General features: G+C 63.8%; 56 protein-coding genes (2 of these 56 running past the window's edge). 32 read left to right on the plus strand and 24 right to left on the minus strand.

What is annotated here, in order from left to right; all coding sequences use genetic code 11:
* The 3 genes from coaD to ISM_RS10760 all read right to left on the minus strand — a co-directional run.
* Positions 1 to 443, minus strand: the 5' portion of a protein-coding gene (gene coaD / locus ISM_RS10750) for a pantetheine-phosphate adenylyltransferase (RefSeq protein WP_009814189.1). The gene continues 49 nt to the left of window position 1, outside the view; only the first 443 of its 492 coding nucleotides appear in the window; it begins with the start codon at positions 441 to 443; its stop codon lies beyond the left edge, outside the window.
* Between the two features lie 145 nt (positions 444 to 588).
* A complete protein-coding gene (locus ISM_RS10755; protein ID WP_009814190.1) occupies positions 589 to 1023 on the minus strand; it encodes a CBS domain-containing protein in 435 nt (144 codons plus the stop codon).
* Positions 1024 to 1083: 60 nt separating this feature from the next.
* The gene (locus ISM_RS10760) at positions 1084 to 1989 is read right to left on the minus strand and encodes a LysR family transcriptional regulator (RefSeq protein ID WP_009814191.1); all 906 of its coding nucleotides are present in this window, start codon (positions 1987 to 1989) and stop codon (positions 1084 to 1086) included.
* A 117-nt stretch (positions 1990 to 2106) separates the two neighbouring features.
* Here ISM_RS10760 and ISM_RS10765 point away from each other — a divergent pair, with 117 nt between their 5' ends.
* Positions 2107 to 3606, plus strand: coding sequence for a CoA-acylating methylmalonate-semialdehyde dehydrogenase (locus tag ISM_RS10765; protein WP_009814192.1), 1500 nt, complete (start codon positions 2107 to 2109; stop codon positions 3604 to 3606).
* 205 nt (positions 3607 to 3811) lie between these two features.
* Entirely contained in the window at positions 3812 to 5113 is a 1302-nt protein-coding gene (locus tag ISM_RS10770) for a peptidoglycan-binding domain-containing protein (protein ID WP_040618021.1), read from the plus strand.
* An 18-nt stretch (positions 5114 to 5131) separates the two neighbouring features.
* Here ISM_RS10770 and ISM_RS10775 read toward each other — a convergent pair whose 3' ends face one another.
* From ISM_RS10775 to pobA, 8 genes are all read right to left on the minus strand, one after another.
* On the minus strand, positions 5132 to 5275 hold the full coding sequence (locus ISM_RS10775; RefSeq protein ID WP_009814194.1) for a hypothetical protein: 144 nt from the start codon (positions 5273 to 5275) through the stop codon (positions 5132 to 5134).
* Between the two features lie 74 nt (positions 5276 to 5349).
* Entirely contained in the window at positions 5350 to 6351 is a 1002-nt protein-coding gene (gap, locus tag ISM_RS10780) for a type I glyceraldehyde-3-phosphate dehydrogenase (RefSeq protein WP_009814195.1), read from the minus strand.
* Positions 6352 to 6468: 117 nt separating this feature from the next.
* Positions 6469 to 7299 (minus strand): 3-oxoadipate:acetyl-CoA acetyltransferase, encoded by an 831-nt coding sequence (locus ISM_RS10785; protein WP_009814196.1) that lies wholly within the window; start codon positions 7297 to 7299, stop codon positions 6469 to 6471.
* Between the two features lie 15 nt (positions 7300 to 7314).
* Complete coding sequence (gene pcaG / locus ISM_RS10790; RefSeq protein WP_009814197.1) at positions 7315 to 7935, minus strand: protocatechuate 3,4-dioxygenase subunit alpha; 621 nt, start codon at positions 7933 to 7935, stop codon at positions 7315 to 7317.
* A gap of 1 nt (position 7936) precedes the next feature.
* The gene (pcaH, locus tag ISM_RS10795; protein WP_009814198.1) at positions 7937 to 8665 is read right to left on the minus strand and encodes a protocatechuate 3,4-dioxygenase subunit beta; all 729 of its coding nucleotides are present in this window, start codon (positions 8663 to 8665) and stop codon (positions 7937 to 7939) included.
* Positions 8662 to 9072, minus strand: a complete 411-nt coding sequence (pcaC, locus tag ISM_RS10800) for a 4-carboxymuconolactone decarboxylase (protein WP_009814199.1) — start codon at positions 9070 to 9072, stop codon at positions 8662 to 8664. Before pcaC ends, pcaH begins: the two co-directional genes overlap by 4 nt.
* The gene (gene pcaD / locus ISM_RS10805) at positions 9065 to 9853 is read right to left on the minus strand and encodes a 3-oxoadipate enol-lactonase (RefSeq protein WP_040618022.1); all 789 of its coding nucleotides are present in this window, start codon (positions 9851 to 9853) and stop codon (positions 9065 to 9067) included. The genes pcaC and pcaD overlap by 8 nt, the downstream gene beginning before the upstream one ends.
* Positions 9853 to 11022 (minus strand): 4-hydroxybenzoate 3-monooxygenase, encoded by a 1170-nt coding sequence (pobA, locus tag ISM_RS10810; RefSeq protein ID WP_009814201.1) that lies wholly within the window; start codon positions 11020 to 11022, stop codon positions 9853 to 9855. Before pobA ends, pcaD begins: the two co-directional genes overlap by 1 nt.
* Before the next feature lie 114 nt (positions 11023 to 11136).
* Between pobA and pcaQ the strand changes: the two genes are divergently transcribed.
* From pcaQ to ISM_RS10835, 5 genes are all read left to right on the plus strand, one after another.
* The gene (gene pcaQ / locus ISM_RS10815; protein WP_009814202.1) at positions 11137 to 12057 is read left to right on the plus strand and encodes a pca operon transcription factor PcaQ; all 921 of its coding nucleotides are present in this window, start codon (positions 11137 to 11139) and stop codon (positions 12055 to 12057) included.
* A gap of 159 nt (positions 12058 to 12216) precedes the next feature.
* Positions 12217 to 13260, plus strand: a complete 1044-nt coding sequence (locus ISM_RS10820; RefSeq protein WP_009814203.1) for a TRAP transporter substrate-binding protein — start codon at positions 12217 to 12219, stop codon at positions 13258 to 13260.
* The gene (locus ISM_RS10825) at positions 13260 to 13784 is read left to right on the plus strand and encodes a TRAP transporter small permease (protein ID WP_009814204.1); all 525 of its coding nucleotides are present in this window, start codon (positions 13260 to 13262) and stop codon (positions 13782 to 13784) included. Before ISM_RS10820 ends, ISM_RS10825 begins: the two co-directional genes overlap by 1 nt.
* Positions 13777 to 15132, plus strand: coding sequence for a TRAP transporter large permease (locus tag ISM_RS10830; RefSeq protein ID WP_009814205.1), 1356 nt, complete (start codon positions 13777 to 13779; stop codon positions 15130 to 15132). Before ISM_RS10825 ends, ISM_RS10830 begins: the two co-directional genes overlap by 8 nt.
* 168 nt (positions 15133 to 15300) lie before the next feature.
* Positions 15301 to 17805, plus strand: a complete 2505-nt coding sequence (locus ISM_RS10835; RefSeq protein WP_040618023.1) for an adenosylcobalamin-dependent ribonucleoside-diphosphate reductase — start codon at positions 15301 to 15303, stop codon at positions 17803 to 17805.
* Between the two features lie 80 nt (positions 17806 to 17885).
* On the opposite strand, the gene ISM_RS10840 is transcribed toward ISM_RS10835, so the two are convergent.
* Both ISM_RS10840 and ISM_RS10845 read right to left on the minus strand, forming a co-directional pair.
* Entirely contained in the window at positions 17886 to 19565 is a 1680-nt protein-coding gene (locus ISM_RS10840; RefSeq protein ID WP_009814207.1) for a Na/Pi cotransporter family protein, read from the minus strand.
* Positions 19566 to 19569: 4 nt separating this feature from the next.
* Positions 19570 to 20367 carry a DeoR/GlpR family DNA-binding transcription regulator gene (locus ISM_RS10845; RefSeq protein WP_009814208.1) on the minus strand — a complete coding sequence of 266 codons (798 nt, stop codon included), beginning with the start codon at positions 20365 to 20367 and terminating at the stop codon, positions 19570 to 19572.
* A 349-nt stretch (positions 20368 to 20716) separates the two neighbouring features.
* On the opposite strand from ISM_RS10845, the gene ISM_RS10850 reads away from it, so the two are divergent.
* From ISM_RS10850 to ISM_RS10880, 7 genes are all read left to right on the plus strand, one after another.
* Complete coding sequence (locus ISM_RS10850) at positions 20717 to 22273, plus strand: sulfatase-like hydrolase/transferase (RefSeq protein ID WP_156783369.1); 1557 nt, start codon at positions 20717 to 20719, stop codon at positions 22271 to 22273.
* 319 nt (positions 22274 to 22592) lie between these two features.
* A complete protein-coding gene (locus tag ISM_RS10855) occupies positions 22593 to 24632 on the plus strand; it encodes an ABC transporter substrate-binding protein (RefSeq protein ID WP_040618024.1) in 2040 nt (679 codons plus the stop codon).
* A gap of 108 nt (positions 24633 to 24740) precedes the next feature.
* On the plus strand, positions 24741 to 25745 hold the full coding sequence (locus tag ISM_RS10860) for an ABC transporter permease (RefSeq protein ID WP_009814211.1): 1005 nt from the start codon (positions 24741 to 24743) through the stop codon (positions 25743 to 25745).
* A 7-nt stretch (positions 25746 to 25752) separates the two neighbouring features.
* Positions 25753 to 26955, plus strand: a complete 1203-nt coding sequence (locus ISM_RS10865) for an ABC transporter permease (RefSeq protein WP_009814212.1) — start codon at positions 25753 to 25755, stop codon at positions 26953 to 26955.
* A complete protein-coding gene (locus tag ISM_RS10870; RefSeq protein ID WP_009814213.1) occupies positions 26952 to 27950 on the plus strand; it encodes an ABC transporter ATP-binding protein in 999 nt (332 codons plus the stop codon). Before ISM_RS10865 ends, ISM_RS10870 begins: the two co-directional genes overlap by 4 nt.
* Positions 27943 to 28944: an ABC transporter ATP-binding protein gene (locus ISM_RS10875; RefSeq protein WP_009814214.1), complete on the plus strand. Its 1002-nt coding sequence runs from the start codon at positions 27943 to 27945 to the stop codon at positions 28942 to 28944. The genes ISM_RS10870 and ISM_RS10875 overlap by 8 nt, the downstream gene beginning before the upstream one ends.
* A 69-nt stretch (positions 28945 to 29013) precedes the next feature.
* Complete coding sequence (locus ISM_RS10880) at positions 29014 to 30687, plus strand: FAD/NAD(P)-binding protein (protein WP_040618025.1); 1674 nt, start codon at positions 29014 to 29016, stop codon at positions 30685 to 30687.
* Positions 30688 to 30690: 3 nt separating this feature from the next.
* On the opposite strand, the gene ISM_RS10885 is transcribed toward ISM_RS10880, so the two are convergent.
* The 3 genes from ISM_RS10885 to ISM_RS10895 all read right to left on the minus strand — a co-directional run bounded on the left by ISM_RS10885 (position 30691) and on the right by ISM_RS10895 (position 32584).
* Positions 30691 to 31776, minus strand: a complete 1086-nt coding sequence (locus tag ISM_RS10885; RefSeq protein ID WP_040618026.1) for a 5-(carboxyamino)imidazole ribonucleotide synthase — start codon at positions 31774 to 31776, stop codon at positions 30691 to 30693.
* Positions 31769 to 32257 (minus strand): 5-(carboxyamino)imidazole ribonucleotide mutase, encoded by a 489-nt coding sequence (purE, locus tag ISM_RS10890; protein ID WP_009814217.1) that lies wholly within the window; start codon positions 32255 to 32257, stop codon positions 31769 to 31771. The genes ISM_RS10885 and purE overlap by 8 nt, the downstream gene beginning before the upstream one ends.
* 102 nt (positions 32258 to 32359) lie before the next feature.
* Positions 32360 to 32584, minus strand: a complete 225-nt coding sequence (locus tag ISM_RS10895; RefSeq protein ID WP_009814218.1) for a YdcH family protein — start codon at positions 32582 to 32584, stop codon at positions 32360 to 32362.
* A 159-nt stretch (positions 32585 to 32743) separates the two neighbouring features.
* On the opposite strand from ISM_RS10895, the gene ISM_RS10900 reads away from it, so the two are divergent.
* The 3 genes from ISM_RS10900 to ISM_RS10910 all read left to right on the plus strand — a co-directional run bounded on the left by ISM_RS10900 (position 32744) and on the right by ISM_RS10910 (position 34368).
* Entirely contained in the window at positions 32744 to 33166 is a 423-nt protein-coding gene (locus tag ISM_RS10900; RefSeq protein WP_040618027.1) for an Hsp20 family protein, read from the plus strand.
* Entirely contained in the window at positions 33163 to 33390 is a 228-nt protein-coding gene (locus ISM_RS10905; protein WP_009814220.1) for a DUF1150 family protein, read from the plus strand. The genes ISM_RS10900 and ISM_RS10905 overlap by 4 nt, the downstream gene beginning before the upstream one ends.
* A gap of 114 nt (positions 33391 to 33504) precedes the next feature.
* Positions 33505 to 34368, plus strand: a complete 864-nt coding sequence (locus ISM_RS10910) for a glycosyltransferase family 10 domain-containing protein (RefSeq protein ID WP_009814221.1) — start codon at positions 33505 to 33507, stop codon at positions 34366 to 34368.
* A 70-nt stretch (positions 34369 to 34438) separates the two neighbouring features.
* On the opposite strand, the gene ISM_RS10915 is transcribed toward ISM_RS10910, so the two are convergent.
* A complete protein-coding gene (locus tag ISM_RS10915; RefSeq protein ID WP_009814222.1) occupies positions 34439 to 36154 on the minus strand; it encodes a bifunctional sulfate adenylyltransferase/adenylylsulfate kinase in 1716 nt (571 codons plus the stop codon).
* 284 nt (positions 36155 to 36438) lie between these two features.
* Entirely contained in the window at positions 36439 to 37380 is a 942-nt protein-coding gene (gene trxB / locus ISM_RS10920; RefSeq protein ID WP_009814223.1) for a thioredoxin-disulfide reductase, read from the minus strand.
* A 195-nt stretch (positions 37381 to 37575) separates the two neighbouring features.
* On the opposite strand from trxB, the gene ISM_RS10925 reads away from it, so the two are divergent.
* Positions 37576 to 38076, plus strand: coding sequence for an Lrp/AsnC family transcriptional regulator (locus tag ISM_RS10925; RefSeq protein ID WP_009814224.1), 501 nt, complete (start codon positions 37576 to 37578; stop codon positions 38074 to 38076).
* A 15-nt stretch (positions 38077 to 38091) separates the two neighbouring features.
* Here ISM_RS10925 and ISM_RS10930 read toward each other — a convergent pair whose 3' ends face one another.
* The 5 genes from ISM_RS10930 to lgt all read right to left on the minus strand — a co-directional run bounded on the left by ISM_RS10930 (position 38092) and on the right by lgt (position 42245).
* On the minus strand, positions 38092 to 38847 hold the full coding sequence (locus tag ISM_RS10930) for a Hint domain-containing protein (protein ID WP_009814225.1): 756 nt from the start codon (positions 38845 to 38847) through the stop codon (positions 38092 to 38094).
* A 317-nt stretch (positions 38848 to 39164) separates the two neighbouring features.
* On the minus strand, positions 39165 to 39296 hold the full coding sequence (locus ISM_RS18595; protein ID WP_276514674.1) for a hypothetical protein: 132 nt from the start codon (positions 39294 to 39296) through the stop codon (positions 39165 to 39167).
* 257 nt (positions 39297 to 39553) lie between these two features.
* The gene (gene pgeF, locus ISM_RS10935; RefSeq protein WP_009814226.1) at positions 39554 to 40309 is read right to left on the minus strand and encodes a peptidoglycan editing factor PgeF; all 756 of its coding nucleotides are present in this window, start codon (positions 40307 to 40309) and stop codon (positions 39554 to 39556) included.
* A complete protein-coding gene (locus tag ISM_RS10940) occupies positions 40306 to 41367 on the minus strand; it encodes a class I SAM-dependent methyltransferase (RefSeq protein ID WP_009814227.1) in 1062 nt (353 codons plus the stop codon). The genes pgeF and ISM_RS10940 overlap by 4 nt, the downstream gene beginning before the upstream one ends.
* On the minus strand, positions 41364 to 42245 hold the full coding sequence (lgt, locus tag ISM_RS10945; RefSeq protein ID WP_009814228.1) for a prolipoprotein diacylglyceryl transferase: 882 nt from the start codon (positions 42243 to 42245) through the stop codon (positions 41364 to 41366). Before lgt ends, ISM_RS10940 begins: the two co-directional genes overlap by 4 nt.
* Positions 42246 to 42373: 128 nt before the next feature.
* Here lgt and ISM_RS10950 point away from each other — a divergent pair, with 128 nt between their 5' ends.
* From ISM_RS10950 to ISM_RS10990, 9 genes are all read left to right on the plus strand, one after another.
* Entirely contained in the window at positions 42374 to 42622 is a 249-nt protein-coding gene (locus tag ISM_RS10950) for an accessory factor UbiK family protein (protein ID WP_009814229.1), read from the plus strand.
* Between the two features lie 472 nt (positions 42623 to 43094).
* Positions 43095 to 44174: an extracellular solute-binding protein gene (locus tag ISM_RS10955; protein ID WP_050754136.1), complete on the plus strand. Its 1080-nt coding sequence runs from the start codon at positions 43095 to 43097 to the stop codon at positions 44172 to 44174.
* A 15-nt stretch (positions 44175 to 44189) separates the two neighbouring features.
* Entirely contained in the window at positions 44190 to 45791 is a 1602-nt protein-coding gene (locus ISM_RS10960) for a BCCT family transporter (RefSeq protein WP_040618028.1), read from the plus strand.
* Between the two features lie 288 nt (positions 45792 to 46079).
* Positions 46080 to 46580, plus strand: a complete 501-nt coding sequence (locus ISM_RS10965) for a type III secretion system chaperone family protein (protein ID WP_040618029.1) — start codon at positions 46080 to 46082, stop codon at positions 46578 to 46580.
* 33 nt (positions 46581 to 46613) lie between these two features.
* A complete protein-coding gene (proC, locus tag ISM_RS10970) occupies positions 46614 to 47429 on the plus strand; it encodes a pyrroline-5-carboxylate reductase (protein WP_040618030.1) in 816 nt (271 codons plus the stop codon).
* Complete coding sequence (locus ISM_RS10975; protein ID WP_009814234.1) at positions 47422 to 47763, plus strand: tRNA-binding protein; 342 nt, start codon at positions 47422 to 47424, stop codon at positions 47761 to 47763. Before proC ends, ISM_RS10975 begins: the two co-directional genes overlap by 8 nt.
* Entirely contained in the window at positions 47760 to 48713 is a 954-nt protein-coding gene (locus ISM_RS10980) for a 2-hydroxyacid dehydrogenase (protein ID WP_009814235.1), read from the plus strand. Before ISM_RS10975 ends, ISM_RS10980 begins: the two co-directional genes overlap by 4 nt.
* Before the next feature lie 121 nt (positions 48714 to 48834).
* Positions 48835 to 49956: a beta-ketoacyl-ACP synthase III gene (locus ISM_RS10985; RefSeq protein WP_009814236.1), complete on the plus strand. Its 1122-nt coding sequence runs from the start codon at positions 48835 to 48837 to the stop codon at positions 49954 to 49956.
* A gap of 306 nt (positions 49957 to 50262) precedes the next feature.
* A complete protein-coding gene (locus ISM_RS10990) occupies positions 50263 to 50721 on the plus strand; it encodes a hypothetical protein (RefSeq protein WP_009814237.1) in 459 nt (152 codons plus the stop codon).
* 17 nt (positions 50722 to 50738) lie between these two features.
* Here the strand turns inward: ISM_RS10990 and ISM_RS10995 are convergent, their stop codons facing one another.
* Complete coding sequence (locus ISM_RS10995) at positions 50739 to 51680, minus strand: GlxA family transcriptional regulator (protein ID WP_009814238.1); 942 nt, start codon at positions 51678 to 51680, stop codon at positions 50739 to 50741.
* A gap of 74 nt (positions 51681 to 51754) precedes the next feature.
* Here ISM_RS10995 and bcoG point away from each other — a divergent pair, with 74 nt between their 5' ends.
* The 5 genes from bcoG to ISM_RS11020 all read left to right on the plus strand — a co-directional run.
* Positions 51755 to 52666 (plus strand): 3-dehydrocarnitine:acetyl-CoA trimethylamine transferase BcoG, encoded by a 912-nt coding sequence (bcoG, locus tag ISM_RS11000; protein ID WP_009814239.1) that lies wholly within the window; start codon positions 51755 to 51757, stop codon positions 52664 to 52666.
* A 190-nt stretch (positions 52667 to 52856) separates the two neighbouring features.
* Complete coding sequence (locus ISM_RS11005) at positions 52857 to 53618, plus strand: SDR family oxidoreductase (protein ID WP_040618031.1); 762 nt, start codon at positions 52857 to 52859, stop codon at positions 53616 to 53618.
* A gap of 67 nt (positions 53619 to 53685) precedes the next feature.
* A complete protein-coding gene (locus tag ISM_RS11010; RefSeq protein ID WP_009814241.1) occupies positions 53686 to 55098 on the plus strand; it encodes a carnitine 3-dehydrogenase in 1413 nt (470 codons plus the stop codon).
* 4 nt (positions 55099 to 55102) lie between these two features.
* Positions 55103 to 56266: an acyl-CoA dehydrogenase family protein gene (locus ISM_RS11015; RefSeq protein ID WP_009814242.1), complete on the plus strand. Its 1164-nt coding sequence runs from the start codon at positions 55103 to 55105 to the stop codon at positions 56264 to 56266.
* Positions 56267 to 56487: 221 nt separating this feature from the next.
* A protein-coding gene (locus tag ISM_RS11020) for an acetate--CoA ligase family protein (protein WP_009814243.1) crosses the window boundary here: on the plus strand, positions 56488 to 56681 show its start. It continues 1870 nt past the right edge of the window; only the first 194 of its 2064 coding nucleotides appear in the window; it begins with the start codon at positions 56488 to 56490; its stop codon lies beyond the right edge, outside the window.

Below are 56681 nucleotides of genomic sequence, written 5' to 3' on the forward strand. Positions count from 1 at the left end.
TTGCGCACATCGCCGCCGAGCCGGGCGATTTCCTTGACCAGTTTCGAGGCGATGGCCTGATGGCCCGCGTCGGCCATGAGAAACACCGTTTCGACACTGTCATCGAGGGCGCGGTTCATGCCGACCATCTGGAACTCATACTCGAAATCGGCCACCGCGCGCAGGCCGCGCACGATGACCTGGGCGCCGACATCCTTGGCGCAGTCGATGAGCAGGTTCTCGAACGGGTGCACGATGATTTCGGCGCCGGTCTGTTCGCTCAGCTTGGCGCATTCGCGTTCGATCATGTCGACCCGTTCCTCGAGGGTGAAGAGCGGCCCCTTGTCGCGGTTGATGGCCACGCCGATCACCAGCCGGTCGACCATGACCGCCGCGCGGCGGATGATGTCGATATGGCCCAGAGTGATCGGGTCGAAGGTTCCGGGATATAAACCGATGCGCATGGGCGGGCTCCGTCGTTCAAACGCGGCTACGCAACACGGTTGCGCGTGGATTTGCAAGGGGTTGCGTGGTTCTACGCAAGATCGAGAAGGGGGCCGGGTGTCGGGCCGCAGGTCGGGCGGGGCGTGATAGGGGCATGACGCGGGGCTAGTGCCCCATGATCATCCCTTGCAGCGCGTCCTTTTCCATGGCGAGTTCCGACAGGCGCGACGAGACCACATCGCCGATGGTGACGATGCCGACCAGCTCGCCATCTTCGACCACGGGCATGTGGCGGAAGCGGCCTTCGGTCATCCGGGTCAGCACCTGATCGGAGGTGTCGCCGCGGGCGCAGCAGACCGGGTTGCGGGTCATCATGTCGTCGATCCGGTCGCTCAGGCAGGTTGCCCCGCGCACCGCCAGCGAGCGCACGATGTCGCGCTCGGACAGGATGCCCTGGATCTGTTTGCCATCTTCGGAGACCACCAGGCCGCCGATGCGGCGTTCGGCGAGGATACGCGCGGCGTCCGAGACCAACGTGCCGGGTTTGATGGTGATGACCTTGTCATCGCCCTTGGCCTTGAGGATCTGTTGCACGAGCATCGCGGAAACTCCTTTTGTGACAGGCGTGTAAACCAGCGTCCCGCAAAAGGGGCCGACCTGTCAAGTCAGCGCTTCGAGCCGGGCCACTTCGCGGCGCATCCCGTCGGAGAGCGCGGCGGCAAAGCGGTTGAGCCGATCGGTGCGCAGATTGTCGCGGTGACGGATGAGATAGAAGCTCCGCGTCAGGCTCACCTCCTCGGTCAGGATCTTGGTCAGACCCTCGGTGAAGGGGATGGCGAAATCATGCATGATGCCGAGGCCCGCGCCCTGCCGGATCCAGTTGATTTGCACCGAGACCGAGTTGCTGGCGAGCTGGACCGTGTCGAGGCCGGTGGCGCTCAGGTAATCGAGCTCGCGGTCGAAGATCATGTCCTGGATATAGCCGATGACGCGGTGGTGTCGCAGGTCGCTCAGCCGGGTGATCGGCGGGTGCCGGTCGAGATAGCTCTGGGCGGCGGCGAGGTGCAGTTTATAGTCGCTGATCTTTTCCACATGGAGCCGCCCGGCGGTCGGCGCGCTGACCCCGATGGCCATGTCCGCCTCGCGTTTCGACAGGTTCACGATGCGCGGCAGGGCGACGATCTGGACCTCGAGATCGGGGTGTTTCTCGACAATGGCGGCGCAGACCTGGGGCAGCAGGAAATTGGCCGAACCATCGGGCGCGCCGAGGCGGATCTGGCCGCTCAGCGGGCCTTCTTGGCCGGCGACATCCTCGAAGGCGCGCATCATCTCATCCTCGGCGCGGGCGGCGTGGGACAGAAGGCGCTGGCCCTCGAGGGTGAGCGCATAGCCTTGCGGCGACTTGGCGAAGAGCGGCGCGCCGAGGTCGAGCTCGAGCCGCGCGATGCGGCGGCCGACGGTGGCGGGATCCATCTTGAGCACCCGGCCCGCGCCCGAGAGCGACTCGGCCCGGGCCACGGCGAGAAAGACGCGCAGATCGTCCCAATTGGGGGCTGTGTCGGACATGGGCGGGCTCCGGTCTGGGGGTGGGTTTTGCAAAAATGCAAAACGGCTTTTGATATATTGCCTCTTTTCCCGTCAAAAATGCAACGCTATCTTGGCGCCGAAATCAGGAGGATTCCCATGCAAGAGCTTCACCACTTCATCGACGGCGCCCTTGTCAAAGGCAAGTCGGGCCGTTTTGACGACGTCTTCAACCCCGCCACCGGCGAGGTCCAGTACAAATGCCCGATGGCCAGCGTCGACGAGACCACCGATGCGATCGAGCGGGCCGCCAAGGCGCAGCCCGCCTGGGGCGCGACCAACCCGCAGAAACGGGCCCGCGTGATGATGAAGATGGTCGCGCTGATGAACCGCGACATGGACAAGCTCGCCGAGGCGCTGAGCCGGGAGCATGGCAAGACCATCCCCGACGCCAAGGGCGACCTGCAGCGCGGTCTCGAAGTGATCGAATATTGCGTCGGCGCGCCGCAGATGCTCAAGGGTGAGTTCACCGACAGCGCAGGCCCCGGCATCGACATGTATTCGATGCGCCAGCCGCTCGGCGTTGTGGCCTCGATCATGCCCTTCAACTTCCCCGCCATGATGCCGCTGTGGCATGTCGGCCCGGCGCTGGCTTGCGGCAATGCCGTGGTGCTCAAGCCCTCCGAGCGTGACCCCTCTGTGCCGCTCATGCTGGCCGAGCTCTTTGTCGAAGCGGGCCTGCCCGCCGGATGTTTCCAGGTCGTCAACGGCGACAAGGAAGCGGTCGACACGCTGCTCGACAGCGAGATCATTCAGGGCGTGTCCTTTGTCGGCTCGACCCCGATCGCGCAATATATCTACAGCCGCGCCACCGCGAATGGCAAACGCGCCCAGTGCTTTGGCGGTGCCAAGAACCACATGATCGTGATGCCCGATGCCGATATGGATCAAGCCGCGGACGCGCTGGTCGGGGCCGGGTTTGGCGCGGCGGGCGAACGCTGCATGGCGATTTCGGTGGCTGTGCCGGTGGGCGAGGAAACCGCTGACCGTCTCATCGAAAAGCTGGTGCCGCGCATCGAAAAGCTCAAGGTTGCGCCCTATACCGCAGGCGACGATGTCGACCTCGGCCCGGTGGTGACCGCCGCTGCCAAGGAGCGCATCCTCGGCCTCATCAACTCGGGCGTCGAGCAAGGGGCCGAGCTGGTCGTCGACAACCGCGATTTCAAACTGCAGGGCTATGAAGACGGGTTCTTTGTCGGGCCGCATCTCTTTGACCGGGTGACCCCGGACATGGATATCTACAAGCAGGAAATCTTTGGCCCGGTCCTGTCGACCGTGCGCGCAGAGACCTATGAGGAGGCGCTCAAGCTGGCCATGGATCATGAATATGGCAATGGCACCGCGATCTTTACCCGCGATGGTGACACGGCGCGCGATTTCGCCAGCCGCGTCAACATCGGCATGGTCGGCATCAACGTGCCGATCCCGGTGCCGCTCGCCTATCACACCTTTGGCGGCTGGAAGAAATCCATGTTCGGTGACCTGAACCAGCACGGTCCGGACAGCTTCAAGTTCTACACCCGCACCAAGACCGTCACCTCGCGCTGGCCCTCGGGCATCAAGGAAGGCGGCGAGTTCAACTTCAAGGCGATGGACTGATCTACGGGTCGATCCAGCGGCCCTGATGAGGGCCTGACATCACGCGGCCCCGCCATTTGGCGGGGCCGTTTGCGTTTGGGCGGGGCGGGCATCTCGGCATTCGTAAAGAAAATATTAACCAAGCTCCGGCAGATCGGGAGGGGTCGAAACAGGAGATTTGAGAATGCGTGTTTGCAGCATGTCCGGGCGATTTGGAGCATGGAATTTGAAAACGAGGCTCACGGCGGGGGCCTTGGTGTTGGCGCTGTGGCCGCTGGGCGGCGGGGCGCAGGAGGCGCTGCCGCTCTCGGAACTGCGGCGCGAGATCGCGGAGATTGACGCAAGCGTGGCTGAGGCCGAGGCGCAGAAGGCCAAATATGGCGCGGGGCTGATCAGCACGCTGATGGAGGCGCGGATCGAGACGCTCAAGCTCACCCGAGCGGTTCTCGAAAACCGGGTGGCGGGCGAGGCGGGCGGCGCGCAGAGGGTGATCGAGCTGCCGGTGACGCAGCCCGATCCAGAGCTCGCCGACAAGATCCTCGCCGAGATCCTTGCGCAGCAAAAGATCGTCGCGGCGGCGGAGAAGGAGGCACAGGGTGCCAGCGGGCTTATCGGCGCGGTGGCGCAGAGCCGGGTAGAGACCGAGAAGCTGTCATTGGCGAACCTGCGGGGCAATTGGCTCGCCGCGACTTACGGCATCCTTCTGCCGATCACACCGCCGGTGGCGGGTGAAAGCAGCGCGCAACCCGCGCCTGCCAAGACGGCAACGGCCCAAAGCGCCGCCGCCACGCCTGAGGGGACTGAGGCAGGGCCGGACTGGGCCGATGCGGCCCATCCCGAGATTGATTACAGCAAGGCGATCTTCTCTCAGCTGCATCGCGAGAAATTCACCATTCACGGCTGGTGGGGGCTCTCGCAGGATCGCGCCGCCATCGACGACAGCCCCAAGATCTTTGGCATCAACGTGTCGGAATATAAGGAGGGGCTGCAGCTCTCGACGCCCAAGCTCTATGTCTCCTGCAAGGAGGGCGAGACCAGCGTCGTCTTTGATGCCGATGATTATATTCTCAGCGATTACAATGTGAACACGGTGCCGGTGACCTATCGCATCGATGGGCAGGACGCGGTGCAGGACCGGTGGTCCAAGCTCACCAGTTCCAAGGGCGGCGGTCTCTTTGGGGCCCAGGGGCAGCGGATGATCCGGCAACTCTATGACGCCGAAAAGCTCTTTGTCCGGCTGACCGAGAAGAACGGCAAGACCCATGACGCGACCTTTCAGCTGGCGGGCGGTCAGGCGGTGTTCGATGCGGCGGCGGCGGCTTGCGGGTTCTCGACGCTCGACCTGACGGCGGCGGATTACCGGGCGATTCAGACCATGCTCAATTCCGCGGGCTATGAGGCGGGCACGCCGGACGGGGTCTGGGGCGCGGGATCGGCACAGGCGATGCGGGCGTGGCAGGCGGAGAATGGCCTTGCGACCACGGGGGCACCGGACCGGGCGAGCCTTGCGGCGATGGGGATGAACTAGGGGGCGGCGATCCGTGGCCTAGCGCCAGAAGGCCAGCCATTCGATCGCGGCGCTCAGCTTGCGCAGGAGGAAAAGCGTGCCATCGCCGTGCTGATAGGTGAAATCGAGCACCAGGCCGATCACGATCAGCAGGGCGAGAAAAAAGGCAATGCGGTTCGTCATGCGGGTGGCCCGAAAAGAAAACGTCCCGCCGGGTATGCCTGACGGGACGTTTCGGTGCAAGGAGGCGGGTGGGCTTAGCCCAGCTTGCCCATCGCGACGGCCACATCGGCCATGCGGCAGGAGAAGCCCCATTCATTGTCGTACCAGCTCAGCACGCGCACGAGGCGGCCGCCGATGACCTTGGTCTGGGCCGGGGCGAAGATCGAGCTTTCTTCGGTGTGGTTGAAATCGATCGAGACCTTGGGTTCGGGATCATAGCCGAGCACGCCCTTCATCGGGCCTTCGGCGGCGGCGCGCATGGCGGCGTTGACCTCATCCTCGGTCACGTCTGTCTTGGCGACGAAGGTCAGGTCGACGGCCGAGACATTGGGGGTCGGCACGCGGATGGCCGAGCCGTCGAGCTTGCCCTTGAGGGCGGGCAGCACCTCGCCCAGCGCCTTGGCGGCACCGGTGGAGGTCGGGATCATCGACATGGCGGCGGCGCGGGCGCGGTAGAGATCCTTGTGGCGACGGTCGAGCGTCGGCTGATCGCCGGTATAGGCGTGGATCGTGGTCATGATGCCGCTCTCGATGCCGAAGGAATCGTCGAGCACCTTGGCCACCGGCGCGAGGCAGTTGGTGGTGCAGGAGCCGTTCGAGATCATCGTGTCCGAGGCTTGCAGCTCGTTGTCATTGACGCCGAAGACGATGGTGCGGTCGACATTCTTGCCGGGCGCCGAGAGGAGCACTTTCTTGGCGCCGCGCTCGAGATGTTTCTTGGCCTTTTCACCGTCGTTGAATTTGCCGGTGCATTCCAGAACCACGTCGCAGCCGGACCAGTCGAGCTCGTCCATGTCATAGGTCGAGAACATCTGCATCGGGCCGCGACCCAGATCCATCGTGCCATCGCCGAGGGTGATCTCGTTGGCGAAACGGCCATGCACGCTGTCATATTTGAGCAGGTGGGCGGCGGTTTCGAGCGGGCCGGTGGCGTTGACCTTGACGACCTTGATGTCGTCACGGGTCGATTGCGCGATATGGGCGAGCGTGCAGCGGCCGATGCGGCCGAACCCGTTGATGCCGACGGTGATGGTCATGGGCGTGCTCCTGAGCTTTGTGAAACTTACCCGCGATATAGAGGGGGGGGCGCAGGGCCGAAAGGGACAAAACGCAAGGCTTTGCCCTTGTTAGCGATAAATTTCGGCCCTGTGGCCTCAGGCCGGGCGCAGGCCGAGCATCTCGCGCGCCTGGGCCGGGGTGGCGACGGGGCGGTCGTATTTGGCGCAAAGATCGGCGGCGCGGGCGATGAGCGCGGCGTTCGAGGGCGCGAGCGTGTCGCGGTCGAGCCGCACATTGTCCTCGAGACCGGCGCGGGTGTGACCGCCCGAGGCGATCGCCCATTCGTTGATGGTGAGCTGGGCCGCGCCGATGCCCGCGGCGCACCATTCGGCGTCGGGCGCGCGGCTTTGCAGGATGTGGCGGTAGAAGTCGAACACCTCGCGGTCGACCGGCATGGCGTTTTTCACCCCCATGACGAACTGCACATAGAGCCTGCCGGTGAGCACCCCCTCGGCATGGAGGCGGATCGCCTGCAGCACATGGCCGAGATCAAAGGCCTCGACCTCGGGGGTGATGTCATGGGCGCGCATTTCCGCCGCCAGCCACTCCACCAGATCGGGCGGGTTCTCATAGACGCGGGTCGGGAAATTGTTCGACCCCACCGAGAGCGAGGCCATGTCGGGGCGCAGCGGCAGCATGCCGCCACGGGTCTGGCCCGCGCCAGAGCGGCCGCCGGTGGAAAACTGAACGATCACGCCGGGGCAGTGTTTCTCCAGACCTTCCTTGAGCCGGGCGAATTTCTCAGGATCGCTCGACGGGGTTTCATCATCGTTGCGCACATGGGCGTGGATGATGCTGGCCCCGGCCTCAACGGCGGCGTGGCTGCTTTCGATCTGTTCCGTGACGGTGATCGGCACGGCGGGGTTGTTGGCCTTGGTCGGCAGTGAGCCGGTGATGGCACAGCACAGGATGCAGGGTTTGGTCATGTCCGGTCCTTGGGCCTAGATGTCGAAAAACACGGTCTCATCCGCGCCTTGCAGGCGGATGTCGAAACGGTAGACGGGCGCGCCGTCGCGGATCTCGCGCCGGGCGATGAGCGTGTCGCGGCGGCTTTCCCATTCGATGAGGCCGAGGACCGGATCGGCGGCGTTGGCGTCCGCTTCGTCGTCGAAATAGAGCCTTGTGTTGAGACCGATGTTGATGCCGCGCGCGACGATCCAGAGATTGAGATGCGGCGCCATGAGACGCCCGCCGCGGCCCATGACGGGCCCGGGTTTGACAGTATCAAAGCCCCATTCGCCGGTGTCGAAATCGGTGATCACCCGGCCCCAGCCGCGAAAGCCTTCTTCGGTCCCGCCGGGGTCTTCGGGATGGGCATAATGCCCGGCGGCATTGGCCTGCCAGACCTCGATCAGCACATCCTTGACCGGCGAGCCGGTGCCGTCGGTCACCAGACCTTCGACGCGGATGCGTTCGCCCGCCGCATGGGGGCCTGCGATGTCCCAGCCAAGCTCTTGCGCGTAGATGTCAAACCCGGCCGCGCCGGGGGCGAGGCCGATATGGACATAGGGCCCGGCGGTCTGCGAGGGGGTTTCCTTGAGGTAGTCGAGACGTTGCGCCATGTCAGCCTCCCTCGGGGCGGTTTTCGAAATAAGTCGCGCGCCGCCCGCGCAACACGATGTCAAAGCGATAGGCGATGGAATCGAGCGGGATCGTCGCGTTCATGTCGAGCGCGGCGGTGAGCTGATCCACGGCGGCGGGGTCTTTCAGCGTCTGCACGATGGGGCAGCGCGCGATGAGCGGGTCGCCCTCGAAATAACATTGGGTGATGAGCCGCTGCGAAAAGGACGTGCCGAAGACCGAAAAATGCACATGCGCCGGACGCCAGGAATTGACCCAATTGCGCCACGGGTAGGCGCCGGGTTTGACGGTGTGAAAGACGTAATAGCCCTGGTCATCGGTGAGCGTGCGCCCGCAGCCGCCGAAATTGGCATCAATGGGCGCGAGATAGCCATCCTTGCGGTGGCGATAGCGCCCGCCGGCATTGGCCTGCCAGATTTCCACCAGCACATGCGGCACGGGGCGCGCGTTTTCGTCCAGCACCCGGCCATGCAGGATGATCCGCTCGCCAATCGCGCTCTCCCCGGCGGTGGCGTAATTGTGCAAAAGGTCATTGTCGCCCGGGTTGATGTCATCGTTGCGAAAACTCGGCCCGGTGATTTCGCTGGCGCTTTGTTCAAGGCTCAGCAGCGGGAAGCTGGGCGCGCGCGAGACGGAGGTTTTATACTCAGGCGTCAGCGCCGGGGCGTGCCACTGGCGGTCGCGCTGATAATATTCGGCGGGCGTTTTCATGCCTCGGCCTCCATTTCCGCATAGGTTTCCTTGGCCAGCCGGATCGCGTGATTGGCGCGCGGCACACCGGCATAGATGGCGACATGTTGAAACGCTTCGATCACGTCGGATTGGCTCGCCCCGGTGCGGGCGGTGGCGCGGATATGCATGGGGATTTCCTCGAAATTGCCGGTGGCGGCCAGCAGCGCGAGGGTCAGCATCGAGCGTTCGCGCGGGCTGATCGCGTCGCTGGCCCAGACGGTGCCCCAGGCGCCTTCGGTGATCAGCGTCTGAAAGGGGGCGTCGAAATCGCTCTTGCAGGCTTCGGCGCGGTCGACATGGGCATCGCCCAGCACGCGGCGGCGGGTGTCCATCCCGGTCGTGTAGCGGTCGGTCGGGGTGCGCTCAGTCGGGGGGCGTTCAGACATGGGCGGTCTCCTTGAGAAAATCGGACAGGATCGCCGCATAGGCGGCGGGGGCCTCGACACAGGGCAGGTGGCCGGTGTCGGGCAGGGTCGCGAAGCGCGCGCCGGGGATGAGCCGGGCGGTGTCGGCGACGAGATCGGGGGGGCTCGCGCCATCCTCGGCCCCGGCGATGGCCAGCGTCGGCAGGGTGAGCGTGGCGGTGGTGGCGCGCAGATCGGCCCCGGCGATGGCGGCGCAGCAGCCGATATAGCCCTCGGGCGGCGTGCGGGTCAGCATGTTGCGCCAGAGCGCCAGCTCGGGCGTGGCGCGGAAGCGCGCGGCGAACCAGCGCTCCATCACCGCGTCAGCAATCGCCTCGATCCCGCCGGCGCGGATGGCGGCAATGCGGGCCTGCCAGGCCTCTGGCGTGCCCATGGCGGCGGCGGTGTTCGACAGGACCAGCGCCGAGAGGAGATCGGGGCGGCGGGCGGCGAGTGCCTGCCCGACCATGCCGCCGATGGAGAGGCCGATGAAGGTGACGTTTGTGAGGTCGAGATACTCGATCAGCGCCTCGGCATCGCGGGCGAGCGCGTCCATGTCATAGGGGCCGGGCGGGCAGGCGGAGAGCCCATGCCCGCGCATGTCATAGCGGATGAGCCGCAGACCGACGGGCAGATGCGGCAGGAGCGCGTCCCAGAGCCGCAGATCGGTGCCGAGCGAATTGGCAAAGACCAGCGGGCGACCGCCGGGGTCGCCATCCTCGCGCCAGTGCAGCGCGGCCTCGGCCCAGTTCAGCATACGCATCAGTATGGAAGCCCCACGTAGTTTTGCGCAAAGACCTTCTGCGCCGCCGCGTTGTCGCGCAGGAAGGCGACTTCGGCCTGTTGCATCTTGATATCAAATTCCGATTGATGCGGATAGCGGTGCAAGAGGTTGGTGGTCGACCAGCTAAAGCGTTCGGCCTTCCAGACCCGGGCGAGGGCGCGTTCGGAATAGCGTTCGATCCCGTCGCTGTCGCCGTCGAGGTAATGCTGTCGCAGTCCGGTGTAGAGGTAATGCACATCGGAGGCGGCGGTGTTGAGCCCCTTGGCCCCGGTCGGCGGCACGATATGGGCGGCGTCGCCACAGAGAAAGAGCCGCCCCCATTGCATCGGCTCGCAGACGAAGCTGCGCAGAGGCGCGATGGATTTCTCGATCGAGGGGCCAGTGATCAGCCGGTCGGCGGCATCTTCGGGGATGCGTCGCTTGAGCTCTTCCCAGAAGTTGGCATCGCTCCAATCCTCGGGACTGTCGGAGAGGGCGCATTGGATGTAGTAGCGGCTGAGCGTGGCGCTGCGCATCGAGCACAGGGCAAAGCCGCGTTCGGAGCCGGAATAGATCAGCTCGTCATGGACGGGCGGGGTTTCCGACAGGATGCCGAGCCATCCGAACGGGTAGATTTTCTCATATTCGCGCCGCACCGAGAGCGGGATGGTCTGACGGCTGACGCCGTGGAACCCGTCGCAACCGGCGATGAAATCGCAGTCGATGCGGTGTTCGGTGCCGGCCACATGATAGGTGACATGGGGCGCGTCGCTCTTGGCGTCATGGATGGTGACGTGATCGACATTGAAGAGGGTGGGCGCGCCTGCGGCCTCGCGCGCGTCATAGAGATCGCGGGTGAGCTCGGTCTGGCCATAGACGATGACATCGCGGCCGGTATGGGCATGGAAATTGACCCCGAATTGCGTGTCGCCATAGGCGATGACCGTGCCCTCATGGGCAAAGCTTTCGCGGTCCATGCGGTCGCCCGCGCCCGCCTGCCGCAGCAGATCGGCAGTGCCGGTTTCCAGAATGCCCGCGCGGATGCGGCCCAGCACATAGTCGCGGGTCTTGCGTTCGAGGATGACGGTGGCGATGCCCTGACGGTGCAGAAGCTGGCCGAGCAAAAGCCCCGAGGGGCCGCCGCCGATGATGCAGACCTGAGTGCGCATGTCTCTCCTCCCAGACGGACCCGCCAAACTGTTGGAAAAGAGAATGACTTCTGTATCGCGGTAAGTAAAATGACTTGTGTGACCGTATTCTTGTCAAAAGTGGAAAGAAAATAGATGATCGACCGCCGGATCAAGTTCCGCCATATCCAGTGTTTCGTGGAGATCGTGCGCCAGAAGAGCATGAAACGCGCGGCCGAGCGGCTCTATCTCACCCAGCCTGCGATTTCGAAGACGCTCAAGGAGCTTGAGGATATTCTCGGGGCGGCGATGCTCACCCGGAGCCGGGCGGGGGTGGCGCTCACCCGGCAGGGCGAGGTGTTCTTGCATTTCGCGGAGATGAGCCTCGCGGCGCTGCAGCAGGGGCTCGACGGGGTCGAGCAGGTCGGGCAGGCGGGGCGGGTGACGCTCACCGTGGGGGCGCTGCCGAGCGTGGCGGCGCGGCTCATGCCGGAGGCGGTGCGCGAGTTTCGGGCGCTGGCGCCGGAGGTGACGATCCGGCTCATCGACGGGCCGCATTCCTATCTCATTGATCTCTTGCGGCGCGGTGGCGTCGATCTCGTCATCGGGCGGCTGGGCCAGCCGGACACGATGCAGGGGATTTCCTTCACCCAGCTCTATAATGAATATGTGGAGTTCGTGACCCGGCCCGGGCATCCGCTGCTTGAGGCGCCCGATCTCAAGCGGATCGGCGAATGGCCGGTGATTTTCCCGGCGGCGGCCTCGGCCATCCGGCCGTTGGTCGAGCGGATGATGATTGCCCATGGCATTGGCGAGCTGCCGAACCGGATCGAGAGTGTCTCGGGCGCGTTCGGGCGCAATTTCACCCGCAATTCGGATGCGATCTGGATCATTTCGGCGGGGGTGGTCGCCAAGGAGGTGGCCGAGGGCAGCCTTGTTCGGCTACCGTTTGACACGGGCATCACGGTGGGGCCGGTGGGGCTCATGACGCGGCCCGACAGCCAGCCGAGCCCGGCAGAGCAGGTGTTCCGCATGGCGGTGGGCACGGTGGTCGCGGCGATGGATGAGGAGATATGATTGCCAATCGGGGCAAGTAAACGCGCATAAATGTCAATTTACTCGCATTTTTGCGACAGTATAACGGATGGCGGAGGAGTGCGACCGGGGCGCGTCAGGCGTCAGGAGGGCTGTGGAGGCAGCCCGCGGGCGCAGCTCCGATAGGCAAGGGAGGACGCCATGAAGATCACAGCGAAACTGAGCGCCACGGCATTGGGTCTGGCGCTGGGCATTGTCGGGGCGAGCGCCGGCTATGCGGCCGAGTTTGAATTCAAGCTGCACCATTTCCTGAGCGCCAAGGCGCCGGTGCATACCCAGATGCTCGAACCTTGGGCCAAGCAGGTGGAGGAAAATTCCGGCGGCCGGGTCAAGATCGAGATTTTCCCGTCGATGACGCTCGGCGGGCGTCCGCCCGAGCTCATCGGGCAGGCGCGCGATGGCGTGGTCGATCTGGTCTGGACGCTCAATGGCTATACGCCGGGGCTCTTCCCGCGCACCGAAGTGTTCGAGCTGCCCTCGGTGGCGGCCAATGATCCGGCGGCGGCGAATATCGCCATGGCCGAGATGTTCGAAAGCGATCTCAAGGACGATTACAAAGGCGTCGAGGTGATGTTCCTGCATGTCCATGCGGGCAATGCCATCCACATGCGCGACAGCGAAGTGCGCAAGCCCGAGGACCTCGCCGGGAAAAAGATGCGCATCCCCTCGCGCACCGGTGGTTGGGTGATCGAGGCGCTGGGAGCGGCCCCCGCCGCGATGCCGGTGCCGGAACTGCCGCCCGCGCTGCAAAAAGGCACGGTCGATGGGGCGTTCATCCCGTGGGAGATCATTCCGCCGCTCAAGATCCAGGAGCAGACCCAGTATCAGATCGAAGGCTTCGAGGAATATCGCTTTGGCAACTCGACCTTCCAGGTCTCGATGAACCAAGGGCGCTGGGACGGGCTTCCGGAGGATATTCAGAAGGCGTTCCGCGATGCTTCGGGTGGCGATTGGCCCAAGCAGGTGGGCGAGATCTGGCGCGCCTCGGATGATTTCGGCATCAACATGGCTGTTGAGGCGGGCAACACCCATATCACGCTCAGCGAAGAGGAAACCGCCGCCTTTGAGACCGCTCTCGAACCGGTGGTCGACCGCTGGATCGAGGATGTGAAATCCAAGGGCGTCGATGGCGCGGCGCTGGTCGAAAAGGCGCGTGGCCTGATCGCAGAGCACGCGACCCGCTGATGCAAACGACGCAAGATAAAGCCCGTGGCGGCGCGTTCTGCGCCGCCGTGCGCAAGCTGGCAACGCTCTGGGCGTTGTTCGGCGGTGTGGTGCTGTTGCTGGTGGTCGGGATCAACATGGTGTCGGTGATCGGCACGCTGTTTGGCATGTCCTTTCCCGGCGATTTCGAGTTGACCGAAATGGGCGTGGCGGTGGCGGCGTTCGCCTTTTTGCCCTTTTGCCAGGTGTCCGGGGCCAATGTGACGGCCGATATTTTCACCGCCGGGGCGTCGCCGCGCTGGGTCGCGCGGTTCACCTTTCTCGGTGCGCTGGTGGCCTTTGTCTTTGGGGTGATCCTGATCTGGCGGATGTTTCACGGGCTAATAGATCAGCGCGCCTATGACTATACCACGGCCATTCTCGCGGTGCCGATCTGGTACGCCTTTGTGCCGGTGCTCGCCTCGCTCGCGCTGCTGTGTCTGGCGGCGCTTTGTACCTTGATCGAAGAGGGCCGGGTGGCCCGCGGGGGAGACGCGCATGTCTGACGCCTTGATGCTCGGGCTCGGGGGGCTGATCTGCCTTATCGGGCTCATCGCCATTCGCATGCCCATTGCCTATGCGATGATCCTTGTCGGCGGCATTGGCACGGCGGTGATCAACGGGCCGGGGCTGGTGCTCAGCCAGCTCAAGACCTTGGCCTATGGGCAGTTTTCCATCTACGACCTGTCGGTGGTGCCGATGTTCATCCTGATGGGGGCGGTGGCCTCCAAGGCGGGGTTGAGCCAAGCGCTGTTTCGCGGGGCAAACGCCTGGCTCGGCTGGTTGCGGGGCGGCACGGCGATGGCGGCGATCGCGGGCTGTGCCGGCTTTGGCGCGGTTTGCGGCTCGTCGCTGGCGACGGCGTCGACCATGGGCAAGGTCGCGCTGCCCGAGCTGCGGCGCTACAAATATTCCGGGGCGCTGGCCACCGGCACGCTGGCGGCGGGCGGGGTTCTCGGCATTCTCATCCCGCCTTCGGTGGTGCTCATCATCTATGCGATCATCGTCGAGGCCAATATCGTCACCATGTTCATGGCGGCGTTCCTTCCCGGGCTGCTGGCGGTCATTCTCTTTTTGCTGACGATCGCGATCTATGTCGCGCTGCGGCCCGAAGCAGGACCGCGCGGCGGCACGCCGGAACGGGCGGAGTTTGTCGAGGCGACGCTCGGCCTCATTCCGGTGCTGGTCATCTTTGGGCTGGTCATCGGCGGGATTTACGCAGGTCTCTTCAACCCGACGCCAGCGGCGGCGGTGGGGGTGTTTCTGGTCTTTGCCTTCGGGTTGGCGCAGGGCCGGTTGAGCCGCGCCCATATCCGCGAGGCGCTGCTCGAGACGGCATCGACCAGTGGCATGATCTATCTCATCTTGCTGGGGGCGGAGCTGCTCAAGATTTTCATGTCGCGCTCGGGCCTGCCGCAGGAGGCGGCGCTCTGGGTGGCAAACTCCGGCCTCGCGCCGATGACGGTGATGGTGGTGCTGTTGCTGGCGCTGATCGCGCTCGGCTGTCTGATGGATTCGCTGTCGATGATCCTTTTGGTGATTCCCTTCTTCTGGCCGGTGCTCGTTGAGGTGAATGGCGGCGTCTATCAGGGCGCGGACGGCTCGGGCTATGGCATGAGCACCGAGGATCTGAAGATCTGGTTCGGGATATTGGCGCTTATCGTGGTCGAGCTCGGGCTCATCACGCCGCCGGTGGGGATGAATGTCTTTGTCATCTCGTCGCTGGCCGAGGACATCCCGATGGGCGAGACCTTCAAGGGCGTGGCACCGTTTTTCTTGGCCGAGCTGCTCCGGGTGGTGATCTTGCTGAGCTTTCCGGCGCTGACGCTCTGGCTGCCTTCGGTGCTGAGCTAATCGGGCGTGATGGGCGGTTTTGGGCCTGATCTGGGCAGATGCGAAGGGCGCAGAAAAAATCCCGGTCTTATCAAGGGATAACGTCACGGTCCTTAGATCGTCGGTTGACCGTTGCAACCACAAAGGATAGTGTGTGCATCCTTCTTCCACGCTAAATCCGGTCCTGCCATGTCACGTTTCGCTGCCCCTATTTCCGCGTCCATCTGGGATATGAAATATCGCTACAAAGAGCCTGACGGGACCGTTCATGACGGCTCTGTCGAGGATACGTGGCGGCGGATCGCCCGCGCCCTGGCGCAGGCGGAAAAGACGCCCGCAGACTGGGAAGGCCGATTCTTCGAGGCGCTGGAGGATTTCAAATACCTGCCCGCAGGCCGCATCACCGCCGGCGCAGGCACCGGGCGCAGCGTGACCCTCTTCAACTGTTTCGTCATGGGCACCGTGCCCGACGACATGGGCGGGATTTTCGACATGCTGCGCGAGGCGGCGCTGACCATGCAGCAGGGCGGCGGCATCGGCTATGATTTCTCGACGATCCGGCCGCGTGGCGCGGATGTCAAAGGCGTGGGCGCGGATGCCAGCGGGCCGCTGAGCTTCATGGATGTGTGGGACGCCATGTGCCGCACCATCATGAGCGCGGGCAGCCGCCGGGGCGCGATGATGGCCACGATGCGCTGTGATCACCCCGATATCGAACAGTTCATCGCCGCCAAATCCGATCCGGCGCGGCTTCGTATGTTCAACCTGTCGGTTCTGGTCACCGATCCCTTCATGGAGGCGGTGCGCGCGGATGGGTCGTGGGACCTGATCTTTGACGGCAAGGTCTACCGCACCATTCAGGCGCGTGATCTGTGGAACACGATCATGCAGGCGACCTATGATTATGCCGAGCCGGGCGTGATCTTCATCGACCGGATCAACGCGCAGAACAACCTCAACTATGTGGAAACCATCGCCGCGACCAACCCCTGTGGCGAGCAGCCGCTGCCGCCCTATGGCGCCTGCCTGCTCGGCTCGATCAACATGGCGCGGCTGGTGGCCGATCCGTTCTCGGAGGCGGCGCATCTCGACGAGGGCGCGCTCAACGATCTGGTCGAGACGGCGGTGCGGATGATGGACAATGTCGTCGACATCTCGCGCTTTCCGCTGCCCGCCCAAGAGGCCGAGGCGCAGAACAAGCGCCGCATCGGGCTTGGTGTGACCGGGCTGGCCGATGCGCTGGCGATGGTCGGGCTGCGCTATGGCTCGCCCGAGGCGGCCGAGCAGACCGGCGTCTGGATGGCCCGCATCGCCAATGCCTCCTATGCGGCCTCGGCCCGGCTCGCCGGGGAAAAGGGCGCCTTCCCGCTTTATGATGCCAAGGCCTATGCCAAGGCGCCGATGATCAAGAAGCTCGACGCCGAGACCCGCGCGCTCATTGCCGAACATGGTCTGCGCAATGCGCTTTTGACCTCGGTCGCGCCCACCGGCACCATCAGCCTCTATGCCGGCAATGTCAGCTCGGGGATCGAGCCGATCTTTGCCAACAGCTATACCCGCAAGGTGCTCCAGAAAGATGGGTCGCGCACCGAGGAAGAGGTGGTCGATTACGCCGTGCAGATGTGGCGCGACGTCAAGGGCGACGCGCCGCTGCCCGAGTATTTCGTCAATGCCCAGACGCTCAGCCCTGCCGATCATGTGCGGATGCAGGCGGCGGCGCAGGATTGGGTCGACAGCTCGATCTCGAAGACGATCAACTGCCCCGAGGACATTGATTTCGAGGCGTTCAAGGATGTCTATATGCAGGCCTGGGACACCGGCTGTAAGGGCTGCACCACCTATCGTCCGAATGACGTGACCGGCAGCGTGCTGAGTGTCGAGGCCCCGGCGAATGCAACCGCGGCCACTGGGAAGGATTTCCGGGGCAAGCTTGAGGCTCTTATTACCCAACGTGGAAAGACCATGCGTCAGGTTTCGCTCGATGCTGGGCTAAGCCATGGCTACCTGCATGGGATTATCAAGGAGGGGAAAGAACCCACTCTAGACCGCCTGCACAAAGTGGCCGAAGTTCTCGGCGTGGAGGTTTCGGAGATCGTCGGGAGCTCACAGAAAGCCCCGACCATCGTCGCCAATTCCGATGCCGAGCCGCAGACGCCGCATGGCGATGTGATCTACATGGCCGATCCGCTCGACCGTCCGCAAGAGCTCGAAGGGGCGACCTACAAGCTCAAATGGCCCGACAGCAGCCATGCCATCTATGTCACGGTGAATGACATCGTGCTCAACGGTCATCGCCGCCCGTTCGAGGTCTTTATCAATTCCAAGAACATGGAGCATTACGCCTGGACCGTGGCGCTGACCCGGATGATCTCGGCGGTGTTCCGGCGCGGCGGCGATGTGAGCTTTGTGGTCGAAGAGCTCAAGGCCGTGTTCGATCCGCGTGGCGGGGCCTGGATGGGCGGGAAATACATCCCCTCGATCCTCGCGGCGATCGGCGGCATTCTCGAACAGCATCTGATCCGCATCGGGTTTCTTGAGGGCGAGGGGCTCGGCCTCAAATCCGACCCGCAGGCGCAGGTGGTCAACCTCAACCAGCCGCGCGGTCAGGCCTGCCCCTCCTGCGGTCAGTTCGACATGCGCATGGTCGAAGGCTGCATGACCTGTGCCAGCTGTGGCCACAGCAAATGCGGCTAAGCGGCGAAGTTCGCTAAGCGGGATCTGGGGGGGCCTTGGCCCCCCTTTTTCTTGCGCGTTTCTGGCGCGGGGCCGATGCCCTAATCCTGATCGGCGTAGTCGCGGTCGAGCCGGGTGACGAGCCGTGTGTCGAGAAGCTGCCCCTCGCGGTAGAGGATCGGATAGGCGATGGCGGCGATCTGGCTGTTGATCTCTTTCAGCGCATGGGCGGTTTCGAGATGGATGTCGCTGCTGTCGAGGCTGATCCCGTTGCCGGTGCTGAGCCGTTTGAGGTGTTTCTTGCGCGTGGCGCGGTGCAGGCGGGTCATCTCGCCCTTTTCCTCGAGCAGAAGCCGGGCGCTTTCGACATCGCCGGAGATCAGCACATTCATCGCAAGCCCGAGGTTCTGCAGGATGCGGTCATGCATCAGCGTCAGCTCGTCGAGACCGGCGGGCGTCAGGCTTAGCCGTTCTTCGGATTTTTGCTCGGCGAGCTGGGTGATCCGCTTGACCAGAACATCGCCCGCCGCCTCGAGCGCGATGGCATATTCCATCAGCTCGCGCAGCTCCTTGTGGGTGCGTTTGCTGGCGTTGGCGCTGGGCAGTTCCGCGGCATAGCGGCGGATGTCGTCGAGCGCCTGGTTGAGGATATTGTCCTTGGCCCGCAAGAGCCGCATCTGCGCCGATTGGTAGTCGGTATAGAGGGTCATCGCCGGTTCGAGCATTTCCTGCAGCACCTGCGACATGCGCAGCACTTCGCGGCGCAGACAGGCGAGCGCCTGGGCCGGGTGGGCGAGCGCCGCCTGATCGAGCACCGAGCGGTGATGCAGTGGCAGCGCCGCCTCGGCGCCGATGTCGTCGGGCAGAGCGCGCAGCAGCGGTTTCTCCAGCCGCGCACAGATCGGCAGCAGGAGCAGCAGCGCGGCGTTAAAGGCGATATGGCTGGTGATCAGCACCTGACCCGGTCCCATGGCGGGCCAGAGCGACATGAGCCCGGTGCGGTTGATCACCACCACCGCCACCAGCGCGAGACTGCCGCGCAGCAGGAGATTGGCGAGCGGCAGGCGGCGGGCGCGGGACGGCAGCCCCCGGCTGAGCCAGAGCGGGATGAGCGCCGAGCCGAGATTGGCCCCCATCACCAGCGACAGCCCGGCCTCCACCGGCAGCGCGCCGATGGCCACCACCGTGACGCACATCAGCACCGTCGCCACCGAGGAATGCATGACAAAGGCCAGCGCCGCCCCGGCGAGGAAGGCGGTGATGAAATCGCGGGCGAGGTAATCGGCGATGGCGGGCAACATGGCGCTGTCGCGGATCGGCTCCATCGTTTCGCGCAGGAAGCGCAGCGAGATCAGGATAAAGGCGATGCCGAGCACGATGCGCCCGGCCTGTTTGAAACCGCGCCGCGAGGTCTTGAGAAAGAGAATGCCGCCGATGGCCAGCAGCACCGGCACCAGCCAGTCGATGCGCAGCGACAGCACCTGGATGAGCAACGCCGAGCCCAGGTCAGCGCCGAGGATCATCGCGAGCCCGGTGCCGAAGGGCAGCGCGCCCGAGGCGGCAAACCCCGCGACCAAGAGCGCCACGGCGGCCGAGCTCTGCAGCACGATGGCCATGACCGTCCCGGCCCCGGCCGCGCCCAGCGGGTGGCGCGCGGTGGTGATCCGGCGGCGGAACGAGGCGCCATAGGCGCGTTCAATCCCGGTGCGCACCATCCGCACCGCAAAAAGCAGCAGCATCGTCGCGCCGGTCAGCTGGATGAGAAATCCGAGGATGGCCATGACCCTATCCCTTGCGCGGCTTGCGGGCGACGACGGTTTCGATGTCCCAATCGGCCATGCATTTGCGATAGAGCGGCGCGAGCGGCACATCGGTGACCAGCATGTCGATGGCGTCGGGCGGGCAGGCGACGATGGGCGCGGTCTGGCCGAATTTACTGTGGTCGGCGACGACGAGGCTGCGCTTGGCCCGGCTCACCACGGCGCGGGCGAGCTCGGCCTCGGCGGCCCCGGCCAGCAGGAATCCCGAGGCCGGGTCGATGCCGTCGATGCTGAGCACCGCCATGTCGATGTTGAACCGCCCGACGAAATCGAGCGCGGTGTTGCCAAAGGTGCCGGCCTCGACCTCGCGCAGCTCGCCCCCGGCGAGCCAGACCGTATTGCCATTGCGCCGCATCAGCGATTGCGCCGGGTGCAGCCCGTTGGTCACCACGGTGAGATCGGAATGGTTGCGCAGCGCCTCGGCGACAAAGGCGGTGGTCGAGCCGACATCGAGAAAGACACAGGCGCCATTGGGGATGAGCCCCGCCGCCGTGCTGGCGATGAGCGTCTTTTCCGTGGCGTGTTTCTCGAGCCGGGAGATCACCGGCGAGGTGGCATCGGTATTGGCGAGATAGACCCCGCCATGCACCCGGTGGACGATGCCGGTCTTGGCCAGCGCCTTGACGGTGCGGCGCACGGTTTCCTCCGACACGCTCAACGCCTCGGCGAGCGCCGCGGTCCGGGCCGAGCCGCCAAGACTGCGCAACGTGTCGAGAAGCTCGACCTCGCGATGGGTTGTGTGTGTGTCTGTGGGTTTGCTCATGTCCCGCTCCTTAGCCTTAAATACATAGTATTTTCGCGCATAAGTCCATGGGCTCTGTGCGTGATTGCGTGAAAATATGTCTATAAGTGGAAAAACATGCGAAGTCATGCGGTGGCCTGTGCCTCACTGCTCTGTGGTCCGCCATGAGAGGGCCGTCGATCAGACGCAGGTTATCGTTAACGCAAGGTTAAATTGCGTATATTTTCCGCAAGATTGCGCGATGAGGTGGCAGGCCCGGGGGGTACCTGAATATATTTCCGCACAAATTCACACAAAACACCGCAAACTTCTTGATCCGAATCTGCTTTGCGGTTTTGCTGGTTTACGAATGTTGCCAGAGGGGGCCGGCGTGGCCAGCAAGCAGAACATTCTGTTCGTCGTCATAGATCAGCTGCGCGCGGATTGCGTGGCCGGTGCCTTGGCCAATTCCGCCCGGATGCGCAACTTGCAGGCGCTGCAATCCGACGCGGTGAGCTTTGCCCATCATCATTCGGTGACCAACCCCTGCGGCCCGTCGCGCGTGTCGATCCTGACCGGGCAATATGCGATGAACCATGGGGTGACCCGCAATGGCACGCCGCTGGCACAGGATGTGCCCAATCTCGCGACCGAGGCGCGGCGCGCGGGCTATGCGCCCCGGCTCTATGGCTATACCGATGCGGCGGTCGACCCGCGTGCCCATGATCCCGCCGATCCCAGGATGCACAGCTATGAACAGGTGCTGCCGGGCTTTGACGAGGCGCTGGAAATGCGCCTCGAGGAAAGCTGGCCCTGGCGTGGGTTTCTCAAGGCGCAGGGCTATGACGTGCCGGACTATCCTGCGATCTTTCGCTCTGACGGGCCGCGCCCCGATGCGCCCGCCTTTTACCGGGCCGAGCATAGCGACACCGCCTTTCTCACCGACCGGGTGATCGAGGATCTGCGCGGCCGGCCGCAGGGCTGGTTTGCCCATGTCACCTATATCCGGCCGCACCCGCCGCTTGTGGCGCCCGCGCCCTATAACACGCTGATCGATCGCGACAGCCTGCCCGCGCCGATACGTCCCCGCCCGGCTGCGGCGGAGCGGGCGGCGCATCCCTATAATGGTCCGGCCATGGATCAGCGGCCTCTGGCCGCCAATGTCGAGGGTTTCCCTGATCTCGAGGAGAGCGACGAGAACCTCGCCATGCTGCGCGCGATCTATCTCGGGCTCGCGGCCGAGGTCGATGACCATATCGGGCGGCTCATCGCCTTTCTCAAGGACAGCGGCCAATATGACGAGACGCTGATCGTGGTGACGGCGGATCATGGGGAAATGCTCGGCGATCATCACCAATGGGGCAAGATGAGCTATCGCAACGCGGCCTTTCATGTGCCGCTGATCATCCGCAGCCCGGCCCATCGCGCCCAGTTCGGCCGCCGCGTCGAGGCGATCACCGAATCCGTCGATCTGGCGCCGACGATCCTTGATCTCATCGGGAAGGACATCCCCGACACGATGGATGGCCAGAGCCTGCGCCCCTTTCTCGAGGGGCAGAGCCCGGCGGGCTGGCGCAACCACAGCTTTTCCGAGCTGAGCTATGGCGATCCGCTGGTGCCGACGCGCTGGCAGCGCGATCTGGGGCTGGCGGCGGAGGAGGCCAACCTGTCGGTCTTGCGCACGCGCGATCATGTGCTGGTGCATTTCAACGGCGGGCTGCCGCCTTTGTTGTTGGCGCGGGACGGGGATCACGAGGCTGAGGTTTCGGCGGACGCGGCGGCGCGCGACAGGATGTTCGAGATGACGCGCCAGCTGCTCGACCATCGGATGCGCCATGGCGGCGGGCCGTTCCGGCGCAGCATGATCACCGCCGAGGGGCTCAAGCGCGGGACGCGCGGCACCGGCGGGGCAGGGGCGACACCGCTGCCCCTTGCGCAAGTGTCATAAGGGAGATGGGGAATGGAGCGTGTCACGAAACCTTTGCATTCCCCTTGCAGAAATCGACGGGCCCGAGTGCGTGGGCCTGTGCGTGTGTCCGGGGGAACGGGCGGGTCGGCCATGTCGCATGGCGTGATCCGGGCCACCGCCGGGACGGGGTGTTTTGGGGACGTAACGGAACAGGCTGGATCTAGCAGATGGCTCGGCGGGCATCCCTGATGCGCCGCGCGGAGTGGTTTAACTTTCGGGGCGGGTCAGAGGACAGGCCCCGGTCAACCGGTCAAGGGGCAACGAGACCCCACGCCGATCAAATGGAACAGGAGAGGTTATGAAACGGATCTTACTCACTGGTGTGGCGATGGTGGCATTGCCCGCCGCGGCCTTGGCCGAATGCCCGGGGATCACCGTGGCGGATATGCAAGGCATCGCAAGCGGCGCCTTCCCACAGCAATATGAACTGAGCGCCTTTCAGGAGGCCGCCGGCTGCGAGATGGCCTTTACGGCGCATCCCGATATCGAGGCCCTGAACGGCCGCATCAAGGGCAATGAGGCGCTGCCCGCGCTCGCAGACCGCCTGCCGGCGGAGCCGCTCGTCGTGGTGCCCTATGACAGCATCGGCCAATATGGCGGCACGCTCGATGTGCTGTCGAACGCGACCGAGGCGGGCACCTCCGACTTTCTGTCGGTGCGCCATGTGAACCTCGTGCGCTATAGCGACGATCTTCAGACCATCGTGCCCAATGTCGCGAAATCCTGGGAATGGAACGAGGATTTCACCAAGCTGACCTTCAAGCTGCGTGCAGGCCACAAATGGTCGGATGGCGCGCCCTTTACCTCGGCGGATGTGAAATTCTGGCATGACAATCTGATGCTGGACACGAATATCTTTGAAAAGCCAAAGGATTACGTGACTGTCGGCGGCGAGACGATGACCGTGGACACGCCCGACGAGACCACCGTCGTCTTTAACCTCCCGGCGCCCAAGCCCGGGCTCTTGGCGCATTTCGCCACCCATTTCGCCCAAGGCTTCCAGCCCAAGCATTTCCTCGGTCAGTTCCACCCGGACATCAACGCCGATGCCGACAGCTATGCGCAGGGTCTTGGCTTTGAAAACGGCTATGACGCGATCAAGGCCTATTGGGGCAATTCCGACTGGACCGACACGCCGACGCCGATGCTGTCCAAGCCGGACCTCGTCGAGGGTCTGCCCAAGGCGACCTATCCGACGCTGGAAAGCCATATCTATGTGACCGACACCACCGAGGGTCGGCATCTCGTGGCGAACCCCTATTTCTTCCAGGTCGATCCGACGGGCCAGCAGCTCCCGTATATCGGCGAACAGGATGAGGTCTATATCAACGACAACGAGGTGCGTATCCTCAAGCTGGTCAACAACGAGGTCGATTACAAATCGCAATCTCTGCAGCTCGCCTCGGCGCCTATCCTTTTGGAAAATCAGGAAAAGGGCGGCTATAACATCTATCTGCGTCCCGAGATCACCATGGGGGCCTTTGGCTTTAACGTGACCCATGAAGACCCGGAAAAACGCAAGGTCTTTGGCGATCTGAAATTCCGCGAAGCGATGTCGCTGGCGATCAACCGGGAAGAGCTCAACGAGACGGGCTTTTTCGGGCAGGGCACGCCCAAGCAATATGTCGGCTTCTCGCCGCTGCCGGAATTTGCCGACCCGAAATGGGAAAGCTATATGGCCGAGTTCGATCCCGACGGGGCCAAGGCGCGGCTTGACGAGATCGGCATGAAAGACACCGATGGCGACGGCTTCCGCGAATTGCCCAATGGCGACAAGCTGGTGCTCAACCTCAACTATTCGACCCAAGGCATCGCTGGTCAGACGGTTGAACTGGTGGCGCAATTCTGGGCCGATGTCGGTATCCAGTCGACGGTGAAAGAGGTCACGCCCGACGAATACCGCTCGGCGCAATCCGCCAACAAGCTCGACGTCGCCATGTGGCGCAAGGGTCAGCCGCTCGCCATCGTGCTCGGCAATAACGAGCTCTGGGTGCCGCCGTTCGAGAACTATTTCGGCAACCGCAGCGGGATGCTCTGGGCCGAATGGGTCGATAGCGACGGTGCCGCCGGGGTGGAACCGCCGGAGCCGGTGAAACAGCTCATCGCGGATATCAACGCCTTCCAATCCGCCGATCAGGAAAGCCCCGAGTTCGCCGAACTGGGCGCGCGACTGGTGCAGACGATGACCGAGAACCTCTATTTCATCGGCACCGTCAACGCCCCGGCCCCGATCTATCAGAGCAAGCGGTTGCAGAACTTCACCGAGTTCAAGACCCACAGCTATGAATACTATCGGACCTACCCCTACCGGGCGACACAATGGTGGCTGACCGAGTGATCGGCCGCCTCTGAGCAATCGGCGCCGGGCGGCCACCCCCGCCCGCGCCACCCCAAGAAAACGACCGAACCGGCATCGACCGGCCTAGGCAGATAACAGGGAAAAGTGATGCTGAATTTCAGCCGTTTCGTGCTGACACGCGCCGTCATGGCCTTGATCACGCTGATCATCGTGTCACTGGTTGTGTTCTCGCTGATGGAGCTGGTGCCCGGCGATTGCGCCGAACGCTATCTCGCGTTCAAGAACACCCAAGGCTCTGGCATTTCGGTCGAGGATATCGAGATCGAGCGCCAGCGGCTCGGACTGGATCAGCCGTTCCTGGCGCGCTGGGGCAGCTGGATCATCAACGCCTTTCAGGGCGAATTTGGCGACAGCTGCATCCTGCGGGTCAATATCGCCCAACTCCTGGGTGACAAGTTCATGCTCTCGCTGACCATCTGCCTCGCCTCGCTGGCGCTGGCCTATGCCATCGCGATCCCGGTGGGCATCATCTCCGCCGCCACGAACAATCCCTGGCTCAACAACGGCTTGCGCCTGTTTAGCTATCTCGGCCTCGCGATGCCGAACTTCCTGCTGGCGCTGATGATCATGCTGGTCTCGACCGTCTGGTTTGGCGAAACGCTCACCGGGCTCTTTAGCAAGGAATACCGCGACGCGCCTTGGGATTGGGACAAGTTCGTCGATCTGATGAAACACGCCTGGCTGCCGATTTTCATCCTTGGCTGGTCGGCCACCGCCTTTGCGCTGCAAACGGTGCGGGCGCTGATGTCCGACGAGATCGGCAAGCTCTATGTCACCGCCGCCGCCGCCCGGGGCGTCCATGGGCGCAAGCTCTTGTGGCGCTACCCGGCGCGGCACGCGCTCGGCCCGATCGTCAACAGCCTCGGCTTTGACCTCAACCGGATCTTCAACGAACTGCCCATCGTGGCGCTGATCCTGACCCTGACCGAGGCGGGCGCGCTTCTGATCGAGGCGCTGGCGCGCTCCAACGACCAACAGCTCGCAGGCGCGATCATCTTTCTGCTGACCGCCTCCATCGTGACGCTGAATTTCTTCACCGACATCCTGCTGGCGGTGATCGATCCGCGCGTCCGCAAAAGCATTCTGAGGTAGACCGGCCATGAGTGACACCCCCTCGAACCCGACCGATCCCAACCTCGCACAGACGACCGGCCCCCATGTGGCCATCGTCGAGACCGAGGATGCCGTCGAGCGCCGCGCCAAAGAGGCCTATTTCACCGCCTCGCAGGGACAGCTCATCTGGGCCCGGTTCCGCAAGCAACGCGCCGCGATGATCGCCGCCTGTGTGCTGGTCTTTTTGATCCTCTCAGGCCTCTTTGCGCCGTTTCTCTCGCCCTATGATCCGACCATCGCCGGGCGCGACAAGGACTATACCAACGGCGCGCCGCAGATCCCGATGTTCTGCGACAAGAACGGCTGTTCAGCGCGGCCCTTTATCCATGGGGTCGAACGCGAACGGTCGATGGCCACCAATTTCCGCTGGGTGACCAAGGTCAACGAGGATGAGCGGCTCTACGTGAAATTCTTCGTCGATGGCGACCGGTACAAGCTCTTTGGCCTGATCAAGATGGACACGCATCTTTTCGGTGTCGAAGGCGGCAAGATCCATATCTTTGGCACCGACGAGGACGGGCAGGACATCTTTAGCCGCACGCTCCATGCCATCTGGACCTCGATGAAAGTGGGCACGATCGGCGTGGTGATCGCCTTTGTGCTGGCGCTGATCATCGGCGGGGTCTCGGGCTATTACGGCGGCTGGATCGACGGGGTGATCCAGATGATCACCGACGCGGTGCGCACGGTGCCCGCCATCCCGCTCTTCATGGCGGTGGCGGCCTTTATGCCACCCGAGATGACCGCCGAGGCGAGGTTCTTCTACATATCAATGATCCTCGGGCTCATCGGCTGGCCGACGCTGGCGCGACGGGTGCGGACCCATCTGCTCACCGAGCGCAATCAGGAATATGTGTTGGCCGCCCAGCTCTGTGGCGCCGGGCCGGGCCATGTCATCCGGCGGCATCTGCTGCCGAGCTTCACCAGCTATATCATCGTCGATCTGGTGATCTCCTTCCCCTACATGGTGCTGAGCGAAACCGCGCTGAGCTTTATCGGCCTCGGCCTCAAGGACCCGGTGAGCTCGCTCGGCGTGATGCTGCAAAAAGCCACCAGCGCCGACGTGCTCTTGAACTACCAATGGTATTTCATCCCGGTGCTCTTCTTCATCGCCCTCGTCATGGCCTTCGTCTTTGTCGGCGACGGGCTGCGCGACGCGGCAGACCCCTATTCGGATGCGCATAAATGACGGCCCTGATCGACGTTGAAAACCTGACCCTGCAATTCAAGACCGACGAAGGGCTCGTGACCGCGGTGGATGATGTGAGCTTTTCGCTCAACCGTGGCGAGGTCATGGGGCTGGTCGGCGAAAGCGGCTCGGGCAAATCCGTCACCGCCAAATCGCTCATGCATCTCAATGCGCGCAACGCGGTCTATGGACCCAAGAGCCGGATCACCCTGCACACCGACGAGGGGCCGATTGACGTGCTGTCGCTGACCCGTCCCGCCGATATGAAAGTGGTGCGCGGCGGCGCGATCTCGATGATCTTTCAAGAACCGATGGCGAGCTTTGCCCCGGCGATCACCATCGGCAAGCAGATGGTTGAACAGCTCCAGCTTCACGCGGGCATGAGCAAATCCCGCGCCAAGGAGGTCTCGGTCGAGATGCTCGACCGGGTCGGCATCTCGGACGCGGCGCGGCGGTTCAATCAATACGCCTTTGAGCTCTCGGGCGGGATGCGGCAGCGGGCGATGATCGCCATGGCGCTGTCGACCCGGCCCAAGCTCTTGATCGCGGATGAGCCGACCACAGCCCTCGACGTGACCATTCAGGCGCAGGTGATCGACCTGATGAAGGATCTCGTGGACGAGTTTCACATGGGCATCATCTTTATCACCCATGACCTCGGCGTCGTGGCCCAGACCGCCGACAAGGTCTCGGTCATGTATCTCGGGCGGCTCATCGAGGAAGGCCCGGTGCGGCCGGTGATCCGCGACGCCAAACACCCCTATACCCAAGGTCTCCTCGCGGCGCTGCCCAAGCTCGACAATCTCGACGCGCCGCTGACCCCGGTGCCGGGGGATATTCCCTCGCCGCTCGACCGGCCCTCGGGCTGTGTCTTTCACACGCGCTGCCCGAAATACCTCGGCGATGAATGCCGCCTGCAGGAGCCGCGCAACCGCATGGCCGCCCCCGATCACCGGGTCGCCTGCCACATCTATTCGGGAGACGGGCATGACTGATCCTCTGATCCGCGCACGCAACCTGTCGGTCGGCTTTCGCATCGGCGGCGGGCTCTTCGGCAAGTCGATCCTCAAGGCGGTGGACAAGGTCGATCTCGATATCGAGAAAGGCGCGTTCTTTGGCATCGTCGGCGAAAGCGGCTCGGGCAAGACGACGCTCGGCCGGGCGCTGCTCAAGGCGGTGCCGATCACCGGCGGCGAAGCCTCCTACACCGATGACGAGGTCGATTACGATCTCACCACGCTCGACGGGGCCGAGCTCAAGGATTACCGCAAACGGGCCCAGCTCATCTTTCAGGACCCCTATGCCGCGCTCAGCCCGCGCATGACGGTACGCGACATTATCGCCGAACCTTTGGAAGTCATGAAACTGACGCAAAACCGACGCGATACCGATGCCCGAGTTCGCGAGATCGCGGCGAAATGTCGGCTCAATCTCGAGCATCTGCGCCGCTTCCCCCACGCCTTTTCCGGCGGCCAGAGACAGCGGATTTCCATCGCCCGCGCGCTGGTCTCCGGGCCGAAATTCATCGTCGCCGATGAAAGCGTCGCGGCGCTCGATGTGTCCATTCAGGCGGATGTTCTCAATCTTTTGAAGGAGTTGCAGCGCGACCTTGGGATCACCTTCATGTTCATCAGCCATGATTTGAGCGTCGTGGCCCACACCTGTGACCATGTGGCGGTGATGTATCTCGGTCGGCTCGTCGAGACCGCGCCCACCCGCAAGATCTTCGCCGCGCCCCGCCACCCCTATACCCGCGCCCTCTTTTCCGCCATCCCCTCCCTCGACCCCGACAGCAACGACCGCGCCCAGAAGCTCGAAGGCGAGATCCCGTCGCCCACCAATCAGCCGACAGGATGCAAATTTCACACGCGTTGTCCGCATGTTATCGACCGCTGCCGCAAGGAAGAGCCGGCGCTGGAACAGCCCGGAGACGGCCATGAAGTGGCCTGCCACCGCTGGCGCGAACTGATGGAATCAATGCCCGCGTAAAGCTTCGGAACGCTTTGCCCCGCTCGCGCGTTGCCCTGTCACAGGAACAAACGCGGAGCGGTGGCAATCATGTTGGATCAGAGCAAGGCGGGGCGTGTCGCCATCATCGGGATGGGGCCGCGCGGCCTTGGGGCGCTCAACGCGCTGGCAGAGCGCGCGGCTGAGGTGGATCGGATCATTGAGGTCGATGTCTTTGAGCCGGGACAAATCCCCGGTCCGGGGCCGAATTTCGATCCGGATCAAAGCGATCTCTGTCTTCTCAACATCCCGCTCCGGTCGATTGATCTTGGTGACCCCGCAGGCGAGGGCATCGGCCCCGGGCGGCTTATCGACTGGATCGAGGATGGGGAGGACGGCGAAACCTACCCGCCGCGCGCCTTTCTCGGGGCCTATCTCGCGCGTTGGTACACGTATCTCGCGAACTCGGTGCCGCATCTGCAGATCACCCATCAGCGGCAATATGTGCGCGACATTCGCGGCACGGCGGGGGCCTGGTATCTTTGGGGGCAGGAGGGGGCCTATGGGCCTTATGATGAGGTTCTCTTGACCCAAGGCCAGCCCGACACCGAGCCGGACCCCCAGATTGCCCGCTGGCAAGAGCATCTGCGCCAAGGCGCGGCGCAAGACAGCGGCGCCGAGATGCTGCCCGCCTATCCCGCGAACCGTCTCATGGCGGCGGCGCAGAGCTGGCGCGGGCGGACGGTGGCGATCCGGGGGCTGGGCCTCTCGACGCTGGATGTGCTGCGGCTCTTGACGCTCGGGCAGGGCGGGCATTTTGCCGAAGGGCGGTATCACCCGTCAGGAAACGAGCCGGCGCGGATCCTGCCCTTTTCGCTCAACGGGCATGCGCCGGTACCGAAACCGGCCAATGCGCAGCTCGACCGCAGATATGAGCCCACCGAGGCCGAAACCCGCGCCTTTGCGCGTGAGTTGGCGACGGCGCTGCGGCTTGGCCCGAAGGCGGCGGTGGCGCAGATCGCGCAGAGCCTTCTGGCGCCGACCTATCGCATCTTGGCGGAGGACGGGGTCGACTGTGGGCCGGGGACGGTCGAGGCCTGGCTCGAGACGGAGCGCGAGCATCCCGGAGCGCAGGAGTGCAACCCGCCGATCGCGGCGCTTCGTCATGGGATCGAGATGGCCATGGGCACCCGCCCGCCGTCGCCGGGCTATGTCATCGGGCAGGTCTGGCGCAAGTGGCAGGATGCCCTGCGGCGCGGCTTTAATCCCGGTCAGTCAGATGTGGAAACCGCGCGGGCGCTGGAAAAGTTCGACGAAGGGCTCAAGCGGTTTTCCTATGGTCCGCCGGTCTGTGCCGCGCATGAAATGCTCATGCTGATCGAGGTCGGGCTGGTGGATCTCCATGCCGCGGACGACCCGGATGTGGTGCTGACGTCGGAGGGCTGGCAGTTGCTGCCGGGCGACGACAGCAGCAGCGCCTCGGTGATGGTCGATGCGGTCCTGCCTGCGCCGACGCTTGATCATTGCCGCGACGCTCTGGTGCTGGCGCTGTGCAAGCGGGGGCATATGACCCGTCTGGCTGAAGGGCTGGGTGCCAAGATTGCGCCTGATGGGCGGCTGATCGGCGAGGATGGCCGCCCGCGCGGCGGGCTGAGCCTGCTTGGGCGGCTGGCCTTGGGCAATGTGGTGGCGGTCGATTCCATCCACGATTGCTTTGGCGCGGCCTCGGCACGCTGGGCCGAGGCGGCGGTGGCTCGTCTGGTGCGCCGCCCGCTCGCGGCCTGAGGCCTAGCCGCGCGAGGCGGGGCCGATCACCCGGTTGGCATGGCCCATCTTGCGGCCCGGCTTGACCTCGGCCTTGCCATAGAGATGCAGCGAAACGGCAGGATCGCGGGCCAGATCGGGCACGCGGTCCATGTCCTCGCCGATGAGGTTCTCCATCACCACATCCGCATAGCGCCCGCCGTCGCCCAAGGGCCAGCCCGCCACGGCGCGAATATGCTGTTCGAACTGGTCGACGCTACAGCCCTGCTGCGTCCAATGGCCCGAGTTATGCACCCGGGGCGCAATCTCGTTCACCACGAGGCCCTTGGCCGTCACGAAAAGCTCGACCCCCATCACGCCGACATAGTCGAGCGCGTTGAGGATGCGACCGGCGAGCAGCACCGCATCGGTGCGCTGCGCGGTGCTGAGCCGCGCGGGCAGGGTGGTGGTGCTGAGAATGCCGTCCTTGTGGACATTCTCGCCGGGGTCGAAACAGGCGACCGAGCCATCGGTGCCCCGCGCCGCGATGACCGAGACCTCATGGCTGAATTCGACGAACCCTTCGAGCACCGAGGGCGCACCGGCCATATCGGCAAGCGCGGTTTCGGCATCCTCTGGGCTGCGCAGCCGGGCCTGGCCCTTGCCGTCATAGCCGAAACGGCGGGTCTTGAGGATCGAGGGCGTGCCGATCTGGTCGAGCGCGCGGGCAAGGCTCGCGGCATCATCCACGGCAGCGAACGGCGCGGTGGTGAGGCCGAGGCCTGAGAGAAATTCCTTCTCGGTCATCCGGTCCTGGCTCACCCGCAGGGCTTCGCGGCCGGGGCGCACGGGGGCCAGATCCTCGAGCAGGTCAAGCGCCGATGTCGGGATGTTCTCGAACTCATAGGTGATGACATCGACCGATTGGCCAAAGTCGCGCAGCGCATCCTCGTCGGAATAGGCGGCCTGAATGTGGCGGTCCGCCACATGCGAGGCGGGGCAATCGGCGCCCGGCTCGAAGATCACCGTGCGAAAGCCGAGCCGCGAGGCCGCGACCGAGAGCATCCGGCCAAGCTGACCACCGCCGAGAATGCCGATGGTCGCACCAGTGGGCAGAGGGGCGTCAGTCATCCTTGGGCTCCTCGGGGATCGAGGCCGAGAGCGCCGCGCGCCAGGCGTCGAGCCGTTCGGCCAGCGCCGCGTCGGACGTGGCGAGAATGCCCGCGGCCATGAGGCCCGCGTTGGCGGCGCCCGCCTCGCCAATGGCCATGGTGGCCACGGGATAGCCTTTGGGCATCTGCACGATGGAATAGAGGCTGTCGACCCCCGACAGGGCGCGGGTCTGCACCGGCACGCCGACGACAGGCACGCGGGTTTTCGAGGCCATCATGCCCGGCAGATGCGCGGCACCGCCAGCGCCCGCGATGATCACCTTGAGCCCACGGCCTGCGGCCTCGCGGCCATAGTCCCAAAGCCGGTCGGGCGTGCGATGCGCCGAGACGATCTTGGTTTCATAGGCCACGCCCAGTTCGTCGAGAACTTCGGCTGCCTTTTTCATGGTCGGCCAGTCCGATTGACTGCCCATGATGATGCCCACGTTGATTTCGGCCATGATCCGCCTCTTTGGAATTGGAGCGCGCACTATAGCGGCGATTGGGAAGAGTTCCAGCGCGGGATTTAAGGATTTTTCACGCTTTTGCGGCGGTGGGCCGGGTCAGGCGATGATGTCGGGGGTCAGCCGGTCTTCGATCCAGGAAATGCGATCCTTGAGGCGCAGTTTTTGCTGCTTGAGCCGCTTGAGCGTCAGCGGATCGCGCGCGCCTTTTTCGGCAAGGGCCGTGATGGCCTCGTCCAGATCGCGGTGCTGGCGGCGAAACTCTTCGAGCTCAACACGCAGCACGTCGTCGGATTTCATCGAAAGATCGCCGAATGCAGACATCAACCGGGTGATTCCTTTGGAAGCGGAACCCAGAGAATAGGCGAAAGCGTCGCGATCTCAAAGCACTTGCAGGGCGCGTGCAGGATGCCCATATTCGGACCGTGGCCGCCGTAAACGGGGCCCTGCACTGGACCGGTCGCTTAATTCAAGGACGTGGCAATGACAAAGCTTACCCTGGGGACACATCCCTATATGCTGGGGTTCGAACAACTGGAGCGGCTGCTGGAACGCAGCGCGAAATCCGGAAATGAAGGCTATCCGCCGTTCAATATCGAACAAACCAGCGGCAATTCTTATCGTATCACCCTGGCCGTTGCGGGCTTTGGCGAGGATGACCTGGCGGTCACCGTCGAGGATCGGCAATTGGTCATCCGTGGCCGCCAACGCGATGACAGCGAAGACCGGGTGTTTTTGCACCGTGGCATCGCTGCGCGACAGTTTCAGCGGTCTTTCGTTCTGGCAGATGGCGTCGAAGTGGGCGCCGCGCTGATCGAAAACGGGCTGTTGCATGTGGATCTGACCCGTGCCGAGCCCGAGACCGTGGTGCAAACGATCAAGATCAACAAAAGGAGCACGTCATGAACACGCCGTTTGATTTCGGGACCGAAGGGGACCGTCCGATTGCCTATGTCCGCTCTGTTGACGTGGCCGAACTGCCCGAGGAAATCCGTGTACAGCTCGACGGGGCCAAGCGCATCTATGCGGTCCATAGCGCGGCGGGTGAACGTCTTGCGCTGGTGCGCGACCGTGGGCTTGCCTTTGTTCTGGCCCGGCAGAACGATCTTGAGCCGGTAACGGTTCACTAATGCGCCAATTGCCGTGCGCTGAGCCCGCATCCGGGCCTTCGCACGGCCAAGCATTGAGGCAACGCCCAATTGCAAGTATGGCAGCTCTCAAGCCAACAGTCAGTCGAGCGTGCCATGTCCCGTGATGTTCCCCGTATTGCCGTCCTGCCCAACGCCCGCAAGCTCGGCTATCGGCCGGGGCGCATTCTGCTGACCGATCTGATCTGGCCGCTGGGCGTGCCTGAGGGGATCGAGGGGCAGACCTTGGCCGATCTGCGGCCCGAGGATCATCTTCTCGTCTATCCCCGCAAGACGCTGCATCTTCGCCCGGGCTTTGGCACGCGCGCCAAAGTGTCGATCATGGTGGTCGAGCCGAGCGTGATCCATGGCAATCACATGCGTTGGCTGCGCTTTACGCATCGGCGGTTCCACCGGGTGCTGACCCCGCATGAGGAGCTGCTGAACAAGGTCTCCAATGGCCTCTTCTATCCCTTTGGCAGCACATGGGTGCCGGGCTGGTCTTCGCTCGACACGACCAAGACCAAGATGTGTTCGCTGATCGCCTCGGCCAAGCGGTCGCAGACCGGGCATCGGCTGCGCCATGAGATTGTCGAGCAGGCGCAGGCGGCGGGGCTGGATCTGGACGTGATGGGCGGCGGCTATGCGCCCTTCGGCGAGAAATCCGAGGGGCTGGCGCCCTATCGCTATTCCGTCGTGATCGAGAATGTGCGCGAAAAGAACTATTTCACCGAAAAACTCGTCGACGCGATCCTGTGCAAGACCGTGCCGATCTATTGGGGCTGTCCCAATATCGCGGAATTCATCAACACCGATGGCATGATCCTCTGCGAGAGCGCCGAAGAGATCATGGCGGCGATGGCTGCCATGTCCGAGGAGGATTATGCTGCGCGACGCCCCGCGCTCGATGCCGCCGAAGCACGGGCTGCGCATTGGGGCGAGGATCTGCGCCGTGCGGCAGAGCTGCTGCGCGACAGCTAATCCCGTGACCGGTTAGAACGCGAAAAGGCGGGCCATGGCCCGCCTTTTGTGTCTTGTGTGTTGCGCTGAATCAGCCCGCGATAAGGCCCATCTGTTCGAGCTTCAGGATGACCTGATGCGCGCAGTTGTCGACATCGACATTCTCGGTCTCGACGCGCAGCTCGGGGTTTTCGGGCACATCGTAAGGGTCGGAAATCCCGGTGAATTCCTTGATCTTGCCTTCGCGCGCCAGCTTGTAGAGCCCCTTGCGGTCGCGGCGTTCGCATTCTTCGAGCGAGGTGGCGACATGGACCTCGACGAAGGCGCCGAACTGTTCGACATCCTCACGCACCGCGCGGCGGGTGGTCGCATAGGGCGCGATGGGCGCACAGATCGCGATACCGCCGTTCTTGGTGATCTCGGAGGCCACATAGCCGATACGGCGGATGTTGAGATCGCGGTGCTCTTTCGAAAAGCCCAGCTCGGAGCTGAGGTTCTTGCGCACGATATCGCCATCGAGCAGCGTCACGGGACGCCCGCCCATCTCCATCAGCTTGACCATGAGCGCGTTGGCGATCGTCGATTTGCCCGAGCCGGAGAACCCGGTGAAGAACACGGTAAAGCCCTGCTGGCTGCGCGGCGGACGGGTGCGGCGCAGCTCGCGGACCACTTCCGGAAAGGAGAACCATTCCGGGATCTCGAGCCCTTCGGCCAGACGGCGGCGCAGCTCGGTGCCGGAGATGTTGAGAACGGTCACGTCGTCCTTGTCGGTGATTTCGTCCATCGGCTCGTACTGGGCGCGTTCCTGCACATAGACCATATGTTTGAAATCGACCATTTCGATGCCGATCTCGGCCTCATGTTCGCGGAAGAGGTCCTGCGCGTCATAGGGGCCGTAGAAATCCTCGCCCTGGCTGTTCTTGCCGGGGCCGGCGTGGTCGCGGCCGACGATGAAATGGGTGCAGCCATGGTTGCGGCGGATGAGCCCATGCCAAACCGCCTCACGCGGGCCGGCCATGCGCATGGCGAGGTTCAGAAGGCTCATCGTGGTGGTCGAGCCCGGATATTTGTCGAGCACCGCCTCATAGCAGCGCACGCGGGTGAAGTGATCGACATCGCCCGGTTTGGTCATGCCGACGACCGGATGGATGAGCAGGTTGGCCTGTGCCTCTTTTGCGGCGCGGAAGGTCAGTTCCTGATGCGCGCGGTGCAGCGGGTTGCGGGTCTGGAAGGCCACGACCTTGCGCCAGCCCAGCTTGCGGAAATAGGCGCGCAGCTCGTTCGGGGTGTCGCGGCGAGCGCGGAAATCGTAATGCACCGGCGGCTGAATGCCGGTCACCGGGCCGCCGAGATAGACCTTGCCCGCCGTGTTGTGCAGATAGTTCACCGCCGGATGCGCATCGTCATCGGCGCCAAAGACGCGCTCGGCCTCGCGCGCCTTGTTGGGCGTCCAATTGTCGGTGATGGTCATGGTGGCGAGGATCACGCCTTCTTGGTCGCGCAGGGCGATGTCCTGACCGTCTTCGAGCTTGGCGGCAAACTCTTCCGACACGTCGAGGGTGATCGGCATCGGCCAGAGCGTGCCATCGGCGAGGCGCATGTTTTCGACCACGCCGTCGTAATCTTCTTGGCTCAGGAAGCCTTTGAGCGGGTTGAACCCGCCGTTCATCAGCAGTTCGAGATCGCAGATCTGGCGCGGCGTGAGGTCCCAGCTGACGAGGTCAGCGGCCTCAACCTTAAGTTTCTGCGCGCTGTCATAGGATACATAGAGCTCGGGTACGGGGGTGAGATTGCTCGAAATCGTCATTGGGTCACTTTCAATTGCCTGCCAGTCGGGGGTCAGCCCGGTTTCGGCGCGAAATAGACCGGGATTGTGGCTGTATTCAAGCAGCGCTGTGGAAAAAAGAGGAAATTGAGACCTTTATTCCACAGGGGGCGTGAGAGCTGGACGCTCATCTCGCGGGGATCGGCGCGCTGTGAACGCTGTCTGCCCGTCGGTTGTGTCGGAGACACCCGACAGAGCGGCGTGGGGGCATCTTGGGTGTCGCGTAGGGGGCTCCGGGTGGACAGGGTGCCCACCCGGAGGAGGGCTTATTCGGCTTCGGCGAGGAACCGTTCGGCGTCGAGCGCGGCCATGCAGCCCATGCCGGCGCTGGTGACCGCCTGGCGGTAGATCGGGTCGGTGATGTCGCCGGCTGCGAACACGCCGGGGATGGAGGTGAGCGAGCTGCCCGGCTGCACCTTGACATAGCCGCCGGCGTGCAACTCGAGCTGATCCTTGACCAGTTCGTTGGCGGGGGCGTGACCGATGGCGATAAAGACGCCCTTGGCGGGGATGTCGGTGATCTCGCCGGTCTTCACATGTTTGACCTTGATCCCCTCGACGCCGAGCGGCGTGTCGGTGCCATAGACCTCGTCGAGCGTGTGATCCCAGAGCAGTTCGATTTTCGGGTGCTTGCGCAGGCGGTCTTCGAGGATCGCTTCGCAGCGCAGCTCGTCGCGGCGGTGGATCAGCGTCACCTTGGAGGCGAAATTCGTCAAGAACAGCGCCTCTTCGACCGCGGTGTTGCCACCGCCGATCACCGCAATTTCCTGCCCGCGATAGAAGAACCCGTCACAGGTGGCACAGGCCGAGACGCCAAAGCCTTTGAATTTCTCTTCCGACGGCAGGCCGAGCCATTTTGCGCGCGCCCCAGTGGCGAGGATGACCGCATCGGCGGTATAGACCGTGCCGCTGTCGCCCTTGGCGGTGAAGGGACGTTGCGACAGATCGAGATCGGTGATGATGTCGCCGATGATCTCGCAGCCCATCGCCTTGGCATGGGCCTCCATCCGCACCATGAGATCGGGGCCTTGAACTTCGCTGTCGCCGGGCCAGTTTTCCACCTCGGTGGTGGTGGTGAGCTGACCGCCCGGCTCGATCCCTTGCACGAGGATCGGGTTGAGCAGCGCGCGGCTGGCATAGACGCCAGCGGTATAGCCAGCGGGGCCAGAGCCGATGATCAGGACACGGGTGTGGCGGGGGTCGGACATCAAAGGGCTCCTTGGCAGCTTGGGCAGGGTTCGGCTACCGGATATAGTCACCCCCGGTCGCACGTGAAAGCCCCAGTTTTATGACAAAGCCGTCACCTAAAAATTCCTGTGCGAAAGGATGTTGCTTCTGGGCGAAACAATATTGCGTGTATGCGCATGGCTGCTATAACAATCGCGAAATTCAAGGGGGCTCGCATGGCGACGACACGACTGGATCCGATCGACCGCAAGATATTGGCCGAACTGCAGGCTGATGGGCGGATGACCAATGTGGAATTGGCCAAACGTGTCGGAATCTCTGCGCCGCCCTGCCTGCGCCGGGTGCGCACGTTGGAGGAAAGCGGCTATATCAAGGGCTATCATGCCGATGTGGACGCCCGCGAGCTTGGCTTTGAGGTGCAGGTCTTTGCCAGCGTCGGTCTGGTGAGTCAGGCCGAAAGCGATCTGAGCGCCTTTGAAGAGAAATGCCGGGGCTGGCCGCTGGTCCGTGAATGTCACATGCTCAATGGCGAGGTGGATTTCATCCTCAAATGCGTGGCCCCGGACCTGAGCACCTTTCAGCAGTTTCTGACCCGCGACCTGACCGCCGCCGAGAATGTGGCCAGCGTCAAGACATCGCTGGTGATCCGGGGCGCCAAGGATGATCCCGGCGTGCCCTTCGAGGTGCTCGAAGAGCGGCTGGCGCGCGACGCCTGAGCGCCGCGCAAGCGATCATTCGATCGGCATTGGCAAGGGCTGGCGCGGATGGGCGAGGCTTCCGAATTCGGAGGTTTTGCGCAGATGCGGAAACAGCGCCATGAACCGCACCGAGGTTTCATAAGAGACGATGGAATTGAACCCCGCGCCGGGGTGAAAGCTCTCGGTGGTGAGCCCTGCGGCGGTGATCGTCGCGTGCCGTTGCAGCGCCAGATGGTAGAGCCGCACCGGGCTGGGCGGGCGCAGCGGGATCACGCTATGGCCATCGGCAAAGCTCTGCACGCTGCGCAGGCTGTTGTCGCCGGGCCCGCCGGTGGTGCGCTGCAACAGGCGCGCGCCGGGACCGGCGAGGAAATCGGGCGAGGGGCGGCCCAGCCCAAAGGCATCGGTCATCACGCGGGTTAGCGGTGCCACGGGCGCGATATTGTCGGGCGCAAGCTGCATCGAGCCGATCCAGAGCAGCGGCGACGGGCCGCGCTCGCGGGTCTGGATGAGCATGCCGGGCACGAGGTCTTCGACAGCGACGGGCCCCTGAGTCGTGGTGATGAGCGTGCCGCGGGCAAAGGCCGAGAACGCCGCCTCGAAAATCGGACCGGCCGGGGCCTCGACCCGAGAGCGCTGGACCGAGCCGTCATGGCGGTTGAGCCAAGAGACATCATAGACGCGCTGGGCGGTCGGACGGATGTCCTGAGGGCGTGAGGCGGGGCGATTGGATGCGGGATGCGTGGTGCGGGGCGCGATAATACGGGGCGCCGAGGGGGAATAAACCATCTATGACCTTTGTCCTTCGGGTCTTATCTGTACCGGCCCCCACCGAACAGCGACAGAAAGACAGAGTTAATCTGCTATCTCGCCATAGTTGAGCCGGGGCGGCGCATTTATGTCAAATTTTCACTGAAATTGGCGCTGATGCGCGGGATAATCGCGGTGTCTGGTGAGGATTGTTGAAAGTTCAGCCTGTAATCGCGCCACAATCCGAGTCGCGCCCAGGCCCTTCAGAGGAAAGGCCGGGAACACAAAGGCCGCATCCGGGGACACGGCCTTTTGCTGCCACGAGGGGGGAAGACTGCGGCGGGGACGCGGGAGGGTTAGCTCGCGCGTTTGGCGGAAACGGGGGTTGCGACCTTGACCTTGCGATAGCCGCGCTGGAAGGGCAGCGGCGCAACGGGGGATTTGCTCGCTTCAATCACGGATGTCATCCAACGGCGTTGCTTCTTCATGGTCTTGGCTCCTCACACTGTCCCCGTTTTTTGGGACTTACTGTTGTTCGTTCTGGAAACAATTTGCCGGGATATTGCGGCCATGTTTGGGCTTTGCGAACAATTTGTGAGAGATTTGAGAGGTCGGAACGGCGCGGAATGTGGCTGAGGCGCATTCCGGCAATCACTTGAAAACTATGATGTTTTCAGAATGTGCGAATTTCTTGAGGCCAGAATCCGGCGATTTCTAGCGGGTCTTCGCCCAAATCGCGCCAGATTCAGAGACGGATGACCGAAATCAGCCGACCGTAATCGACCTCGCCGGCATGGGTGGTGCGCCGATAGGAGAAAAACCGAGTCGCATCCTGATAGGTGCAATGGCCGGTCCATTCGGCATGGCCGACCCCAGCCTGCCGCAGACGGTAGAGCCCATAGCCCGGCAGATCGAACTGCAGCCGGTCACCCTGGCCATTGGCAAAGAAGCGGCTGGCCTCTGGGTCGTCTAGGGTAAAGCTGTCCATGAAATCCGGGCCGACCTCATAGGCGGATTGGCTGATGCAGGGGCCGATCACGGCGCAGATCTCGGCCCGTTCTGCGCCAAGGTCTTCCATCGCATCGAGCGTCGCCTCGAGCACGCCGAGCTGCGCGCCCTTCCAGCCCGCATGGGCCGCGCCGATCACCCCATTCGTGGCATCTGCAAAGAGCACCGGCTGGCAATCTGCGGTCAGAATGCCGAGCGCGATGCCCGGCGTCGCGGTGACCATCGCATCGGCCTTAGGCTTGGCCGCAAAGGGCTCGGTGACATGGACGACATCGGGCGAATGCAGCTGATGAAGTGAGACGAGATGGCTCTGATCGACCTGCATCGCCTCGGACACGCGGCGGCGGTTGATGGCGACGATCTCGGATTGATCCGACGAGCCCTGACCGCAGTTCAGCCCCTGAAAAATCCCCGACGAGGCACCGCCCTTGCGGGTAAAGAACCCGTGGCGCAGCGGAGTGAGACTGTCGGCGGTGATGATTTCAAGGGTCATAGGTCAAATCCAGCTGGCGGTGCGGTGCCCGCGGGGTAAAGCACCATCACCTTGAACAGCGTCCCCATTTCCTCTGGGTGCGTCAAGCGGCGATGTGCGGCGATATGAGCGTCGAGAGCCGCGCCGGTAAGCCCGGAGGCCAGCGCCTGTGCCCGCGCGGTGATGCCGAGCCGTTCGAGAAAGACGCCCTGTGGCGTGGCGCGGCTATGCGCAGCAGGGGCGGCGGCGCGGGCAAGGCTTGCGAATTCCACATGGGCTGTGAGATCGGCGGTGCCGGGGGCCTCGAGCGGATCGGTCTTGGCGTGGGATTTGACCGCTTGGAACGTGTCGCCCGCGCTCTGCCAGTCGCCATAGTCGATGAGGAGCGCCACGCCGCCATGGGTCGCAATCCGCGTGCCGAGGGTTTCGGCCATGGCCTCTGAGGCGGGGCTGAGCGTGACCATATCGCCCTCGGTGGTGTCGGCGAGCCGATGGTCGAGCGCCCTGAGCGGCAGCGGCGCGGCGAGGCCGAAGCAAAGCGCACCACCCTCATCCAGCCCCACCAGCCGTTCGCGCCACTGATCGCCATTGCGCAGGAACTGGCGCAGCGGCAGGGCGTCGAAAAACTCGTTCGCGACAAGGAAAAGCGGCAGCTCGGGCAGGGTGTCGATATGGTCGTGATGGGTGACGCCGGGCACCGCCTTGGCCTGCAGCGCGCGCAGCGCTGGCGAGGCCTCGACCATATGCGGGCGGGCGGCGGCGTGAAAGCCGGGGATCTTGCTTGTGGCGCGCAGGATATCGGCCATGAGCGTGCCGCGTCCGGGGCCAAGCTCAGCCAGGGCAAAGGGCGCTGGCGCGCCTTGATCGAGCCAGCTCTGGGCCAGGGCGAGGCCGATGAGTTCACCGAACATCTGGCTGATTTCCGGGGCGGTGATGAAGTCGCCGGAGACGCCGAGGGGATCGCGCGTGGGGTAATAGCCATGCTCGGGATGGAGCAGGCAGAGGGTCATGTAATCGGCGATGCTGATCGGGCCGGTGGCGGCAATCTGCCGTGATATCAGGGTCTTGAGCGGGGTCATGCGCGGCGGGCGCGGAGCACGAAGTAAAGACCCACCGCGATCATCGGCAGCGACAGGATTTGCCCCATGGTGAGACCGTAGCCGCCCATCTGCCACGCAAGACCGAGCGGGTTGCCGGGCGAGATGAACTGGGCGTCGGGCTGGCGCACGAATTCAACGAGGAACCGGCCGAGACCATAGCCCGCCACGAAGAGGCCGAGGATGAGCCCGGGGCGTTTGAACGCGCCGCGACGATAGGCGAGCCAGATCAGCACCGCGCCGAGGATCAGCCCTTCGAGAGCGGCTTCGTAGAGCTGTGACGGATGGCGGGCGCAGAGACCGGCGAGCGTGCCGCAGTTCTGAGCCTCCGCGCCGGGAAAGATCACGCCCCAGGGCAGATCGGTCGGGCGGCCCCAGAGCTCGGCATTGATGAAATTGGCGATCCGGCCCAGCAAGAGCCCGATGGGCGTGACCATGGCGAGCACATCTGCGGCCGAGAGCCAGGGGATGTTTTCCTTGCGGAAATAGAGCGTGGCGGCGATCAGAACGCCGAGGAAGCCGCCGTGAAACGCCATGCCGCCTTGCCAGATCTTGAGGATGTCACCGGGGTTCGACAGGTAGTAACCGGGTTGATAAAACAGCACAAATCCGAGCCGGCCACCGAGGATGATGCCAAGGATCACCCAGGTGAGGAGGTCGTCCACCTGGGTCCGTGTCATGGGGGAGGTGTCGCCGGGCCAGAGCGTCGGGCGGCTCACTGTGGCGAGCACGAGGCGCCAGCCCAGAACGATGCCCACGATATAGGCCAGCGCGTACCAGCGCAGCGAGAAATCGAGGCCGAAGAGCGAGATCGTGAAGATCTCGGGCGAGATGTCGGGGAAGGGGATCGCGGCTATCATAGGGCCTGTTGGCCATGGGGCGGGGGCAGAGTCAAGAGATCACATATCTGTCATATGGGGGTGAACTCTGTGCTTGAGAACAGGGGGCATCCACCCCATATAGCCCCTGTATATTCTGGAGGATAGCGATGCAGACCCGCAACAAGGTGCTCGACGATATTTCGCAGCTGATGACCAATGCTATGGGCGTGGCGCAGGGCGCGAAGAACGAGGCGGAAACGGCAATGAAATCAATGCTCGACCGCTGGTTGGCGGATCGCGATTTCGTCACCCGCGAAGAGTTCGACGCGGTGCGTGCGATGGCCCAGAAGGCGCGTGAAGAGAATGAAAGCCTCAAGGCGCGGCTCGAAAAACTCGAAGGCCAATCCGGCAAATAAGCCGGGTCGGTGACACGTCGGTATGACGTCGGTAAAGCGACGGTGCCGGTTTCGGCGCTGATCAGGAGGTTTTGCCCTGCCTCGATCCGGCAAAATGCCGGGTCGGCAGCACGTCGGTCTTGCGTCGGTAAAACGACAGTGCCTCTTTCGGCCCTCTGATCGGGCCCTGGCCGGTCCCCGCCGATCCACCTCCCCCATCATCCATGATCTGCCACCCGCGCCGGGATGCAAGCGCGGGGCGATCTGTCGTGGCTCTGAGCGACCGCCCTGTCCCGTCACCGCCCGCTCCGCACCGCCGTAGCCGAAATCCCTTGCCATGGGGCGGCCCGGCTGTTTCGATCCTCCCGTTGCTGCATCGCTGAGGAAAAGGAGTAAGATTTTTCCAGTTCGTTGCTTACGGTAGGAGTATGCCATGTCGATAACCCAACGCCCGCTTTGTGGGCTTCTGGCGTCCGCGCTGTTTCTCTGCGGAATGTCCGCGAGCCCTCTGTCCGCGCAGGACGCCGGGGGCGGGACCATCCCCAATCTCACCTTCACCAGTTGGACCGGGCCTTATATGCGCTCGCAGATGCTCGGCTTTGTGCGGCCCTATGAGGCGGCGACGGGGCAGCGCCTGCATGTGGCGCATTACAATGGCGGCATCGACGAGATCCGCGATCAGGTCGAATCCGCCAATGTCATCTGGGACGTGGTGGATCTGACCCAGGCGGATCTGCTGCGGGCCTGTGACGCGGGGCTGTTGGAAGACATTTCGGACATCGAGTTGCCGGATGGCAGCGATGGCACGCCGGCGGCGGAGGATTTCGTCGCAGGCGCGCTCAGCCCCTGCGGTGTCGGCGTCATTGAATGGGCCACGGCATTTGCCTATTCCGGTGCGGCCTTTGGCGACAGCCCGCCGAGCGGCATTGCCGATTTCTTTGATGTCGAGACCTATCCCGGCGCCCGCGCCATTCGCAATGATCCGACGGTGATCATGGAATGGGCGCTCATGGCCGATGGGGTGGCGCGCGACGAGGTCTATCCGCTGCTCGAGACCGAGGAGGGCGTGGCGCGGGCCTTTGACGTGATGGAGGCGATCCGCCCCGGGCTTCAGCTCTGGTCGGCAGGGCGCGAGCCGGTGCGGCTCTTGAACGGGGGCGAGGTTGTCCTGTCGTCGATCTGGGCCACCACGGGGGCGACGGCGGCCAAGGAAGAGGGCGCGGATTTCGCCATCGTCTTTGATGGGCGCATCCTCGAGATGGATCTCTTTGGCATCCCGAAAGGCAGCCGCAACAAGGCGGCGGCGCTCGCGTTTATCCGCTATGCGAGCAGTTCCACCTCTCTGGCGCAGATGGTGAGCCACCTGCCCAACGGGCCGACGCGCAAATCGTCGCTGGCGCTGCTCTCGGAGGAGGTTCTGGCGCAGATCCCGAACAGCCCGAGCTATGCCGACAATCTCAGCCTTGTCTCTGATGCGACCTGGTGGGCCGAGCATCACGCCCGCCTCGACGAGGCGTTTCAGGCCTGGCTCAACAAAAATGACCGGCAGGGCCCTGCTGGCACAACACGTTAAGGGGAGGGGGAGACCATGCCGCTTACAAAACCCAAGCTGCCTGAGAATCTCATTGCGAAATCCGGGATTTTCAAGGGGATGAACACCTTTATGGCCGTGGGGTCGATGGTGATGATCCTCGCCTTTGTCCTCTACACGGTCCGCGATGTGGACGCGTCGTCCGAGGTGTTCTCGGCGGGCAAGAATTTCATCATCGGAAGCCTCGATTGGTTCTATGTTCTGGTGGTCAATGCCGCGCTGTTTTTCTCGGTCTGGCTGCTCTTTAGCCGCTTTGGCCATGTCAAGCTTGGCAAGGAAGAGGATGAGCCGGATTTCTCGACCTTTTCCTGGATTGCCATGCTGTTTTCGGCGGGGCTTGGCTCTGGGTTGATCTATTGGGGCGTGGCCGAGCCGATGTTCCATATTCAGGGCAATCCCTTTGCCGAAGGCGCGGGCATTGCCGCCGGGGGCACCGATGCCGCGGTCAAGGCGGTGACGGTGACGATCTTTCACTGGGGGTTTCATGGCTGGGGGCTCTATGTGCTGGCGGGGATGTCGCTGGCCTATTTCGCCTATCGCCATGATCTGCCGCTGACACCGCGGGCGGCGCTCTATCCGATCCTCAAGGAGCGGATCTATGGGCCCTGGGGGCATCTGGTGGACCTGATCGCGGTGTTTGGCACGATCTTTGGCATTGCCACCTCTCTCGGCCTCGGGATCACGCCGATTGCGGCGGGGCTGGAGCGGTTGGGCTGGCTCGAGAACAACCTCACCAATCAGCTTATCCTCGTGGCGATCATCACGGTGATGGGCACCGCCTCGGCGGCGTCAGGCGTCGGCAAGGGCGTGCGTATCCTGTCGGAGATGAACGTGCTCTTTAGCCTTGGGCTGTTGCTGTTGTTCCTGATCCTTGGGCCGACGGCGTTCTTGCTCGGCGTGACGATTTCGGGGATCGGTGACTACCTGTGGAACGTGGTGCCCATGGGGTTCAAGATCATCGGCGATCCCGAGAACCAATGGCAAAGCTGGTGGACCATCTTCTACTGGGGCTGGTGGATCGCCTGGTGTCCCTTTGTCGGCATGTTCATCGCGCGGGTCTCGAAGGGCCGGACGATCAAGGAATTCTGTCTCGCCGTGCTCTTTGTGCCGGTGACGGTGGTCATGGTCTGGATGGGCGTCTTTGGTGGCGCGGCGGCGGGGGTCGAGCTCTTTAACGAGGGGGCGGTCGTCGATGCGGTCAATGCCGATTACGCGCGGGGCGTGTTCCAGACGGTGGCGGGCTTTGGCTATGACTGGCTCACCACGCCGATCAATTTCCTGATCACCCTGTTGCTGATCTCGTGGTTCGTCACCTCGTCGGACAGTGGCACGCTCGTCATGTGTACGATGCTGTCGATGGGCGATGAGAACCCGCCGGTGCGGTTCCGCATCTTCTGGGGTCTGTCGGCCGGTGTGGTGGCGGCGGTGCTGATGCTGGCCGGCGGTCTGTCGGCGCTGCAGACGGCGTCGATCGTGGCCGGGCTGCCGATCGCGGTGATCGTGCTCTTGATGATCTATGGCATGGTGAAAACCCTGCATGAAGAGCATCCGCGCCCCGATTACGAGGACAAGTTCGAGCTCGAATTCCTCAACCGCTAGGGCGGGGCATGGGACACGGCGGCGGGCGGCTTTGGCCGCCCGTTTCGCATTTGGGGGATGAATTTTCGTCAGGGAGCAGGCATTCGGCCGCCAACCAAGGGTTGGTGGCTGTCTGTAAGCTATCCACAACTTATTGCGTTTATCCACAACAAATTGCTTTACAGGCGCAGCTTGCTGGCCCACCATATCTGGTAAGGGCAGGTGGAATAGCCCCTGTCCCTAGAGCAGGCACCTAGCGCTTGGGAGGCTGCCATTCCCGAGCGCTAAGTTAAAAAACGAGGTGGCGCCATGGCATTATCCGAGCAGTTTTATTCAGAAGACATGCATCCCATTGATCTGGTGGAGCATGTTGCCGAACACCATGAATGGGAATTCGACCGGATCGGGGACGATCAGATCGCCATGGCCGTGGAAGGCCAGTGGCGGACCTATTCGATCACGCTGGCCTGGTCGGGCTATGACGAGACGCTGCGGCTGGTCTGTACCTTCGAGATGGAGCCGCCGGCCGAGAAGCTTCCGGCGCTGTATCACACGCTCAACGAGGTCAATGACCAATGCTGGGCCGGGGCCTTTACCTATTGGGAAGAGCAAAAGCTCATGGTCTATCGCTATGGGCTGCTGATGGCGGGCGGGCAGGAGGTCTGTGCCGAGCAGATCGACACGCTGATCCGCGCCGCGGTGCTCAGCGCCGAGCGGTTCTACCCGGCATTTCAGCTGGTGGCCTGGGGCAATCGCGAACCGAAAGAGGCGATGCAGGTTGCCATTGCAGAGGCCTACGGCAGGGCGTAACACTTCCCGCAACACGACATGCGGGAGGGTTTTATGGTGATGCAATCGGTGGCCGAGGGCGGTCTGGTCCTATTGGGCTGTGGCAAGATGGGATCTGCGATGCTGGAGGGCTGGTTGGCCAATGGTCTGCCGCCCACGAGTGTCTGGGTGATTGATCCGCGCCCGTCGGATTGGCTCAAATCCACCGGTGTCACCATCAACGGCGCGTTGCCCAAGGCCCCGGCGATCGTTCTCATCGCGGTCAAGCCGCAGATGATGGGCGATGCGCTGCCCGAGATCGCGGCGATGGGCAATGGCGAGACGCTGTTTGTCTCGGTCGCGGCGGGCACGTCGATTGCGGCCTTTGAGGCCGCCATGGGGGCGCAGAGCCCGATCATCCGGGCGATGCCCAACACCCCCGCCGCGGTGGGCCGGGGCATCACCGCCATCATCGGCAACAGCCACGCCAGCGCCGCGCATCTCGACATGGCCGAAGAGCTGCTGCGTGCGGTGGGGCAGGTCGTCCGGCTCGAGAGCGAAAGCCAGATGGATGCGGTCACCGGGGTCAGCGGCTCTGGCCCGGCCTATGTGTTCCATATGATCGAATGTCTGGCGCAGGCGGGCGAGGCGCAGGGGCTTGCCCCCGAGCTTGCCATGCAGCTTGCCAAGGCGACGGTGGCCGGGGCCGGGGCGCTGGCCGAGGCGGCGGAGGAGACCCCGGCGCAGCTCCGCGTCAATGTCACCAGCCCCAATGGCACGACGCAGGCCGGGCTTGAGCAGCTGATGGATGAGACAACCGGCCTGCCGCCCCTGATGGCGCGGACCGTGGCCGCCGCGACAGACCGGTCAAAGGAGTTGGCGCGTGGCTGATGAGATCACTTTTGACGAGTTCCTCAAGGTAGATATTCGGGTCGGCACGGTGCTGCGGGCCGAGCCCTTTCCCGAGGCGCGCAAACCGGCGATCAAGCTCTGGATCGATTTCGGGCCGGAGATCGGCGAGCGCAAGACATCGGCGCAGATCACCGCGCATTACACGCCAGAGACCCTGGTCGGTCGTCAGGTCATGGGGGTGGTGAATTTTCCGCCGCGCCAGATCGGACCGTTCATGTCCGAGGTTCTGGTGCTGGGCCTGTCGGATGCCGAGGGCGGCATCGTCCTTTTGGCCCCGGATCAGACGGTTGCCAATGGGGAGCGGATGCATTGACCCGGGTTTTGATCACACGACGCCTGCCGGACACCGTGCTGCAGGAGGCGGAAAAGCATTTCGAGATCGAGCTGCGTGACGAGGCGGCGCCTCTCAAGCTCGGTCAGATGCGCGGTGCGCTGGCGCTTTATGACGGGATCTTGCCGACGCTCGGCGATCTCTTCAGCGCCGAAGCCTTTGCCGAGGCGGAGAACCCGCGCTGCAAGATCCTCGCCAATTTTGGCGTGGGCTATAACCATATCGACGCCGAGGCGGCGCGCGCGGTGGGCATCGCGGTGACCAACACGCCCGGCGCTGTCACCGATGCCACGGCGGATGTCGCGATGACGCTCATGCTCATGTCGGCGCGGCGCGCGGGCGAGGGCGAGCGGCTGGTGCGGTCGGGGCGCTGGACCGGCTGGCAGCCGACGCAGATGCTCGGCCTCCATCTGAGCGGCAAGACGGTGGGCATTCTCGGCATGGGGCGGATCGGGCAGGCCATCGCGCGGCGCTGTCATTTCGGCTTTGGCATGGATGTGCTCTATGCCAACCGGTCTGTGAAAGAGCTTGATTTCCCGGCGGAAAAGCTCAGCCCTCTGGCGCTCGCGGCGCGGGCCGATGTGGTGGTGATCGCCATGCCGGGCGGCAGCGAGACCCATCATTTCGTCGGCACCGAATTCCTGCGGGCGATGCAGGGCCATGCCCATCTCGTCAATATCGCGCGGGGCAATATCGTCGATGAGGCGGCGCTCATCCGGGTGCTCGACGAGGGCGGCATCGCGGGCGCGGGGCTTGATGTCTATGAGCATGAGCCGGAGGTGCCCGAAGCGCTGCGCGCGATGGAGAATGTGGTGCTCTTGCCGCATCTCGGGACCGCCGCGCTCGAGGTGCGCGAGGCGATGGGCTATATGGCGGTGGAGAACCTGCGGGCCTTCTTTGCGGGCGAGGCACCGCCCAATCTGGTCAACTGATCCGGGTATTTTCAGGGGTTTAGCGGCGGTTTCGCTCAAGTTTGCGCGAGCGACCAAGCGTCAAGCTTGACCTCGGGGCAGGGCTCGGGTCTGTTGGATCGGCTATTTTGGGAGCCACTACATGATCCAGCCCGCCATCACCGGGACCGGGGTATTCACCCCCGAGCAAACCATCACGAATGACGAGCTGGTGGTTGCCTTCAACGCCTATGCCGAAAAGTTCAACGCCGACAACGCCGAGGCGATTGCGGCGGGAGAGGTCGCAGCCAAGGCGCCGTCCTCGTCCGAGTTCATCCTCAGCGCCTCGGGGATCGAGCAGCGCTATGTGATGGACAAATCCGGGGTTCTCGATCCCGAGACCATGCATCCGGTCTTTGCAGCCCGCGCCGACGAGGCCCCGTCGATGATGGCCGAAATGGCGATTGACGCGGCGCAAAAGGCGCTGGCGCAGGCCGGGCGGCGGGCGGAAGAGGTCGATCTCATCATCTGTGCCGCCTCGAACCACGAGCGCGCCTATCCCGCTATTGCCATTGAAATTCAGCAATTGCTGGGCGCGGGCGGCTTTGCCTTTGACATGAATGTCGCCTGTTCCTCGGCCACGTTCGGCATCCAGGCGGCGGCGGATATGGTGCGGGCGGGATCGGCGAAATGCGCGCTCATCGTCAATCCCGAGATCTGTTCGGCGCATCTCGAATGGCGCGACCGGGATTGTCATTTCATCTTTGGCGATGTCTGCACCGCGACACTGGTCGAGCCCGCCGAGGCAGCCCAAGGCGCGCATTTCCTCATCCGGTCGACCCGCTGTGCCACGGAGTTTTCCAACAACATCCGCAACAACAACGGTTTTCTCCGGCGCACCCGGCCGGGCCAGATGGCGGACCGGCGCGACATGCAGTTCATGCAGGAGGGGCGGAAGGTCTTTAAGGAAGTGCTGCCGCTCGTCTCGGCCCATATCGCGGGCCATATGGAGGACGAGGGCGTGGCGGCGGATGATCTGAAGCGGCTCTGGCTGCATCAGGCCAACAAGTCGATGAATGATTTTATCGGCCGCAAGGTTCTCGGCCGGGTGCCGGAGCCGGAAGAGCAGCCCAACATCTTGCAGGATTACGCCAACACCTCGTCTGCCGGGTCGATCATCGCATTCGCGAAATATTCCGACGATCTGGCGCCCGGCGATGTCGGGCTGATCTGCAGCTTTGGCGCGGGCTATTCGGTTGGGTCGGTGATTGTCGAGCGGGCGTGAGGGGCGATTTGGGCAAACCGGGGCAGGCGGGGCCATCCACTCTGTGTCTGGGCGCGCCATCTAGAAGCCAAGCTTCGGGGATGGACGATGACGTGCTTCGATCCAGCGTATTTTATACGAAGAGGAGGGACAAAGCCCCAATCCGTACCGACCCCGCCAGGCTGCCCGGCATTGGGGATGCAGAGCAACAGGTTGTCCCGGTTTACTTCGGGATTGGTTTACAAGTGACATTTGGAAAGGCAGACAGTAATGGGAAAAGAGTTTGACGGTTCCCCCGACGTCGGGGCCGTAGGCAGGGATGGGTAAATGTCAACGATCAGAGGTTATCTGAAGAAACATACCGAGGCGCTGGTCAAGGATGTTGGGATCGAGCCCGCGTGCGAGCTCACCGGCAAGTCCAAGGCGACCTTGGGGCGGTATTATTCGGACCATGACGAACATGCCGATCGGTTCATGCCGATCGACGCTGTGGCGGCGCTCGAAGAGGCGGCGTCCTATCCGCATGTCACGGCGGCGCTGGCCGAGCTCAAGGGCATCAGCCTGTCCTTTGACGGCACCCGGCGCAATGCGGATGACAAGGGCGGGGTGAACGCGGATGTGATCGCGCTCAGCCAGCGGTTCGCGATCCTGATGGCCGAGTATCAGCAATCCATCGAGGATGGGGTGATCACGGTCAATGAGGCCAAGCGTCTGTTGCGGGAGACGACGCAGCTGCAGCAGGTGCTCATCGACATGAAGCTGCATCTCGAAGACGAGGCGACCTGAGCCGGGGTCGTCCCGGATCAGAGCGTTCTTTTCCTGAGTTCTGAAGGGGTTGCGCCAAATCTCTGGCGGATCGCGCGCGACAGGGCTGCGGGCGATTCATAGCCGCATCTGAGCGCCACCTCGGCCACGCCGAGACCACTTCCCTCGAGCATTTTACGCGCGTTCGAGAGCCGCAGATGGCGGTAGACCGTGCCCGGCGGCGCGCCGAGGCCGCGGCGGAAATGCCGGTCGAGCGTGCGCGGCTGGCAGGAACAGCGCCGCGCCAGATCGGGAAGCGGCAGCGGTCGTTCGAGATGGTCGCGCATGAGCGCCAGCGCGCGGCCCACCAGCGGATCGTGATGCGGCGTTTCATCGGGGCGGGGATCGCCCTTGATGAACTGATCCTCGACATCGAGCCGGGCGGCCTCGCCGAGATGCTGGCTCACCAGATCAAGCACCACATCGAGCGCCGAGAGCGCCCCGGCGCAGGTGATCACCGGCCCGTCGCGCAGATGCCGGGCGCGGACCGCGTCAACCTCAAGGAATCGTTCGGAAAAGGCGGGGAGAAGATCCCAGTGAATCGTCGCCTGCCGCCCGTTCAAAAGCCCGGCAGAGGCCAGAAGCCATGGCCCCGCATCGAGCCCGATGGTCACCGCCGCCTGACCGGCGGCGCGGCGCAGCGCCTGACGGGCGGCGTTGGTATCGTGTTCATGGTGCCGATAGCTCGCGTGGACGAAGAGATAATCGCAATAGGTCAAGGACTTGAGCGGGCCGTGCGGGACGATGCCGATGCCCGAGGAGGTCTGCACCGGTAGCCCGTCGAGAGTGACGATCTGCCAGTCGAACACATGGCGATGGGTCACCGCATTGGCAGCGCGGAGCGGCTCGAGGCAATTGGCCATGCACAGGTTGGAGAACTCGTCAAAGACGAGGAAGCCGATCCGCACCGGGCCACCCGGGATTTTTGTCCATTTCTGCATCAAGAATGTCAGATACTGCAAAATCTGGCGCGGTTCCAGCGATACTCTCGCGCCATGTTGACTGGGAGAACACCATGCCGCTGACCATGAACCGAGACGTTTTCATCACCTGTGCCGTGACCGGATCGGGCGGCACCCAAGACCGCAGCCCGCATGTGCCGCGCAGCCCTGAGCAGATTGCCGACAGTGCGATTGCGGCGGCCAAGGCGGGGGCGGCGGTGGTGCATTGCCATGTGCGCGATCCCGAGACCGGGGCGCCGAGCCGGGACAAGGGGCTGTTTCGCGAAGTGACCGACCGGATCCGCGATGCGGAGGTCGATGTGGTGCTCAACCTGACCGCCGGGATGGGCGGCGATCTGGTCTTTGGCGATGTCGAGAACCCGCTCGATCTCAACAGTGCGGGCACCGATATGGCGGGCGCCACCGAGCGCGTCGCCCATGTCGCCGAATGCCGCCCCGAGATCTGCACGCTCGATTGCGGCACGATGAATTTCGCCGAGGCCGATTACGTGATGACCAACACGCCCGGCATGCTCACCGCCATGGGCGCGATGATGACCGAGCTCGGCGTCAAGCCGGAGATCGAAGCCTTTGATACCGGCCATCTTTGGTATGCAAAACAACTGGTTAAGGATGGGGTTCTCGAAAGCCCCGCGCTGGTGCAGCTCTGCATGGGTGTGCCATGGGGCGCGCCGAATGACCTCAACACCTTCATGGCGATGGTCAATAATATCCCCGAGGATTGGGCCTGGTCGGCCTTCAGCCTGGGCCGCGATCAGATGGCCTATGTCGCGGCGAGCGTGCTGGCGGGCGGCAATGTGCGCGTCGGTCTCGAGGACAATCTGATGCTCGATCGCGGGGTGCTCGCCACCAATGAACAGCTGGTGACCCGCGCCCGCGAGATCATCGAGCGTCTCGGCGCCCGGGTAATCGGCCCGCAAGAGGTGCGCGACAAGCTCGGCCTGACCAAACGCGCCCCGGTCTGAGACCAGGCGCGGCAGCGGCCGAAACCGGCCAAAACGGCAGGTCGGTCATACGTCGGCATCGCGTCGGTAAAGCGACGGGGGGTGAAGACGGGGGGTGAAATCGCCCCCGCCCGAGGGAGTGGGCGGGGCGGTCTAACGGGGCCTAACAGGGCCAATCAGGGCCAAACAAGGTCTGACAGGGAGTGAACACATGTCACGCAGGGTTTTGATCACCGGGGGCGGATCGGGCATCGGCCGCACCTATGCCCGCCGGTTCCATGCCGAGGGCGACCGTATCGCGATCTGTGACGCCGATCCGGCGGCGGTCGAGGCGATGCGCGCCGAGCTGCCCGGTCTCATCGGGGCGGCGGTGGATGTGCGCGACGAGGCGGCCATGGCCGAATTTCTCGGCGCGGTCGAAGAGGAATGGGGCGGGGCGGATATCGTCTTTGCCAATGCCGGCACCGGCGGCCCGGCGGGGCATATCGAGGATATCAGCTATCAGGATTGGCAGGATTGCGTGGCGGTGAACCTGCATGGCGTCTTTCTCACCTGCCGCTGGGCGGCGCGGGTGATGCGGGCGCAGGGGTCGGGGCTCATCCTGCTCACCTCCTCGACCGCGGGGCTCTTTGGCTATCCCAACCGCTCGCCCTATGCGGCGGCGAAATGGGCGATCAACGGGCTGACCAAGACGCTCGCGATGGAGCTCGGCCCGGTGGGGGTGCGTGTCAATGCCATCGCCCCCGGCGCGGTCGAGGGCGAGCGGATGGAGCGGGTTCTCGCCAATGAGAGCCGCGCCACCGGGCGGCCCATCGAGGAAATCCGCGCCTCTTACGTGGAATGCACCTCGCTCAAGAGCTGGGTGAGCGCCGATGAGCTTGCCGATATGGCGCTGTTCCTCGCCTCGCCCGCTGCGGCCAAAGTGTCGGGGCAGATCATGGCCGTGGATGGCCACACGGAAAGCATCAACTGAGGCCAGAAGTGGCGCCAGAATTGGTGCCAGCTTTGATGCCAGAAATTCAGATGTCAGGGAGAATGACATGACCAAGACAGCAGCGATCATCGGCGGTGGCGTCATCGGCGGCGGCTGGGCCGCGCGGTTCCTGCTCAACGGCTGGGATGTGCGGGTGTTCGACCCCGATCCGCAGGCCGAGCGCAAGATTGCCGAGGTGCTCGGCAATGCCCGGGGCGCGCTGCCGATGCTCTATGACACGGCGCTGCCCGAGGAGGGCACGCTCAGCTTTCATGGCTCGATTGCCGAGGCGGTCGAGGGCGCCGATTGGGTGCAGGAAAGCGTGAGCGAGCGGCTCGACCTCAAGCATAAGGTGCTGGCCGAGATCCAGACGGCCAATGCCGGCGTGCTCATCGGCTCGTCAACCAGCGGCTTCAAACCCTCGGAGCTGCAAGAGGGCGCGCAGGATCCGTCGACCATCATGGTCACCCACCCGTTCAACCCGGTCTATCTCTTGCCGCTGATCGAGCTGGTGCCCTCGGAGGCCACCGCGCCCGAGGCCATCGCCCGCGCGAGCGAGATGCTCATCGCGCTCGGGCTCTATCCGCTGCATGTGCGCAAGGAGATCGACGCCCATATCGCCGACCGCTTTCTCGAGGCGGTGTGGCGCGAGGCGCTCTGGCTGGTCAAGGACGGCATCGCGACCACCGAAGAGATCGACAATGCGATCCGCTATGGGTTTGGCATCCGCTGGGCGCAGATGGGTCTCTTTGAGACCTATCGCGTGGCCGGCGGCGAGGCCGGGATGCGGCATTTCATGGCGCAGTTCGGCCCTTGCCTCAAATGGCCCTGGACCAAGCTCATGGATGTGCCCGAGTTCACCGACGAGCTTGTCGATCTCATCGCCGATCAGTCGGATGCGCAATCGGGGCATCTGTCGATCCGCGAGCTTGAGCGCAAGCGCGACCGCAACCTGATCGCGATGATGCGGGCGCTGCGCCAGCAGGGCAATGCCTCGGGGCGGCTGATCAACGACCATCAGAAGGCGATCCGCCCGGCGCCTGTCGCGTCCGAGGATGGCCGCGCGCTGCGCAGTCAGCGGCGCATGGTGCCGGTCGATTGGACCGATGTGAACGGCCATATGAACGAGGGCCGCTATGGGCAGATTTTCTCGGATGCCGCCGAAGAGGTGATGGCGCATGTCGGGGCCGATGACGCCTATGTGCAGGCGGGCAACAGCTATTTCACGGTGGAAACCACGGTCAAATACCTCGCCGAGACCCATGCCGGCGAGATGGTCGAAGTCTGGAGCCGGGTGACGGAGGGCGCGGGCAAGAAGCTGCGCTGTCTGCATGAGATGCGCCGCGCCAGCGATGGCGAGATCCTCGCCACCTGCGATCAGTTCATGCTGCATGTGAGCCTCGAGACGCGGCGCACTTGCGACCCGCTGCCCGAGGTGCAGACCCGTGTTGAGGCGCTCGCCGCCGCGCATAAGGAGTGAGACCATGCAATTCGCGATGACCGAAGAACAGCAGATGATCGTCGACACGACGCGGGCCTTTGTCGAAAAGGAAATCTATCCCCATGAGCTCGAGGTCGAGCGGTCCGGCCACCTGCCGATGGAGATCATCCGCGAGGTGCAATCCAAGGCGATCGAGGCCGGGCTCTATGCGGCGAATATGCCCGAAGAGGTGGGCGGTGCCGGGCTCGATACGCTGACCTGGCTGATGTATGAAAAAGAGCTTGGCCGGGCCAATTACGCGCTGCACTGGACCTGTGTGGCGCGGCCGTCGAACATCCTCTTGGCGGGCACCGAAGAGCAGCGCGAGAAATATCTCTACCCCTGTATTCGCGGTGAGAAATGGGATTGTCTCGCGATGACCGAGCCGGGGGCGGGATCGGACCTGCGCGGCATGAAGGCCAGCGCCAAGCAAGATGGCGACGATTTCATCCTCAACGGCACCAAGCATTTCATCAGCCATGCCGATATCGCCGATTTCTCGATCGTCTTCATGGCGACCGGCGAGGAAGAGACACCGCGTGGGCCAAAGAAACTCATCACCGCGTTCTTCGTCGACAAGGGCACGCCGGGGTTCTCGGTGCGCGAGGGCTATCGCAATGTGAGCCACCGCGGCTATACCAATGCGGTGCTCGAGTTCGACAATTGCCGGCTGCCTAAATCGGCGGTGCTGGGCGAGGTGCACAAAGGGTTCCAGGTGGCCAATGACTGGCTCGGGGCGACCCGGCTTCAGGTGGCGGCGACCTGCCTTGGCCGGGCCGAGCGGGCGCTGCAACATGCGGTGGAGTACGCCGCCGAGCGCCGCCAGTTCGGCCAGCAGATCGGCAAGTTTCAGGGCGTGTCCTTCAAGCTCGCCGATATGGCGACCGAGCTCAAGGCGGCGGAGCTTCTGACCTGGATGGGTGGCTGGAAATTCGATCAGGGCAACGTGACCGAGAGCGACATGTCGATGGCCAAGCTCAAGGCCACCGAGATGCTGGCGATGGTGGCCGATGAGGCGATCCAGATCCATGGCGGCATGGGGCTCATGGATGAGCTGCCGCTGGAGCGGATCTGGCGCGATGCCCGGGTCGAGCGGATCTGGGAAGGCACCAGCGAGATCCAGCGCCATATCATCAGCCGCGAGATGCTGCGGCCGCTGGGCGCCTGATTTTATGCCTCCGGCGGGGATATTTGCGGCCAGAAGAAGATGCGGGAGAGGGATCACTCCCCCTCCCGTCTGGCTGCGCCAAAGCGCTTCTCCTGGCGCGGTCATCGGCGTCCCCGCCTGTACCGCGCCCCGAGCCTCGCGCGAATTCATGAACAATTCCTTACTTCTTCTGGCGAAAAATATCCTCGCCGAAGGCGAAACTCTTTTGGAGCCACCGCGCCATGCGTGATCTGTCCCGTCTGTTTCAGCCCCGGTCCATTGCCGTCATCGGCGGCGGGGCCTGGTGTGCCAATGTCATCGAGCAATGCGCCAAGATGGGCTTTGCCGGGCCGGTCTGGCCGGTGCATCCGACCCGCAGCGAGCTGGGCGGGGTGGCGGCCTTTGCCTCGCTCGACGCTCTGCCGGGGGTGCCCGA

The organism is Roseovarius nubinhibens ISM (assembly GCF_000152625.1).
Classification (GTDB): domain Bacteria; phylum Pseudomonadota; class Alphaproteobacteria; order Rhodobacterales; family Rhodobacteraceae; genus Roseovarius; species Roseovarius nubinhibens.

Coding starts and splice junctions, on each gene's coding strand:
- ISM_RS10755 (WP_009814190.1), bottom strand. CDS start 1,023: ATGCTCGTGCAACAGATCCTCAAGGCCAAGGGCGATGACAAGGTCATC.
- ISM_RS10760 (WP_009814191.1), bottom strand. CDS start 1,989: ATGTCCGACACAGCCCCCAATTGGGACGATCTGCGCGTCTTTCTCGCC.
- ISM_RS10765 (WP_009814192.1), top strand. CDS start 2,107: ATGCAAGAGCTTCACCACTTCATCGACGGCGCCCTTGTCAAAGGCAAG.
- ISM_RS10775 (WP_009814194.1), bottom strand. CDS start 5,275: ATGACGAACCGCATTGCCTTTTTTCTCGCCCTGCTGATCGTGATCGGC.
- gap (WP_009814195.1), bottom strand. CDS start 6,351: ATGACCATCACCGTCGGCATCAACGGGTTCGGCCGCATCGGCCGCTGC.
- ISM_RS10785 (WP_009814196.1), bottom strand. CDS start 7,299: ATGACCAAACCCTGCATCCTGTGCTGTGCCATCACCGGCTCACTGCCG.
- pcaG (WP_009814197.1), bottom strand. CDS start 7,935: ATGGCGCAACGTCTCGACTACCTCAAGGAAACCCCCTCGCAGACCGCC.
- pcaH (WP_009814198.1), bottom strand. CDS start 8,665: ATGAAAACGCCCGCCGAATATTATCAGCGCGACCGCCAGTGGCACGCC.
- pcaC (WP_009814199.1), bottom strand. CDS start 9,072: ATGTCTGAACGCCCCCCGACTGAGCGCACCCCGACCGACCGCTACACG.
- pcaD (WP_040618022.1), bottom strand. CDS start 9,853: ATGCGTATGCTGAACTGGGCCGAGGCCGCGCTGCACTGGCGCGAGGAT.
- pobA (WP_009814201.1), bottom strand. CDS start 11,022: ATGCGCACTCAGGTCTGCATCATCGGCGGCGGCCCCTCGGGGCTTTTG.
- pcaQ (WP_009814202.1), top strand. CDS start 11,137: ATGATCGACCGCCGGATCAAGTTCCGCCATATCCAGTGTTTCGTGGAG.
- ISM_RS10820 (WP_009814203.1), top strand. CDS start 12,217: ATGAAGATCACAGCGAAACTGAGCGCCACGGCATTGGGTCTGGCGCTG.
- ISM_RS10825 (WP_009814204.1), top strand. CDS start 13,260: ATGCAAACGACGCAAGATAAAGCCCGTGGCGGCGCGTTCTGCGCCGCC.
- ISM_RS10830 (WP_009814205.1), top strand. CDS start 13,777: ATGTCTGACGCCTTGATGCTCGGGCTCGGGGGGCTGATCTGCCTTATC.
- ISM_RS10835 (WP_040618023.1), top strand. CDS start 15,301: ATGTCACGTTTCGCTGCCCCTATTTCCGCGTCCATCTGGGATATGAAA.
- ISM_RS10840 (WP_009814207.1), bottom strand. CDS start 19,565: ATGGCCATCCTCGGATTTCTCATCCAGCTGACCGGCGCGACGATGCTG.
- ISM_RS10845 (WP_009814208.1), bottom strand. CDS start 20,367: ATGAGCAAACCCACAGACACACACACAACCCATCGCGAGGTCGAGCTT.
- ISM_RS10855 (WP_040618024.1), top strand. CDS start 22,593: ATGAAACGGATCTTACTCACTGGTGTGGCGATGGTGGCATTGCCCGCC.
- ISM_RS10860 (WP_009814211.1), top strand. CDS start 24,741: ATGCTGAATTTCAGCCGTTTCGTGCTGACACGCGCCGTCATGGCCTTG.
- ISM_RS10865 (WP_009814212.1), top strand. CDS start 25,753: ATGAGTGACACCCCCTCGAACCCGACCGATCCCAACCTCGCACAGACG.
- ISM_RS10870 (WP_009814213.1), top strand. CDS start 26,952: ATGACGGCCCTGATCGACGTTGAAAACCTGACCCTGCAATTCAAGACC.
- ISM_RS10875 (WP_009814214.1), top strand. CDS start 27,943: ATGACTGATCCTCTGATCCGCGCACGCAACCTGTCGGTCGGCTTTCGC.
- ISM_RS10880 (WP_040618025.1), top strand. CDS start 29,014: ATGTTGGATCAGAGCAAGGCGGGGCGTGTCGCCATCATCGGGATGGGG.
- ISM_RS10885 (WP_040618026.1), bottom strand. CDS start 31,776: ATGACTGACGCCCCTCTGCCCACTGGTGCGACCATCGGCATTCTCGGC.
- purE (WP_009814217.1), bottom strand. CDS start 32,257: ATGGCCGAAATCAACGTGGGCATCATCATGGGCAGTCAATCGGACTGG.
- ISM_RS10895 (WP_009814218.1), bottom strand. CDS start 32,584: ATGTCTGCATTCGGCGATCTTTCGATGAAATCCGACGACGTGCTGCGT.
- ISM_RS10900 (WP_040618027.1), top strand. CDS start 32,744: ATGACAAAGCTTACCCTGGGGACACATCCCTATATGCTGGGGTTCGAA.
- ISM_RS10905 (WP_009814220.1), top strand. CDS start 33,163: ATGAACACGCCGTTTGATTTCGGGACCGAAGGGGACCGTCCGATTGCC.
- ISM_RS10910 (WP_009814221.1), top strand. CDS start 33,505: ATGTCCCGTGATGTTCCCCGTATTGCCGTCCTGCCCAACGCCCGCAAG.
- ISM_RS10915 (WP_009814222.1), bottom strand. CDS start 36,154: ATGACGATTTCGAGCAATCTCACCCCCGTACCCGAGCTCTATGTATCC.
- trxB (WP_009814223.1), bottom strand. CDS start 37,380: ATGTCCGACCCCCGCCACACCCGTGTCCTGATCATCGGCTCTGGCCCC.
- ISM_RS10925 (WP_009814224.1), top strand. CDS start 37,576: ATGGCGACGACACGACTGGATCCGATCGACCGCAAGATATTGGCCGAA.
- ISM_RS10930 (WP_009814225.1), bottom strand. CDS start 38,847: ATGGTTTATTCCCCCTCGGCGCCCCGTATTATCGCGCCCCGCACCACG.
- ISM_RS18595 (WP_276514674.1), bottom strand. CDS start 39,296: ATGAAGAAGCAACGCCGTTGGATGACATCCGTGATTGAAGCGAGCAAA.
- pgeF (WP_009814226.1), bottom strand. CDS start 40,309: ATGACCCTTGAAATCATCACCGCCGACAGTCTCACTCCGCTGCGCCAC.
- ISM_RS10940 (WP_009814227.1), bottom strand. CDS start 41,367: ATGACCCCGCTCAAGACCCTGATATCACGGCAGATTGCCGCCACCGGC.
- lgt (WP_009814228.1), bottom strand. CDS start 42,245: ATGATAGCCGCGATCCCCTTCCCCGACATCTCGCCCGAGATCTTCACG.
- ISM_RS10950 (WP_009814229.1), top strand. CDS start 42,374: ATGCAGACCCGCAACAAGGTGCTCGACGATATTTCGCAGCTGATGACC.
- ISM_RS10955 (WP_050754136.1), top strand. CDS start 43,095: ATGTCCGCGAGCCCTCTGTCCGCGCAGGACGCCGGGGGCGGGACCATC.
- ISM_RS10960 (WP_040618028.1), top strand. CDS start 44,190: ATGCCGCTTACAAAACCCAAGCTGCCTGAGAATCTCATTGCGAAATCC.
- ISM_RS10965 (WP_040618029.1), top strand. CDS start 46,080: ATGGCATTATCCGAGCAGTTTTATTCAGAAGACATGCATCCCATTGAT.
- proC (WP_040618030.1), top strand. CDS start 46,614: ATGGTGATGCAATCGGTGGCCGAGGGCGGTCTGGTCCTATTGGGCTGT.
- ISM_RS10985 (WP_009814236.1), top strand. CDS start 48,835: ATGATCCAGCCCGCCATCACCGGGACCGGGGTATTCACCCCCGAGCAA.
- ISM_RS10990 (WP_009814237.1), top strand. CDS start 50,263: ATGTCAACGATCAGAGGTTATCTGAAGAAACATACCGAGGCGCTGGTC.
- ISM_RS10995 (WP_009814238.1), bottom strand. CDS start 51,680: ATGCAGAAATGGACAAAAATCCCGGGTGGCCCGGTGCGGATCGGCTTC.
- bcoG (WP_009814239.1), top strand. CDS start 51,755: ATGCCGCTGACCATGAACCGAGACGTTTTCATCACCTGTGCCGTGACC.
- ISM_RS11005 (WP_040618031.1), top strand. CDS start 52,857: ATGTCACGCAGGGTTTTGATCACCGGGGGCGGATCGGGCATCGGCCGC.
- ISM_RS11010 (WP_009814241.1), top strand. CDS start 53,686: ATGACCAAGACAGCAGCGATCATCGGCGGTGGCGTCATCGGCGGCGGC.
- ISM_RS11015 (WP_009814242.1), top strand. CDS start 55,103: ATGCAATTCGCGATGACCGAAGAACAGCAGATGATCGTCGACACGACG.